At 71.1% G+C, this 56,595-nt stretch carries 54 protein-coding genes (1 of these 54 only partly in view); 27 read left to right on the top strand and 27 right to left on the bottom strand.

The window, feature by feature from the left end; all coding sequences use genetic code 11:
- Positions 1–1,088, top strand: partial view of an adenosine deaminase gene (locus BM204_RS00265; RefSeq protein ID WP_091109445.1) — the 3' portion only. It extends 7 nt beyond the left edge of the window; the window shows 1,088 of its 1,095 coding nt (coding positions 8–1,095); the start codon falls outside the window, past its left edge; its stop codon occupies positions 1,086–1,088.
- A gap of 13 nt (positions 1,089–1,101) precedes the next feature.
- On the opposite strand, the gene BM204_RS00260 is transcribed toward BM204_RS00265, so the two are convergent.
- Together BM204_RS00260 and BM204_RS00255 are read right to left on the bottom strand one after the other, a co-directional pair.
- Entirely contained in the window at positions 1,102–1,677 is a 576-nt protein-coding gene (locus BM204_RS00260) for a hypothetical protein (RefSeq protein ID WP_091109444.1), read from the bottom strand.
- On the bottom strand, positions 1,674–2,282 hold the full coding sequence (locus BM204_RS00255; RefSeq protein ID WP_091109442.1) for an ATP-binding protein: 609 nt from the start codon (positions 2,280–2,282) through the stop codon (positions 1,674–1,676). The genes BM204_RS00260 and BM204_RS00255 overlap by 4 nt, the downstream gene beginning before the upstream one ends.
- A 63-nt stretch (positions 2,283–2,345) precedes the next feature.
- On the opposite strand from BM204_RS00255, the gene BM204_RS00250 reads away from it, so the two are divergent.
- Positions 2,346–2,909, top strand: coding sequence for a hypothetical protein (locus BM204_RS00250; RefSeq protein WP_143099609.1), 564 nt, complete (start codon positions 2,346–2,348; stop codon positions 2,907–2,909).
- Positions 2,910–3,310: 401 nt separating this feature from the next.
- Here BM204_RS00250 and BM204_RS00245 read toward each other — a convergent pair whose 3' ends face one another.
- Genes BM204_RS00245 through BM204_RS00230 form a run of 4 tightly spaced genes read right to left on the bottom strand, consistent with a single transcriptional unit; the run spans position 3,311 to position 8,429 of the window.
- Entirely contained in the window at positions 3,311–4,960 is a 1,650-nt protein-coding gene (locus BM204_RS00245; protein WP_091109439.1) for a PH domain-containing protein, read from the bottom strand.
- Positions 4,957–5,448 carry a PH domain-containing protein gene (locus BM204_RS00240; protein ID WP_246165794.1) on the bottom strand — a complete coding sequence of 164 codons (492 nt, stop codon included), beginning with the start codon at positions 5,446–5,448 and terminating at the stop codon, positions 4,957–4,959. Before BM204_RS00240 ends, BM204_RS00245 begins: the two co-directional genes overlap by 4 nt.
- Positions 5,449–5,458: 10 nt before the next feature.
- On the bottom strand, positions 5,459–6,661 hold the full coding sequence (locus BM204_RS00235; RefSeq protein ID WP_246165796.1) for a benzoate/H(+) symporter BenE family transporter: 1,203 nt from the start codon (positions 6,659–6,661) through the stop codon (positions 5,459–5,461).
- Positions 6,645–8,429 carry an acetyl/propionyl/methylcrotonyl-CoA carboxylase subunit alpha gene (locus BM204_RS00230; RefSeq protein ID WP_246165798.1) on the bottom strand — a complete coding sequence of 595 codons (1,785 nt, stop codon included), beginning with the start codon at positions 8,427–8,429 and terminating at the stop codon, positions 6,645–6,647. Before BM204_RS00230 ends, BM204_RS00235 begins: the two co-directional genes overlap by 17 nt.
- Positions 8,430–8,550: 121 nt before the next feature.
- Between BM204_RS00230 and BM204_RS00225 the strand changes: the two genes are divergently transcribed.
- From BM204_RS00225 to BM204_RS00205, 5 genes are all read left to right on the top strand, one after another.
- Positions 8,551–9,312, top strand: coding sequence for a class I SAM-dependent methyltransferase (locus tag BM204_RS00225; RefSeq protein ID WP_091109435.1), 762 nt, complete (start codon positions 8,551–8,553; stop codon positions 9,310–9,312).
- Positions 9,313–9,341: 29 nt separating this feature from the next.
- Positions 9,342–9,989, top strand: coding sequence for a hypothetical protein (locus BM204_RS00220; protein ID WP_091109434.1), 648 nt, complete (start codon positions 9,342–9,344; stop codon positions 9,987–9,989).
- Positions 9,990–10,052: 63 nt separating this feature from the next.
- Entirely contained in the window at positions 10,053–11,225 is a 1,173-nt protein-coding gene (locus tag BM204_RS00215; protein WP_091109432.1) for an acyl-CoA dehydrogenase family protein, read from the top strand.
- A gap of 34 nt (positions 11,226–11,259) precedes the next feature.
- Positions 11,260–12,261: a glycoside hydrolase family 6 protein gene (locus BM204_RS00210; protein WP_170259050.1), complete on the top strand. Its 1,002-nt coding sequence runs from the start codon at positions 11,260–11,262 to the stop codon at positions 12,259–12,261.
- 58 nt (positions 12,262–12,319) lie between these two features.
- Positions 12,320–13,396, top strand: coding sequence for a response regulator transcription factor (locus BM204_RS00205; RefSeq protein ID WP_091109429.1), 1,077 nt, complete (start codon positions 12,320–12,322; stop codon positions 13,394–13,396).
- Between the two features lie 42 nt (positions 13,397–13,438).
- On the opposite strand, the gene BM204_RS00200 is transcribed toward BM204_RS00205, so the two are convergent.
- The 8 genes from BM204_RS00200 to BM204_RS00165 all read right to left on the bottom strand — a co-directional run bounded on the left by BM204_RS00200 (position 13,439) and on the right by BM204_RS00165 (position 22,050).
- Positions 13,439–14,155 carry a hypothetical protein gene (locus BM204_RS00200; protein WP_091109427.1) on the bottom strand — a complete coding sequence of 239 codons (717 nt, stop codon included), beginning with the start codon at positions 14,153–14,155 and terminating at the stop codon, positions 13,439–13,441.
- Positions 14,152–15,648, bottom strand: coding sequence for a glycosyltransferase family 2 protein (locus BM204_RS00195; RefSeq protein ID WP_091109426.1), 1,497 nt, complete (start codon positions 15,646–15,648; stop codon positions 14,152–14,154). Before BM204_RS00195 ends, BM204_RS00200 begins: the two co-directional genes overlap by 4 nt.
- Before the next feature lie 98 nt (positions 15,649–15,746).
- Complete coding sequence (locus BM204_RS00190; protein ID WP_091109424.1) at positions 15,747–16,355, bottom strand: Maf family protein; 609 nt, start codon at positions 16,353–16,355, stop codon at positions 15,747–15,749.
- Positions 16,356–16,386: 31 nt separating this feature from the next.
- Complete coding sequence (locus BM204_RS00185; protein ID WP_218031114.1) at positions 16,387–18,063, bottom strand: DUF885 domain-containing protein; 1,677 nt, start codon at positions 18,061–18,063, stop codon at positions 16,387–16,389.
- A gap of 60 nt (positions 18,064–18,123) precedes the next feature.
- Positions 18,124–18,318 (bottom strand): hypothetical protein, encoded by a 195-nt coding sequence (locus tag BM204_RS00180; protein WP_091109422.1) that lies wholly within the window; start codon positions 18,316–18,318, stop codon positions 18,124–18,126.
- A 90-nt stretch (positions 18,319–18,408) separates the two neighbouring features.
- Positions 18,409–20,118: an alkaline phosphatase D family protein gene (locus BM204_RS00175; RefSeq protein ID WP_091109421.1), complete on the bottom strand. Its 1,710-nt coding sequence runs from the start codon at positions 20,116–20,118 to the stop codon at positions 18,409–18,411.
- A 52-nt stretch (positions 20,119–20,170) separates the two neighbouring features.
- A complete protein-coding gene (locus BM204_RS00170; protein WP_091109419.1) occupies positions 20,171–20,407 on the bottom strand; it encodes an acyl-CoA carboxylase subunit epsilon in 237 nt (78 codons plus the stop codon).
- A complete protein-coding gene (locus BM204_RS00165; protein ID WP_091109418.1) occupies positions 20,407–22,050 on the bottom strand; it encodes an acyl-CoA carboxylase subunit beta in 1,644 nt (547 codons plus the stop codon). Before BM204_RS00165 ends, BM204_RS00170 begins: the two co-directional genes overlap by 1 nt.
- A gap of 68 nt (positions 22,051–22,118) precedes the next feature.
- Between BM204_RS00165 and BM204_RS00160 the strand changes: the two genes are divergently transcribed.
- The 7 genes from BM204_RS00160 to BM204_RS00130 all read left to right on the top strand — a co-directional run bounded on the left by BM204_RS00160 (position 22,119) and on the right by BM204_RS00130 (position 27,780).
- On the top strand, positions 22,119–22,940 hold the full coding sequence (locus BM204_RS00160) for a biotin--[acetyl-CoA-carboxylase] ligase (RefSeq protein ID WP_246165799.1): 822 nt from the start codon (positions 22,119–22,121) through the stop codon (positions 22,938–22,940).
- Between the two features lie 12 nt (positions 22,941–22,952).
- Complete coding sequence (locus tag BM204_RS00155) at positions 22,953–23,459, top strand: PH domain-containing protein (RefSeq protein ID WP_091109416.1); 507 nt, start codon at positions 22,953–22,955, stop codon at positions 23,457–23,459.
- 30 nt (positions 23,460–23,489) lie between these two features.
- Entirely contained in the window at positions 23,490–24,461 is a 972-nt protein-coding gene (locus BM204_RS00150) for an adenylate/guanylate cyclase domain-containing protein (RefSeq protein ID WP_091109415.1), read from the top strand.
- Positions 24,462–24,588: 127 nt separating this feature from the next.
- Positions 24,589–24,915, top strand: coding sequence for a winged helix-turn-helix domain-containing protein (locus BM204_RS00145; protein ID WP_091110006.1), 327 nt, complete (start codon positions 24,589–24,591; stop codon positions 24,913–24,915).
- Between the two features lie 85 nt (positions 24,916–25,000).
- Positions 25,001–26,107 carry a 5-(carboxyamino)imidazole ribonucleotide synthase gene (locus tag BM204_RS00140; protein ID WP_246165805.1) on the top strand — a complete coding sequence of 369 codons (1,107 nt, stop codon included), beginning with the start codon at positions 25,001–25,003 and terminating at the stop codon, positions 26,105–26,107.
- Between the two features lie 3 nt (positions 26,108–26,110).
- Positions 26,111–26,626 (top strand): 5-(carboxyamino)imidazole ribonucleotide mutase, encoded by a 516-nt coding sequence (gene purE / locus BM204_RS00135; protein ID WP_091109412.1) that lies wholly within the window; start codon positions 26,111–26,113, stop codon positions 26,624–26,626.
- A complete protein-coding gene (locus BM204_RS00130) occupies positions 26,623–27,780 on the top strand; it encodes a heparan-alpha-glucosaminide N-acetyltransferase domain-containing protein (RefSeq protein ID WP_369675089.1) in 1,158 nt (385 codons plus the stop codon). The genes purE and BM204_RS00130 overlap by 4 nt, the downstream gene beginning before the upstream one ends.
- 51 nt (positions 27,781–27,831) lie before the next feature.
- Here the strand turns inward: BM204_RS00130 and BM204_RS00125 are convergent, their stop codons facing one another.
- The 7 genes from BM204_RS00125 to BM204_RS00095 are packed head-to-tail and all read right to left on the bottom strand — an operon-like array spanning position 27,832 to position 33,938.
- Positions 27,832–28,515 (bottom strand): response regulator, encoded by a 684-nt coding sequence (locus BM204_RS00125; RefSeq protein WP_091109408.1) that lies wholly within the window; start codon positions 28,513–28,515, stop codon positions 27,832–27,834.
- Positions 28,485–29,732, bottom strand: a complete 1,248-nt coding sequence (locus BM204_RS00120; RefSeq protein ID WP_091109406.1) for a sensor histidine kinase — start codon at positions 29,730–29,732, stop codon at positions 28,485–28,487. Before BM204_RS00120 ends, BM204_RS00125 begins: the two co-directional genes overlap by 31 nt.
- Complete coding sequence (locus BM204_RS00115; protein ID WP_091109405.1) at positions 29,729–30,739, bottom strand: acyltransferase family protein; 1,011 nt, start codon at positions 30,737–30,739, stop codon at positions 29,729–29,731. Before BM204_RS00115 ends, BM204_RS00120 begins: the two co-directional genes overlap by 4 nt.
- Entirely contained in the window at positions 30,730–31,692 is a 963-nt protein-coding gene (locus BM204_RS00110) for a D-alanine--D-alanine ligase family protein (protein WP_091109403.1), read from the bottom strand. Before BM204_RS00110 ends, BM204_RS00115 begins: the two co-directional genes overlap by 10 nt.
- The gene (alr, locus tag BM204_RS00105; RefSeq protein ID WP_091109401.1) at positions 31,689–32,816 is read right to left on the bottom strand and encodes an alanine racemase; all 1,128 of its coding nucleotides are present in this window, start codon (positions 32,814–32,816) and stop codon (positions 31,689–31,691) included. The genes BM204_RS00110 and alr overlap by 4 nt, the downstream gene beginning before the upstream one ends.
- Positions 32,817–32,868: 52 nt before the next feature.
- Positions 32,869–33,534, bottom strand: coding sequence for a DUF998 domain-containing protein (locus tag BM204_RS00100; RefSeq protein WP_091109400.1), 666 nt, complete (start codon positions 33,532–33,534; stop codon positions 32,869–32,871).
- Positions 33,519–33,938 carry a CoA-binding protein gene (locus BM204_RS00095; protein WP_091109398.1) on the bottom strand — a complete coding sequence of 140 codons (420 nt, stop codon included), beginning with the start codon at positions 33,936–33,938 and terminating at the stop codon, positions 33,519–33,521. The genes BM204_RS00100 and BM204_RS00095 overlap by 16 nt, the downstream gene beginning before the upstream one ends.
- Before the next feature lie 264 nt (positions 33,939–34,202).
- On the opposite strand from BM204_RS00095, the gene BM204_RS00090 reads away from it, so the two are divergent.
- Complete coding sequence (locus tag BM204_RS00090) at positions 34,203–35,006, top strand: sigma-70 family RNA polymerase sigma factor (protein WP_091109396.1); 804 nt, start codon at positions 34,203–34,205, stop codon at positions 35,004–35,006.
- An 11-nt stretch (positions 35,007–35,017) separates the two neighbouring features.
- On the opposite strand, the gene BM204_RS00085 is transcribed toward BM204_RS00090, so the two are convergent.
- Complete coding sequence (locus BM204_RS00085) at positions 35,018–35,893, bottom strand: crotonase/enoyl-CoA hydratase family protein (protein ID WP_091109395.1); 876 nt, start codon at positions 35,891–35,893, stop codon at positions 35,018–35,020.
- The gene (locus BM204_RS00080; RefSeq protein ID WP_091109393.1) at positions 35,890–37,116 is read right to left on the bottom strand and encodes an LCP family protein; all 1,227 of its coding nucleotides are present in this window, start codon (positions 37,114–37,116) and stop codon (positions 35,890–35,892) included. The genes BM204_RS00085 and BM204_RS00080 overlap by 4 nt, the downstream gene beginning before the upstream one ends.
- Positions 37,117–37,155: 39 nt before the next feature.
- On the opposite strand from BM204_RS00080, the gene BM204_RS00075 reads away from it, so the two are divergent.
- Both BM204_RS00075 and BM204_RS00070 read left to right on the top strand, forming a co-directional pair.
- Positions 37,156–37,665 (top strand): acyl-CoA thioesterase, encoded by a 510-nt coding sequence (locus BM204_RS00075; protein WP_091109392.1) that lies wholly within the window; start codon positions 37,156–37,158, stop codon positions 37,663–37,665.
- Between the two features lie 105 nt (positions 37,666–37,770).
- Positions 37,771–39,180: an LCP family protein gene (locus BM204_RS00070; RefSeq protein WP_091109390.1), complete on the top strand. Its 1,410-nt coding sequence runs from the start codon at positions 37,771–37,773 to the stop codon at positions 39,178–39,180.
- A 420-nt stretch (positions 39,181–39,600) separates the two neighbouring features.
- On the opposite strand, the gene BM204_RS22450 is transcribed toward BM204_RS00070, so the two are convergent.
- Positions 39,601–39,744 carry a hypothetical protein gene (locus BM204_RS22450; RefSeq protein ID WP_170259051.1) on the bottom strand — a complete coding sequence of 48 codons (144 nt, stop codon included), beginning with the start codon at positions 39,742–39,744 and terminating at the stop codon, positions 39,601–39,603.
- A 543-nt stretch (positions 39,745–40,287) separates the two neighbouring features.
- Here BM204_RS22450 and BM204_RS00065 point away from each other — a divergent pair.
- From BM204_RS00065 to BM204_RS00055, 3 genes are read left to right on the top strand one after another with little or no spacing between them, the layout of a single operon-like run.
- Positions 40,288–41,349, top strand: coding sequence for a 5'-3' exonuclease (locus BM204_RS00065; RefSeq protein WP_091109389.1), 1,062 nt, complete (start codon positions 40,288–40,290; stop codon positions 41,347–41,349).
- A 32-nt stretch (positions 41,350–41,381) separates the two neighbouring features.
- Positions 41,382–42,314 carry a glycosyltransferase family 2 protein gene (locus BM204_RS00060; protein WP_091109387.1) on the top strand — a complete coding sequence of 311 codons (933 nt, stop codon included), beginning with the start codon at positions 41,382–41,384 and terminating at the stop codon, positions 42,312–42,314.
- Positions 42,311–43,267, top strand: coding sequence for a glycosyltransferase family 2 protein (locus tag BM204_RS00055; RefSeq protein WP_091109386.1), 957 nt, complete (start codon positions 42,311–42,313; stop codon positions 43,265–43,267). The genes BM204_RS00060 and BM204_RS00055 overlap by 4 nt, the downstream gene beginning before the upstream one ends.
- Here BM204_RS00055 and BM204_RS00050 read toward each other — a convergent pair.
- Positions 43,236–44,354, bottom strand: a complete 1,119-nt coding sequence (locus BM204_RS00050) for a phosphatase PAP2 family protein (protein WP_143099608.1) — start codon at positions 44,352–44,354, stop codon at positions 43,236–43,238. The two genes, BM204_RS00055 and BM204_RS00050, sit on opposite strands and share 32 nt — an antisense overlap.
- A gap of 119 nt (positions 44,355–44,473) precedes the next feature.
- On the opposite strand from BM204_RS00050, the gene glf reads away from it, so the two are divergent.
- The 6 genes from glf (at position 44,474) to BM204_RS00020 (ending at position 54,183) form a co-directional block, all read left to right on the top strand.
- Positions 44,474–45,682, top strand: a complete 1,209-nt coding sequence (gene glf, locus BM204_RS00045) for a UDP-galactopyranose mutase (protein ID WP_091109383.1) — start codon at positions 44,474–44,476, stop codon at positions 45,680–45,682.
- Positions 45,679–47,682, top strand: a complete 2,004-nt coding sequence (locus BM204_RS00040) for a glycosyltransferase (RefSeq protein ID WP_091109381.1) — start codon at positions 45,679–45,681, stop codon at positions 47,680–47,682. Before glf ends, BM204_RS00040 begins: the two co-directional genes overlap by 4 nt.
- Positions 47,675–48,562, top strand: a complete 888-nt coding sequence (locus BM204_RS00035; protein WP_170259052.1) for an ABC transporter permease — start codon at positions 47,675–47,677, stop codon at positions 48,560–48,562. The genes BM204_RS00040 and BM204_RS00035 overlap by 8 nt, the downstream gene beginning before the upstream one ends.
- Positions 48,562–49,365 carry an ABC transporter ATP-binding protein gene (locus tag BM204_RS00030; protein WP_091109378.1) on the top strand — a complete coding sequence of 268 codons (804 nt, stop codon included), beginning with the start codon at positions 48,562–48,564 and terminating at the stop codon, positions 49,363–49,365. Before BM204_RS00035 ends, BM204_RS00030 begins: the two co-directional genes overlap by 1 nt.
- 57 nt (positions 49,366–49,422) lie before the next feature.
- Positions 49,423–51,177, top strand: coding sequence for an N-acetylmuramoyl-L-alanine amidase (locus tag BM204_RS00025; RefSeq protein WP_170259053.1), 1,755 nt, complete (start codon positions 49,423–49,425; stop codon positions 51,175–51,177).
- 216 nt (positions 51,178–51,393) lie between these two features.
- Complete coding sequence (locus BM204_RS00020) at positions 51,394–54,183, top strand: FG-GAP-like repeat-containing protein (RefSeq protein WP_091109375.1); 2,790 nt, start codon at positions 51,394–51,396, stop codon at positions 54,181–54,183.
- A 40-nt stretch (positions 54,184–54,223) separates the two neighbouring features.
- Here the strand turns inward: BM204_RS00020 and BM204_RS00015 are convergent, their stop codons facing one another.
- Complete coding sequence (locus BM204_RS00015) at positions 54,224–54,949, bottom strand: TIGR03089 family protein (protein ID WP_091109373.1); 726 nt, start codon at positions 54,947–54,949, stop codon at positions 54,224–54,226.
- A gap of 51 nt (positions 54,950–55,000) precedes the next feature.
- On the opposite strand from BM204_RS00015, the gene BM204_RS00010 reads away from it, so the two are divergent.
- A complete protein-coding gene (locus BM204_RS00010; protein WP_091109371.1) occupies positions 55,001–56,080 on the top strand; it encodes a mannose-1-phosphate guanylyltransferase in 1,080 nt (359 codons plus the stop codon).
- A gap of 14 nt (positions 56,081–56,094) precedes the next feature.
- Here BM204_RS00010 and BM204_RS22445 read toward each other — a convergent pair.
- Positions 56,095–56,595, bottom strand: a 501-nt coding sequence (locus BM204_RS22445) for an HNH endonuclease signature motif containing protein (RefSeq protein WP_177223711.1), incomplete at its 5' end; no start/stop codon positions are given.

Here is a 56,595-nt window from a genome sequence, read left to right as displayed (position 1 = left end):
TCACCCCTGCGGAACCTACCTCCCCCTCCCGCGACCAGGTCCGTCAGGCTCCCAAGGTCTTGCTGCACGACCACCTCGACGGAGGTCTGCGTCCGGCCACGATCGTCGAGCTCGCGGCCGAGGTCGGCCACGAGCTCCCCGCGTCCGACGCCGAGTCGCTGGGTCGGTGGTTCGTCGAGTCGGCCGACTCGGGCTCGTTGGTGCGCTACCTCGAGACCTTCGACCACACCGTGGCGGTCATGCAGAACGGTCCGGCGCTGACCCGCGTCGCCCGCGAGTGCGTCGAGGACCTCGTCGCGGACGGCGTGGTCTACGCCGAGGTCCGCTATGCCCCCGAGCAGCACGTCGAGGGCGGGCTGACGCTCCACGAGGTGGTCGCCGCCGTGCAGGAGGGTTTCGACGCGGCGACCGAGGCGGTGGGCGGGCGGATCGTCGTACGACAGCTGCTGACCGCGATGCGACACCAGGCACGCTCGATGGAGATCGCCGAGCTCGCGATCGCCTGGCGGGACAAGGGGGTCGCGGGCTTCGACATCGCCGGCGCCGAGGCGGGCTACCCCCCGACCCGCCACCTCGACGCGTTCGAGTACCTCCAGCGAGAGAACGCGCACTTCACGATCCACGCCGGCGAGGCCTTCGGGCTGCCCTCGATCTGGCAGGCCATCCAGTGGTGCGGCGCCGACCGGCTCGGTCACGGTGTGCGGATCGTCGACGACATCACCGTTGCCGACGACGGCACGGTCACGCTCGGCCGGCTCGCCGCCTACGTCCGTGACATGCGGATCCCGCTCGAGATGTGCCCCGCCTCCAACATCCAGACGGGGGCGGCCGCCTCGATCGCCGAGCACCCGATCGGGCTGCTGACCGAGCTGCGCTTCCGGGTCACTGTCAACACCGACAACCGGCTGATGAGCGACACCTCGATGACCTCGGAGATGCACGCGCTCGTCGAGGCGTTCGACTACACCCTCGCCGACCTGCGCTGGTTCACGATCAATGCGATGAAATCGGCCTTCCTGCCGTTCGACGAGCGCCTGGCGATCATCGACACCGTGATCAAGCCCGGCTACGCCGCGCTGGAGGTCTGAGGCCCGGACCCGCTCACCTCGGTCGTACGACGAACCACGGCACGTCCCAGCCGGCCAGCGCCAGGCCGTGGGTGCGGGCTGCCTCCTCGGCGACGTCGAGCACCCGTCCGGACGCGGGCTCGTAGATCTGCCACGCCGCGGCGGAGGCGCCGACGACCAGCACCACGTGCCGCGGCAGCCACCGGTCCCCGACGTAGAGCGCGACCGGGTGGCCGCCCCCGACCGCGGCCCGGACCTCGTCGAGCTCCTCGTGCAGCCCGATCCTGGTCAGGCGGATCGTGTGGGGCACGCCGGAGAGCGTCGTGAGGTGTCGGGCGACTGCCCACGGAGGAGTGCCGATCGCCCGCGGCCACGGCAGCTGGAGCCGGCCCGCGACGTCGTGCGGCCCGGTGACCCGGCGGTGCAGGCCCAGGGCCTCACGGGCGAACGTGGCGGACCGGGCGGACCGGGCGGTGGTGAACGCCGCGGCGTAGGCGGGCTCGGCCAGCATCCGGGCCGCCACGAGGACGCTCGCGCCGCACGAGCGTCGGTCGGGTTGCCGCAGGCCACCCCCGAGCACCTGGGCAGGGTCCCGTGCGGCCTCGCTCATCGGCGCGACCGGTCCAGCAGGTGCTGCAGGGCGTCCCAGGCGTCATGGGGAGACACGGGGCGACAACCCAGCTCGACGGCGTGGGCGACAACCCGCTGCTGGTCGTGCAGGAGGGCGAGCCCTCGTCGTACGAGCACGAGGGGAGGCTTGCGGCGCTCGCGCAGGTCGCGGTCGAGACGACGCCAGAAGGTCACCAGCGGGTGCTGGCGCACGCAGTAGGCCTCGGCCAGCCAGCCCTCGACCCGGCTGCGCGGCACCACCTCCTGGGCGAAGATGCCCTCGGCGACGAAGAGTCGGTTGCTGCCGAGGTCGAGGACCTGGGAGCCGCAACGGCCGTCGTGCGCGATGTCGTAGATCGGCACCTCTGCGCGGCCGGTGGTGCACAGCGACTCGAGGGCCGCGAGCGCGTCGTCCTGCAGCCACGAGTCGGGGTGGTCCCAGTCGACGATCCCGGCGTTGGCTCCCGACGTGATCCGCGGGAGGGTCGCGTCACTGCCGAACTTGTAGAAGTCGTCGAGGCGCAGCACGGGAAGCCCGAGGCGTTCGGCGAGGCGCGACTTGCCGGCTCCCGACGGACCGGCCAGGACGATGACCTGCGCGCGCACGCTGGTCATTGTGCCCCACGCGTTCGGCCGCGCCGACCCCCGCCGGTGTGGGACGCTGAGGGGGTGAACCTGTTCGCCGTGGCGGCGGTGGGCGTCGTGCTGGGGGCAGCGGCGTCCGGGGTGGCCATGGCCCTGGTCGAGGAGCGCGCCGACACCACCACCAGCACCGCTGTCCTCTCCGAGGACATGTCCGCCCGACAGTGCGCGATCGCGGTCCCGCCCGAGGCGATGCAGACGCTCGGCATCCTCGCCCAGCCCGGGCTCACCGGTCGCAACGAGTGCGAGGTGGCGCTCGGCTCGCGCGACATCCTGGTCTCGCGGCGGCCGCTGCTGTCGGGTGGGAGCGCTGCTGACCTGCCGGTCGCGGCGCGGCAGGCCTTCGAGATCGCCTGCGGCCTGCTGGCCGACGACACCTCCGAGGTGGAGCGCTCGCCCGGCTGGCTCGGACGTGGCTCGCGCGCCTGTGCCCGCACGCCGGCCGACGGCACGGGCATCTCCGAGGTGGTCCTGCTGACGAACGCCCACAGCCTGGTGGAGATCCGGGTGCTGCAGCTCGACCTGCCCGACGTCGAGCCGCTCCACGAGGGCCTGGCGGGGCTTGTTGCGGCGGCCGAGGTGGTGTGGTGATGCGCGGGTTCCTGCTGGGCCTGCTCGGCGCCGCCCTGGGCGCTGCTGCTGTCATCGGCGCGACCCTGACCTTCGACTCGCCCGCTCCGCCGGCTGCCGTGCCCGTGTCACCCACCTTCTGCGCCGACGCCCTGGGCGAGGTGGCGGCCACCTGGTCCCTGGTGATCGCTCCGCAGCAGACCGTCCGGGGCGACCGAGACCGGCTCACCTCCTGCGAGGCGACCAGCGAGGCCGGCGACGTGCGGCTGACGCTCACCGTCCTCGCCGTCGCGGGCGAGGAGGGACGGACCGTCGGCGAGCGATCGACCACCGCGTTGGTGGCGGCCTGCACGGCCATTGGGCCGGCGCCGTCGGACGAGGGCTGCAGTGGACCGGTGGAGACCGCCGACGACGTCGTCGGCTCAGCGGGCTCCTTCGTCACCACCGACGACGCGGCCGTCGTCACTATCCTCTTCACCGCGCCGCCCGACCAGGCCGGAGCCACCTCGAGCGACGTCGACCGGCTCACCCGTGCGCTGGTCGACCGGAGCGTGGTGCGGGGCTAGGAACTGGCCCACCACGTGGGGCAGCGCGTCGTCGGCCAGCGTGACGGCGAGCGCCTCCGGGACGTCCTGCACGGTGACCGACTGCCGCCCGCCCGCTGTAGTGGCCACGAGCGAGGTGAGGCCCACCCGCCGCTGGAACCACGTGGCGTGGAAGTTCCACCCGATGACGTCGTCGACGGCGAGGTGGTCACGACGCCGGGCGAGGCTGCCGGAGCGCGAGACGACGTAGCCGTCGACGAGCGTGTGCCCCAGGGCTGCGGCCCGGTCGGCGGACACCACGGCGGCCAGTGGCAGCAGGGCGACCGCCGGGACCAGCACCCACCAGCGCGCGTCGGTCAGCGCCACCGTGAGTGCCACCAGGCCGACCAGCGCAGCGACCGGCCCGACCCCGCGGGACCAGCGGCGGCGCCGGGCGGCCGGTCCGTGGGAGACCAGCGGCGCCGGCACGGTCGTGGTGGTGCCGAGGACGACGCCGGCGACCCGGGCCACGACGTCGCGTGGCGCGGGTGGGACGAGCATCGCGCTGCCGGCCGCATCGGCGCTGAGGCCGGTGACGATCGCCGACAGCCGGGCCCCTCCCGCGAGCCGGAGCCCGATCGGCTCGACGATGCTCACCCCAGCGACGCGCACCTCGTCGATGCTCGTCTCGCGGGTCGTCAGCAGGCCGCGTCGCAGGTGCCACGCGCCCCGGCTGCGCGTGAGTCGGAAGTTCCAGTTGGTCACCAGGTAGCCCGCCACCGAGATCACGCTCACGACCAGGCCGAACCCGACGGCCGCGGCCACGACGACGACCCACCCGGGCACCCCGAGCGACCACGAGCCGGGGTCCACGTCGTCGTAGAGGTCGAGGCTCCCGGCCACCTGGCTGCCGGCGCCGAGCAGGCCGACGGCGACGACCAGCCCGCTGCTGGTCAGCGGTGCCAGGCGGACCCATCCGAGGTCCAGGCTGACCACGGGGGCGTCGGTGTCAGCCGCGCCCGGCGCCTCGTCGTACGACATGGGGCCGGCCGCCCGGAGCAGGTCGCCGCGCAGAGCCCGCGCGCGCTCGACGGGCAGGCCATCGAGGTCGAGCTCGTCGTCCTCGGAGGCGCTGCTGGTGCCGGTGCCGATCCGCAGCGTCGTGAGGCCGAGGACGCGGTGGATGAGCGAGGCGGTGAGGTCGACCGTGCGGACCCGGTCGAGGGGCGTCGACAGCAGGTGGGTGTTGAGCAGGCCCCGACGCAGCTCGACGCGTCCGGCCGCGATGCGGAAGCTGGTCGTGAGGTAGCGCAGGAGCCCGAGCACCACCGGCACGAGGACGCCGAGGAACTGCCACGCCCTGCCACCACCGGAGGCCTGCCCGGCGATGAACAGCCCGAGCAGCGGCGGCAGGAATCGGATGACCTCGCGGACCGGATGGACCAGCAGCATCCGGGGATCGAGCCGCTGCCACTCCACCTCGACGCCCGGCTCCGCCACGACGTACGACGGGGGGTGCGGGTCGCCGGGGAAGGTGGGGTCGCTCACGTGGCGTCGCCCTCGACGGCGTCGGCCTTGAGGGTGAGCTCGTCCACGAGCCGGCGGGCCCGCTCCTGGTCGAGACCCGCGATCTGCAGGGCACCCGCGGCCGAGGCCGTGGTGACGGTGACGGTGGCGAGCCCGAAGAGTCGGGCGATGGCGGTCTCGGCATAGTCGACGGTCTGGATGCGCGACATGGGGGCGATCCGACGCTCCCGGGCCCACCAGCCGGTCTGGGTGTAGACGGCCGTCTCGGAGACCTCCCAGCGGTGCACGACGTAACGCCACTGGGGGACCACGCCCGCGTAGACCGCGACCCCCGCGATGCCGAGCCCGACCATCCACCACCGCAGGTCGATCGCGTCCCAGACCGCGAGCCCGGCGGCGAGCACCGCGACGGTGATCGTGCCCTCGACGAGGTTGGACAGCTGCCACATCAGCCGGGCACGAGTGCTCACGCGCTGGCTGGGCTCGCGCAGTGCTCGGGTCTGCTCCACACCCTTAAGGCTACGGGGACGGTCGCCACTGGTGCATGACCAGCAGGTAGGCGCCACCGGCGAGGAGGGACCAGAACGCCGCGCCGACCCCGGCGACCGCGACCCCGGACGCGGCGACCACGAACGTGAGGGCGGCCGCCTCGCGGTGGCTCTCGTCGCCCAGCGCCGAGGCGGCGGCGGAGCCGAAGGTGCCGAGCAGCGCGACCCCGGCCACGGCCGCCACGAGGCCGGCAGGAGCGGCCACGGCCACCGCGGCGACGGCGGCGGCGAGGGGTCCGAGGGCGAGGTACGTCGCCCCGGTGCTGACCCCGGCCACCCACCGGTGCGAGGGGTCGGGGTGGGCGGTCGGGCCGGCCGCGAGCGCAGCCGAGATCGCCGCGAGGTTGATCGAGTAGCCGCCCAGCCCGGCGGTGGCGACCGTGGCCGCGCCGCTGTAGAAGAGCGCGGGCCGCAGCGGGGCGTCGTAGCCGAAGGAGGCGAGGACGGCCGCCCCCGGGATGTTCTGGCTGGTCATGGTGACCAGGTAGAGCGGCACCCCGATCGCGAGGAGGGTGGCCGGGTCGAAGCCCGGCGTGGTCCAGGTCAGGTGAGGTACGACGTCGGCGGACTCGACGGCCGACAGCGAGCCCGTCGCGACGATGACGACGACCGCGGCGGCGAAGGCGCCCGGGACCGCCCACCGTCGCGCGACCCGCATCAGGACCAGCCAGGTGAGCAGGACCGGACCGACGGCGCCCGGCTCGTCGACCAGGGCCCGGAAGGGGGCGACGCACAGGACCAGCAGGACTCCGGCCAGCATCGCGTTGGCCAGCGCCAGGGGGATGGCCCGGACCAACCGGGCGAGGGGCGAGAAGAGGCCGGTGAGGACGTAGAGCAGCCCGGCCAGGACGAAGGCGCCGACAGCCGTCGCGTAGCCGCCGTCGGGCGCGACCGCCCCCGCGAGGAGGGCGGCGCCCGGGGTCGACCAGGCCAGCGTGACCGGGGTGCGGGTGCGCAGCGAGAACAGCACACACCCGAGACCCATGGTCAGGCTCAGGACGAAGAGGCCGGACGCCGCCTCGACGGGCGTGGCCCCGACCGCGGTCAGGCCGGTGAGGACGACTGCGAACGACGACGTGAAGCCGACGACCGCCGTCACCACCCCGGCGAGGACCGCCTGTCCGGAGCCGTGGGACGGCTCCGACAGCGAGGTGGCGTCAGTCCTTGAGCTCACAGATGACGGCACCGTTGGTCACGGTGGCGCCGACCTCGGCCTGGAGCCCGGTGACGGTGCCGGCCTTGTGGGCCTTGAGGGGCTGCTCCATCTTCATGGCCTCGAGCACGACGATGACGTCGCCCTCGGCGACCTCCTGGCCCTCCTCGACGGCGATCTTGACGATGGTGCCCTGCATCGGGCTGGTCACCGCGTCACCGCTGGCGGCCGCGCCGGCCTTCTTGCGTGCCGCGCTCTTGGGCTTCTTGGCCCCGCCACCCCCGGCGGAGAGGCCCCCGAGCCCGGCCGGGATGACGACCTCGAGACGCTTGCCACCCACCTCGACGACGATCTTCTGGGTCTCGACCGGCTCGTCCGCCTCGGCCGACGTGCCGCCGTAGGGCGTGATCTGGTTGTCGAAGTCGGTCTCGATCCACGTCGTGTAGACGGTGAACTCGCCCTCGCCCGACGGCGTCGAGGCGCCGACGTAGGCCGGGTCGATGACCACGGCCCGGTGGAAGGGGATCACCGTGGGCATGCCGTCGACGACGAACTCGTCGAGCGCGCGACGCGAGCGTTCCAGTGCCTGGGTGCGGTCACGGCCGGTGACGATCAGCTTGGCGATCAGCGAGTCGAACGAGCCGGGGACGGTCTCGCCGTTCTCGTAGCCGCCGTCGAGGCGGATGCCGGGGCCTTGGGGCGGGCTCCAGGCCGACAGCGTGCCCGGGGCCGGCATGAAGTTGCGGCCGCCGTCCTCGGCGTTGATGCGGAACTCGATGGAGTGCCCGCGGACCTCGGGGTCGTCGTAGCCGAGCTCCTCGCCGGCGGCGATGCGGAACATCTCGCGCACCAGGTCGATGCCCGTGACCTCCTCGGAGACGCAGTGCTCGACCTGGAGGCGGGTGTTGACCTCGAGGAAGGAGATGGTGCCGTCCTTGGCGACGAGGAACTCGCAGGTGCCGGCACCGACGTAGTCGGCCTCACGCAGGATCGCCTTGGAAGACTCGTAGAGCTCGGTCACCTGGTCCTCGGTGAGGAACGGCGCGGGCGCCTCCTCGACGAGCTTCTGGTGGCGGCGCTGCAGCGAGCAGTCGCGGGTCGAGACGACCACGACGTTGCCGTGCTGATCGGCGAGGCACTGGGTCTCGACGTGGCGCGGCTGGTCGAGGAACTTCTCCACCAGGCACTCGCCGCGACCGAAGGCCGTGACCGCCTCGCGGACGGCGGACTCGTAGGCGTCGGGAATCTCCTCGAGGGTCCGCGCGACCTTGAGGCCACGGCCACCGCCGCCGAACACCGCCTTGATGGCGACCGGGAGCCCGTTCTCCTTCGCGAAGGCGACGATCTCGTCGGCGTCCTTGACGGGGTCCTTCGTGCCGGGTGCCAGCGGGGCGTTGGCGCGCTGCGCGATGTGCTTGGCCTTGGCCTTGTCTCCGAGTGCCTCGATCGCGGCCGGCGGGGGGCCGATCCAGATGAGCCCGGCGTCGATGACGGCCTGGGCGAAGTCGGCGTTCTCGGCGAGGAAGCCGTAGCCGGGGTGCACCGAGTCGGCGCCCGTCTTCTGTGCGACGGCGATGATCTTCGCCATGTCGAGGTAGGACTCGGCAGGGGTGGCGCCGCCCAGCGCGTGGGCCTCGTCGGCGATGCGCACGAACAAGGCGTCCCGGTCGGGGTCCGCGTAGACCGCGACGCTGCCGATACCGGCGTCCTTGCAGGCCCGGATGACGCGGACCGCGATCTCGCCTCGGTTCGCGATGAGGACCTTCTGCAACGGCTTGATCTGCGGCACCCTGACACTCCTGTTCGAGCTGACGGCGCAGCAAGTCGCCACGCCTTGACCTCGCGGCAGGTTATCGCCCCGTCGTGAAGGAGGCCTGCGGGGTCCTGTGGGTGGAATAGACTCGTGCCACATGGCCCTCCCAACGCAGCCCGTGACACCCGTGCCGCCCCAGCGTCTGCGTTTCATGAACGAGGACGACGCGAAGTTCCTCCACACCGGCCAGGTGCTGGCCAGCACCCTCTACGCCCACGGCCTAGGCCCGGGCAGCAGGCTGCTCGACGTCGGCTCCGGCTACGGTCGCCTCGCGGTCGGCCTGATGAGCTCCGGCTACTCCGGGCGCTACCTCGGCTTCGACATCCTGCGCCGGCACGTGCGCTGGTGCCGTCAGAACCTGACGGCCGACCCGCGCTACGGCTTCGCTCACCTCGACGTCGTCAACGCGCGCTACAACCCCGACGGGACCATCCCTGCCGCGGAGGCGCGCTTCCCGGCGCCGGACGGCAGTCGTGACTACTGCGCCCTGTTCAGCGTCTTCACCCACTTCTACGCCGACGACATCCGGCGCTACCTCGCGGAGATCCGCCGCGTGCTCGTGCCCGGTGGGCTGGCGGCCACGACGTGGTTCCTCTTCGACGATGCCCGCCTGCCGGCGGTCACGGGCGAGCGCTCGGCATTCCGGCTCGTGCACCAGCTCGACGACGTCACCCGCTACGAGACCCCGGCCGACCCGCTCAAGGCGATCGGCTACGAGGAGTCTTTCATGCGCAGGCTGGCCGAGGAGGCCGGCCTGGAGGTCGTCTCCGTGACCCGGGGCAGCTGGGCGGGTGACCAGCCGCCCGAGCAATACCAGGACCTCGTGGTCCTGCGGCGAAGGGTCCTCGGTCGCGACTGAGGCGCGAGGGGTGCGCCTATGCTCGACCGGTGGCACCACGACAGGGCTTCTGGCGCGAACCGTCCGGCATCCCGACCTCCGAGGCGATCGCCCTCGAGGCCTGGGTGAACCAGACCTACGACGTGCTCGGCACGGTCGCCTTCGACTACCACGGCGTCATCACGACGACCGACCTTGCCGAGCGGGTGCAGGAGGCCAGCGGCATCCGCACCAGCCGCCCGGAGACCGCCTGGCTCGGCAAGGTGCTCCTCCCGGTGGCGCACCTGTGTCGCCGCAACGGGGAGCCACCGCTGACCGCGCTGGTGGTCGACCCCCGCACCCGGTGGGTGGGGGAGGCCTACGACGACGTGCTGCGAGTCGACGACCGGCTCCCGATCCTCGAGCCGGTCAAGCGCGAGAGGCACGCGTCCTCGGCCCGTCTCGAGTGCTACCGCTGGGCCGGCTCGGCGCCGGCCGGCGGGGGGGAGCCCGCCCCGGTCCCGGAGCCGCCGGGCAGGCGCGCTCCTCGTGCCCCGCGACCGGCCGGCACGAGTGCTGCGCCTCGCACCCCGCGCGCGGCAGCCGCTGCGAAGCCAGCTGTGAGGCCCCGGATCGCCGCTTCGGACCGGCCGATCACCGTGTGCCCACGCTGCTTCATGGCAATCCCTGCCACTGGGCTCTGCGACAACTGCGACTGACGCCCGGCGGGCTGGTTCGGCGGGCTGGTTAACAAACGCTAACCCCGCGGCTAGCATGGCTCCATGAGCTTCGACCTGACCCGAGAGCACGAGGAGTTCCGCCGCAGCGTCCGCGAGTTCGCGGAGGCCGAGATCGCGCCGTACGCCGCGCAGTGGGATCGCGACCACTACTTCCCGATCGACGTCGTGCACCAGATGGGCAAGCTCGGGCTCTTCGGCCTGACCGCCCCGGAGGAGTTCGGCGGCGCGGGCGAGGACGGCGACTTCACCAGCCTGTGCGTGGCGATCGAGGAGATCGGTCGCGTCGACCAGTCGATGGGGATCACCCTGCAGGCCGGTGTCGGTCTGGGCATCAACCCGATCCTCACCTACGGCACCGAGGAGCAGAAGCAGCGCTGGCTGCCCGAGCTGGTCGCAGGGGAGAAGCTCGCCGGCTTCGGCCTCACCGAGCCCGGCGCCGGGTCCGACGCCGGTGCGACCCGCACCAAGGCCGAGCTCCACGACGGCGAGTGGGTCGTCAACGGCTCCAAGCAGTTCATCACCAACTCCGGCTCCGACATCACCAGCCTGGTCAACGTCACCGCCCGCACCGGGACCCGCGAGGATGGCAAGCCGGCGATCTCGGTGATCATGCTGCCCGCCGGCACACCCGGATTCACGGCCGAGAGGGCCTACGACAAGCTCGGCTGGCACGCCTCCGACACCCACCCGTTGTCCTTCGAGGACGCCCGGGTGCCTGCCGATCACCTGCTCGGCGCCGAGGGGCGCGGCTACGCGCAGTTCCTCGCCACGCTCGACGACGGCAGGGTCGCGATCTCGGCGCTCTCGGTCGGCTGCATCCAGGCCTGCCTCGACATGGCGCTGGCCTACGCGGGGGAGCGACAGACCTTCGGCGGCCCGATCGGGCGCAAGCAGGGCGTCGCGTTCCAGATCGCCGACCTCGAGACGATGCTCCACGCGAGCCGGCTGCTGACCTACCGGGCAGCGTGGCTGAAGGACTCCGGCGCGCCGATGAAGGACTTCAAGCAGGCCGCCTCGGTGGCCAAGCTCTACAGCACCGAGTCGGCCGTCACGGCGACGCGGATCGCCACGCAGGTCTTCGGGGGCTACGGCTTCATGGAGGAATACCCCGTCGCCCGCTTCTACCGTGACGCCAAGGTGCTCGAGATCGGCGAGGGCACCTCCGAGGTCCAGCGGATGCTCATCGCCCGGGGACTCGGCCTGCCGGTCGAGTGACGTGGCGGCACCACCAGAACGGCATGATGGGCGCGTGCTCCTGATCCCACGCCTGCTGCTGCTCGTCACCCTCGCGCTGACGACGCTGCTCGCCGGGTGTGGCGGCGGCAGCGGCGCGCCGATCGACGCGACGCCGACGCCGACGCCGACGCTGGCACCGGCCGACGGCAACCCGTTCACCACCGGTGCGCCGTTCGCCGACCCCGACTCGCGGGTGGCCCGGGCCCTCGCGCAGGCGGAGCGGGCCGGTGACACCGAGTCCGCCCGGGTGTTCACCCGGCTCGCCGAGACACCGGCCGGCATCTGGCTGACGCCCGAGGAGTACCCGCCCGGTCAGGTCGCCGCCAAGGTGAGCGCGGTCGTGGCCGAGGCCGCGGCTGCCGGGCAGGTGCCCACATTCGTCGTCTACGGCATCCCGGACCGCGACTGCACGGGCGGCTTCTCCGCCGGGGGCCTCCCTGCGGCGCAGTACGGCCCATGGGTGCAGGAGATCGCGACCGCGGCAGTCGGCGCAGTCGCGGTCGTGGAGCCCGATGCGCTCGCCTCCGCCCTCGAGTGCGACCGGCGTGAGCAGCGGGTGCGACTGATCCGCGACGCCGTCGACCGGCTGCGGGCCGCCGGCGTCACGACGTACGTCGACGGAGGCCACTCCAACTGGATCGACACCGGAGCCCTCGCTGACCTGCTGCGCGAGGTGGGGGTGGAGTCGGTGCGCGGCTTCGCTGCCAACGTCTCCAACTACCAGACCGACGACGACGAGCGGGCCTACGCCGAGGAGCTCAGCGGGCTGCTCGGCGGGGTCCACTACGTGATCGACAGCGGACGCAACGGTCGCGGCTCGATCGACGAGTGGTGCAACCCCGAGGGACGGGCCTTCGGGCGGGACCCCGAGATCGTCGACGACGGGTCGGGACTCGACGCCTACCTGTGGGTGAAGCCACCGGGGGAGAGCGACGGCGAGTGTCAAGGCGGTCCGGCGGCCGGCGAGTTCTGGCCCGAGCGCACGCGGGAGCTGGCGGCCGCGTCTGGTTGGTGACGACGGTGCGAGCCGTGCCGAGGCCGCGCCGGGACCCCCGGTTGGTTAAGGTGAGGCCATGGTGGGCAATGAGTGGACCGCGGTCATCATCGAGGACGATCCTGACGTTCGCGACCTCATCGAGATCGTGCTGACCCAGTCAGGCTTCCACGCGGTGGTGGCCGCGGACGGCGTCGCAGGTGTCGAGGCGGTGCGGGCGCACAACCCGCTGATCACCACGCTGGACGTCAACATGCCAGGCATGGACGGCTTCGCCGTGGCCAAGCGGTTGCGCGAGTTCAGCAGCACCTACTTGATCTTCATCACCTCCCTAGGTGACGAGATCGACGTCGTCCAGGGCTTCGAGGCCGGCGCCGACGACTACCTCGTCAAGCCGTTCCGTCCGCGCGAGCTGCGCGCACGTGCCGACTCGATGTTGCGCCGGCCGCGCGTCCGGCAGGACTCCCCGGTCGGGCCCGGCCGAGCCGGAACGGCCCCCCAGCCCGTCGCCCTGGTCCCGCCGCCCGAGGAGTCGTGGGCGGCCAAGGCCGCTCGTGAGCTGACGGCAGGGGTCCCGCCGGCCTCCGTCGCGCCGTCGGCCCCCCATCTCGTGCAGCATCCTGTGCAGCAGCCCCCCGTCGTGCCCCGGGCGCCCCAGCCTCCCGCCGCGCCGGAGCCGGTCTACCAGCCGCGGGAGCCGGTCTACCAGCCGCCGGAACCGGTCTACCAGCCGCCGCAGCCGGCCTACCAGCCGCCGGAGCCGGCCTACCCCGTGACGCAGCCCGTGACACCTGCCGTGGCGCAGGGCGGCGCGGTCGCAGGCGGTGAGGGTGGCTCGTTGCGCTTCAACGGACTGGCCCTCGACCAGGAGGCCCGTGTGGTCAGCGTCGGCGGTGGGTCCGTGGACCTGACCCGCGCCGAGTTCGACCTGCTCGCCTCGTTGCTGGGCACCGGTCGTCGCGTGCGCAGCAAGGCCGACCTGGTGCTGACGATGCGTGGCCAGCAGTACGTCACGTCGTACTTCGTCAACGAGGCGGACAAACGCGCCGTCGAGGCCAATATCACCAGCCTGCGCCGCAAGCTCGGGGACGACGGCGCCACGCCGCGCTTCATCGAGACCGTCCGCGGCGTCGGCTACCGGCTCGCCGAGAGCTGATCCGCCGCCGACGTCTCCGGGCAGGCCCGGTGTCAGTCGGCGTCAGTTGGCGTTGACGGGGATCCTGGCGACCTTGGTCGGCTGGTCCGACTCGAAGATCGAGATCGGGACGGTCTGCTTGATCTCGCGCTTCGTGAAGCGGTCGCTCCCGGGCGACTCCTGGACCCACACGGTGGCGGTGAACATCAGGTCGACCCCACGGGTGTCGAGCGGCATCGGCCGGATCCGCTGGTTGCGGAGCTCGAAGGCACCCTTGGGCGAGGTGATGGCCATGCCGTACTTCGTCGTCAGGGGCTCAGGGTCGAAGGTGATCCGACGTGCCTCGGCGTCGAGCGCGTAGGGCCTGCTCGTCCCGCGACCCTTGGCGGTCTTGGTGATCGAGGTGACCTTGATCTGTTCGAGGTAGACCTTGCGCTTGGTCCGGTAGGGGTCGCGCAGGGCGCGGTCGAGGTCGTAGGCCTGGAAGGTGAAGGAGAAGAACTTGTTGCCCCGCGGGAACCACTCGTTGGTGCGGGGGGTCGACTTGGTCGGGTAGAGCGTGTAGACGAAGTCGACGCCGTTGATGTCGATGTGGGACTGGAAGGTGCCATCCCGGGTGAACTGCGAGTCGTAGGGCGTCTCCGTCGGCGTCGGGCTCGCGCTCGGCTCGGCCGCAGGGTCTTCCTCGTTCCCGCTGAGCATCGAGCAGCCCGAGAGGGCGACGGAGAGGAGCAGCGTGATGAGCGCGGCCCGCGGGCCGCGTCGCAGTCTGGTGGTCATGCCGTGAACCCTCGGTATCGCTTGCTTCCCTTGATGAGCATCCACGCAGTCTGCAACACGGTGATGATGCCCAGGATGGGCCACCCCACCGCGAGGATGTCTGACTGCAGCTGGATCGGGACCTGGACCCACGCGACCCCGGCCGCGATGAAGAACACGAACAGGACCAGGAAGGGGTAGAGCCAGGCGGTGCCCTTGCCTCGCTCGGCCTTCGCCTGCGCGGCCCAGTTGTCGGTCTGTTGCTTGCTGAAGAACTTCAGCCAGGCGCGGACGAAGTGGCCCATGCGGATCCACATGTAGACCTCGGCCGGCGCCAGCAGCATCGCGAAGAGGTAGTCGCGCTTGTTGGCGAACTCCATCGAGCGGGCGACCCGCCAGTTGAGCAAGACCGCAGAGGCCGGGGGGATCAGCCACAGCGGGCTGAAGACGAAGGCGCTGATCGAGAGCGAGCCGGCCAGCAGGAGGGCGAACATCAGGCGCGTGACGATGTTGACGACCATCGACATGTGCTCGAACCAGCGCAGGCGCAGGTTGGGGTGCAACGGCTGGCCCTTGGTGTCGCCGCGCTGACCGGGCCACATCAGGTCGATGGCGCCGAAGTTCCACTTCACCTGCTGGGCGTCCAGCGAGCGCAGCGTGGTCATGCCACCCACGTGGGCCCGGGCGAAGGCGCTGATCTTGGTGAGGTAGCCGGCGCTCTTGATCTGCAGCGAGAGCAGCGAGTCCTCGACCTCGGAGTCCTTGACCCACGGCGTGCGCTGGTGGCTGTCGCGCATGACGTCGCGCAGCGCCTGGGTGGAGAAGATGGAGAACTGGCCGCCGAGGACCGCCATGTTGCGGCCCTTGAGGAGGTTCTGCATGTTGAAGGCGGAGAACTGCGCGCGCTGGCCGGCGATGAGGAACTTGGCCATCGGGCCGTCCAAGGCGCTGTCGTCGATCGAGTAGATGGCCGAGATGCCACCGATGCGGTCGTCGCTGGCGATCTCGTCGACGAGGTGTTGGATCGCGTCGGGCTCGGGCGTGGTGTCCCCGTCGACGCCGAGCAGGAAGTCCATGTGCTCGACCAGCGAGTAGCCGTAGTTGAGGGCGCCGACCTTCTTGTCCGGGTTCTTGCCGATGTCGTGGACGTAGACGATCGTATTCTGCTCGCCCGAGGCCGTCATGCGGGTGTGCGGGCCGGCGTAGTGGCTGGCGACCTCGACGGACTCGTCGCTGGTGTTGTTGACGATGACGTGGATCGTGTCGGGCAGGCGCGTCTGCTGGAGCAACGAGTCGAGGACGCCGGCGATGGTCTCGCCCTCGTTGTAGGCCGGGATGATGCAGCCCACGCTGGGACGGTACGTCGGGAGATCGTCGACCGCGCCGAGGAAGCTGCTCTCGTAGGCGGCGAGGTGGGGGTCGGGGGTGCGCACGTAGTCATCACCGAGGACGGAGAGCGACTCGGTCGCCGGCGGCGGAGGTGCAGCGTCGCGGCCGCTCGTGTTGCCGTTCACGTGGAAACCCCTTTGGTGCTCAGACCCTGATGTCCCAAGTCTGCTGGGCGACCCTCAAGGGCGACCGGGCGGTTCCTCCATCATTCCTCAAGATCTGCTCAAGCAGGACCGCTTCGCCAGAGCTCGGTCCACGACTGGCCCAGCTCGGCGAGGAGCGAGCGCACGAGCGGCAGGCTCACGCCGACCACATTGTGGAAGTCACCCTCGATGCCCGTCACGAAGGCCCCGCCGAGTCCGTCGACGGTGAAGGCACCCGCCACGTGGAGCGGCTCACCCGTGGCGACGTAGGCCAGGATCTCGTCGTCGGTGACGTCGGCGAAGTGGACGGTGGTCGACGCCGTGGCCGCGGCGACGCGCCCCGAAGCGACCACGCGCAGGCTGTGCCCGGTGTGCAGGGCGGCGGAGCGTCCCCGCATCGTCTGCCATCGGCGTACGGCGTCGGCTGCGTCGACCGGCTTGCCCAGCGCGGCCCCGTCGAGCTCGAGCACGGAGTCGCAGCCCAGCACCAGGGCGTCGGCCGGGACGTCGTCCCGCGCTGCGACGGCCGCGCACTTCAGCTCAGCCAGCTGGAGGGCGAGCTCGGCCGGGGGCAGCCCGTCGAGCTGGGACTCGTCGACACCGGAGACGATCACCAGCGGATCCACCCCGGCGCTGCGCAGGGTCGCGAGCCGGGCGGGGGAGGCGGAGGCGAGGACGAGCGTGGTCATGGACGCCAGCCTAGACAGGCCTGTCCCTGCGTCAGATCCGGGCGAGGGCGGCCCTGAGCGGATCGAGTCCCAGGGAGCCGAGGTCGAGCGCTGCCCGGTGGAAGGCCTTGAGGTCGAAGGCCTCGCCCTGCCGAGCTCGCGCCTCGTCACGGGCCTCGAGCCAGATTCGCTCGCCGACCTTGTAGGACGGTGCCTGTCCCGGCCAGCCGAGGTAGCGCTTGACCTCGAAGTCGATGACGGCCGGCTCCATCGAGCAGTGCTGGCCCATGAACTCCCGCCCGAGCGCGGGCGTCCAGGTCTCACCCGGGTGGAAGCCGAAGGGGTTGTCGGTGGGGATGGCGAGCTCGAGGTGCATGCCGATGTCGATGATCACCCGGGCTGCGCGTAACGACTGGCCGTCGAGCATCCCGAGGCGGTCGGCCGGGTCGGCGAGGTAGCCGAGGTCGTCCATCAGCCGCTCGGCGTAGAGCGCCCAGCCCTCGCCGTGACCGCTCACCCAGCACATGAGGCGCTGCCAACGGTTGAGCAGGTCCCGGCGCACAGCGGTCTGCCCGACCTGGAGGTGGTGGCCCGGGACGCCCTCGTGGAAGACCGTCGTGACCTCGCGCCAGGGGGAGAACGAGGTGATGCCGTCGGGGACCGACCACCACATCCGGCCCGGGCGCACGAAGTCCTCCGACGGGCCGGTGTAGTAGATGCCGCCGTCGTTGGTGGGGGCCAGGCAGCACTCGATGGTGCGGATCTGCTCGGGGATGTCGAAGTGGGTGCCGTCCAGGTCGGCGACGGTGCGGTCGGCCAGCTCCTGCATCCAGTCGCGGAACGCCTCGCGGCCCACGATCCGGCGGGCCGGGTCGGCGTCGAGGTGGGCGATGGCCTCGGGGAGTGCGGCGCCCGGCAGGATCCGGTCGGCGGTGGCGGCCATGTCGTCGGCGAGCCGTTCCAGCTCCTCCCAGCCCCAGGCGTAGGTCTCCTCGAGGTCGACGGTGGCGCCCAGGAAGCGCCGCGACTCCAGGGCGTAGCGCTCGCGGCCGACCGCTTCCCTCTCGCGTCCTCGTGGAGCCAGGTCTTGCTCGAGGAAGCGGCCGAGCTCGGCGTACGAAGCGGTAGCGGCAGAGGCGTGGGTGGTGAGGGATCCCAGCAGGGACTGGGGTCCGCGGGAGGCGAGCCCGGCGAAGAAGTCACCCCCGGCGCCCTCCTGCCCGGTCCACCCGCGCACCTGCTGGGCCACCTCGACGTACTGGCGGGTCGCGACGACGTGCCCACGGGCGGCCTCCTCCTCGAGCGTGGCGCGGAAGCCGCGCAGCCGCTCGGGGATCGCGGCCAGTCGGCGGTCGACCTGGGTCCACCCCTCCTCGTCATCGGTCGACATGAGGTCGAAGACCTGCCGCAGCTCGTGCAACGGGCTGTCGATCACGCTGACCTGGCACCGCAACGTGCCGGCGTCCATCGTCTCGATCTCGAGGCCGAGCCGCTCGAGGAACGCCTCGCGCGCGACCGTCTCGCGTTCGTCGACGGGCGTGGCGGCGGCCACGCCGGTGTAGGCGGCCCGAGTGACCTGCTCGCGCTCCTCGAAGCCGTCAGGGGAGTAGTCGGGCAGCTCTCCCTCGTGACCGGCCACCCCGAGGTAGGTCGCGAGGACCGGGTCGAGGGTGCAGGAGCGGACGAGGTAGGCCTCGCTGGCGGCGTCGATGCTGCGCTCGGTCGTCACCCCTCGACCCTAGCCACGCGCCGCTCCCGGGGGCGAGGGGTTTGTCAGGGCGGGTGGCGCTCAGTCGCCGGCGAGTGCGGGCAGCATCTCGCCGAAGGCGCAGGTGGTGAGGCCGAAGATGTCGTCGCCCTCGACGGCGTGCTCGGGGGCGTGCATCGACATCATCACGTTGAGCAGCATGCCCTGGGCGATGAAGTCCTTGGCGCGGTCGGGGTCGCAGCCGGTGGTCATCAGGGTCTGGAAGATCGCGCCCATGCCGGCGCGGGCCTGGTGGCCGTGGTCGCGGCGCTCTTCGCCCCCGGGCGGGTGCGTCCCTCGCGCTGATCCTGACGTCGGGGCCTGACGTCAGTCGACGGTCAGGTCGGCGACGGTCATGAGCCTCGGGTGCTCGTGGTCGTCGCCGTCGACCTGTCCCCTGGCCCACCACATGCGCAGGCCGCGGCCGGTGACCTCGAGGGTCGCGAGGTTGTTGTCGAACCACGGACCCTTGAGCAGCTTCCACGTCATCGCAGCGTTGGGGACCTTGGCGGAGCGGGCCACCACGTGCCCGATCGGCCCGGCGACGCCGTAGGACAGGAACGCCGTGGCGAAGCGCCACTTGCGGGAGAGCGGGTTGCGGATGGGGGAGCAGACCGCTTGGATGATCCGGCTGCGGGTGGGGGCCTGGCCGCGGTTGCCGCGGCGGGTGGGACGGGCCTCGGACACATAGCTGTGGTGGACGTCGCCAGAGAGGAAGGTGACGGTCCCCGGGGCATCGCCGCGCTCGCCGCGGGCCACCTCGAGCACCATCGCGGTGACCGTCTTGAAGGCCTCCTGGAACGCCGCCCAGTGCTCGAGGTCGGCGACCTGACGGATCGTCTCGCCTCGTGAGGCCAGGCGCTTGCCCCAGGCGCCGCCGGCGAGGGCCTCGCTGAACGCCTCCACGTAGTGCAGTCCCGGAGCGAGCAGGAACGGCAGCGAGGTCCCGATCAGCAGGTGGTCGAAGCCGCCGCAGAGCTGGCCGTCAAGCCAGGCGAGCTCCTCGTCGTCGAAGAGGCTTCGGTGCTCCGGGTCGAGCACCCGCGCAGCGCGCGAGTCGACGACCACCAGCCGCGCCTGGTCGCCGAAGTCGCGTGCGAAGCTCCATCGGTAGGACGACGGCTCCTGGTCGGCGCGCTCGGCGAACGCGTCCAGCAGCGCGCTGGCGTCGTACTCCTCGGAGCCGTCGGAGCCGACGATGCGCTGCCAGATCTCGTCCTCGGCGCGCTCGTCGGGCGAGAGGTTCCCGAGGTGCTGGTGGACCCAGTAGGAGCCGAGCCCGGCCACGATGCGCCCGTGCCACCAGTCGGTGGCCTCCATCTCGTCCTTCCACGCGCGCGAGGTGTTCCAGTCGTCGCGGATGTCGTGGTCGTCGAAGATCATCGCCGTCGGCACGGTCGAGAGCAGCCAGCGGTTGGCCGGGTCGGACCAGGCCAGGCAGTAGAGGTGGGCGTACTCCTCGTAGTCCTTCAGCTCGGTCCACGGCGCCTGCTCGATGTCGCGACGCGACTCGATGAAGGCCGTCATCTCGTCGGTGGTCTCGTCGGCGTAGACCTGGTCGCCGAGGAAGAGCACCAGGTCGGGCCAGCGCACCTCCTCGCCCGGGTCGGGGTCGTCGGGGTGTGCGGTGTCGGTGACGCCCGCCATGCGCAGGGCGTAGGCACGCAGCGCGTCGACGCCGTGGGTGTCGTTGCCCGCCTTGCCGTGGCCCACCGAGGTGCGGCAGGACCCGAACGCCATCCGCAGCGGCTTGGCGTGGTCGAGGGTCGGGATCACCGAGGGCGGGTAGGGCGAGTCGGCGATCGGCCAGACCAGCTCGCCGCCGAACGTGACGGTGTAGGGCGTCTTGCTGCCCGGCTGGAGACCATCGACGCACACCAGCGCGTAGTGGTGGTCGTGCACGCGAAACGTCGGGGCGCTTCCGGTGTGATTGCCCGCGGTGATGGTCACGGTGCCCGCCGACGCGGTCTCCACCCACACGCTGGCGCTCGTCTCGTCGACGTGGCGCAGCAGCGGCCCGAGCCTGAGTTCCGTCATGCTGCGCAGCGTTTCACATGGGTGGGCGGGGGTGGTGCTCGCCGGGCGCCGCTCAGCGGGGCAGACCGCTGGCCCGCCAGCCGCCGGGCCCGTGGGGCAGCGTCTGGCGGACCTTGCGGTGCGGCGACTGCCACTGCGGCGCATGACGGGGGGCGGGCACGTCGCCGGAGCCCAGGGCGGCGAACACCGCGACCAGCGCGGCGATCTCCTCCGGGGTGGCGTCGCTGCCGACGACCCGCAGCAGCGGGCGGGTGTCGGGAGCTGCGGCAGCCTCGTTGTGCTCGGCCATCAGAGCGGGATGTTCCCGTGCTTCTTGGCCGGGAGGGTGACCCGCTTGGAGCGGAGCAGGCGCAGGGCCCGGACGATCTCGATGCGGGTCTCGTGGGGTGTGATGACCGCGTCGATGTAGCCGCGCTCGGCGGCGATGTAGGGGTTGGCCAACGTGGTCTCGTACTCGTCGATCAGCTCGGCACGGCGCGCCTCCACCTCCTCGGCGGAGCCACCGTCGTCCTTGAGCTGGGCGAGCTCCTTGCGGTGCACGATGTTGGCCGCGCCCTGGGCGCCCATGACGGCGATCTGGGCGGTGGGCCACGCGACGTTGATGTCGGCGCCGAGGTGCTTGGAGCCCATGACGTCGTAGGCGCCGCCGTAGGCCTTGCGGGTGATGACGGTGACCAGCGGGACGGTCGCCTCGGAGTAGGCGTAGATCAGCTTGGCGCCGCGGCGGATGATGCCGTTCCACTCCTGGTCGGTGCCGGGCAGGAAGCCGGGCACGTCGACGAAGGTGAGGACCGGGATGTTGAAGGCGTCGCAGGTGCGCACGAAGCGGGCGGCCTTCTCGGAGGCGTTGATGTCCAGCGTGCCGGCGAACTGCATCGGCTGGTTGGCGACGATGCCGACCGAGCGGCCCTCGACCCGGCCGTAGCCGATGATCAGGTTGGGCGCGAAGAGCGGCATGACCTCGAGGAACTCGCCCCTCTCACCGCCCTCGGTGTCGAGGATGGCGGTGAGCACGTCGTGCATGTCGTAGGGCTGGTTGGGCGAGTCGGGGATGAGCACGTCCAGCGAGCGGTCGAGGTCGGTGACCTCCATGTCGGCGGCGTCGTCGTAGAACGGCGGCTCGTTGAGGTTGTTCTGAGGCAGGTAGGACAGCAGCGCCTTGGTGTACTCCAGGGCGTCTTCCTCGTCAGCACCCATGTAGTGGGCGTTGCCCGACTTGGTGTTGTGGGTGCGGGCGCCGCCGAGGTCCTCCATCGAGACGTCCTCGCCGGTGACGGTCTTGATGACGTCGGGCCCGGTGATGAACATCGCGGAGGTCTTGTCGACCATGATCGTGAAGTCGGTGACCGCAGGGGAGTAGACGTGGCCACCCGCGCAGTTGCCCATGATCAGGCTGATCTGGGGGATGACGCCCGAGGCGTGCACGTTGCGGCGGAAGATCTCGCCGTAGAGGCCCAGGGAGACGACGCCCTCCTGGATGCGGGCGCCCGCGCCCTCGTTGATGCCGATGATCGGGCAGCCGGTCTTGATGGCCAGATCCATGACCTTGGTGATCTTCTCGCCGTAGACCTCGCCGAGCGAGCCGCCGAAGACGGTGAAGTCCTGCGAGAAGACGCAGACCTGGCGATCGTCGATCGTGCCGTAGCCGGTGATGACGCCGTCGCCGTAGGGACGGTTCTTCTCCAGACCGAAGGCGACCGAGCGGTGCCGTGCGAGCTCGTCGAGCTCGACGAAGGAGCCCTCGTCGAAAAGGTGCTCGATCCGCTCGCGGGCCGTCCAACGGCCCTTGGCGTGCTGCTTCTCGACCGCCTTCGCCGAGCCGGCGTGGACCGCCTCGTCGAGCCGCTGCTCGAGGTCGGCCAGCTTGCCGGCCGTCGTGTGGATGTCGACGTCCTGCGGGACGTCGGTGCCTTCTCCGGGCTGTGCGCTCACGCGAATCTCTCCTGGTTTCGGCCGTCTGGTGCTGGCCTCTTAGCGTCTGCTGCGACAGGGTAGTGCGCGTGACCTCGGACCCCGCTGTGCGCCCACCCCTCGACAAGTCCCGCCTCACCGGCATCGGGTCGGACGAGATCCCCGACGTCACCATCGAGGTGGTCGAGACGGCCGCCTCGACCAATGCGCTGGCCGTCCGGCGCGCCCAGGAGGGTGCTGCCGACGGGCACGTCGTCGTGGCCGAGCACCAGACCGCGGGTCGGGGGCGGCTCGACCGGACCTGGGAGACCCCGCCCGGCACCGCCCTGACGTTCTCGATGGTCCTGCGTCCTGTCGTGCCCACGCGGTCGTGGCCGTGGCTGCCCCTCCTGACGGGCTACGCCGTGGGCAAGGCGCTCAAGGCGCAGGGCTACGACGCGGGGGTGAAGTGGCCCAACGACGTCCTCATCGGCGACAAGAAGGTTGCCGGCATCCTGATCGAGCGGATCGAGACCCGCGACGGCCCCGCCGCGGTCGTCGGGGTCGGTCTCAACGTCGGCATGCGCACCGACGAGCTGCCGGTGCCGACGGCGACCTCGCTGGCCATCGAGGCGGGCGACGCCGGGCCCGACCGCACGGAGGTGCTGCTCTCGGTGCTCAGCACCCTGCGTGAGGCCTACGACGCATGGCAGGCAGGCGGCGACCACACCGGGTTGCGCCTGGCCGAGTCCTACGCGGACGCCTGCGTCACCGTCGGGCAGGACGTGCGGGTCGACCTGCCCGACGGCTCCGTGCTGACCGGCCGGGCCACCAGGGTCGACCCGGGAGGGCGACTGGTCGTGGACGGCCCGGACGGCCCGACGCCCGTGGCCGCTGGTGACGTGGTCCACGTCAGACCGCTCGATCAGTGACATGATCCGTGCGTGGCCCTCTCGCAGAAGCTGTTGAACGCCGGCGAGCACATCGTCGTCAGCACCCGTACGCACCCCAAGGCGCTCCTCGTGCCCCTCCTGGCGCTGATCGTCTTCCTCGCCGGAGGCGTCGCCTTCCAGGTCTACGTCGACAGCTCGACCGCGCAGCTGGTCGTGTGGGGCCTGATGCTGGTCGGGATCCTCTGGTTCGCCGTGTGGCCCACGCTCGACTGGTACTTCGCGTCCTACACCTTCACCAACCGACGCCTCATCACCCGCCACGGCATCCTGACCCGGCGCGGCCACGACATCCCCCTCTCGCGCATCAGCGACGTCGCCTACGAGCTGGGCATCATCGACCGGATGCTGGGCTGCGGCACGCTCGTCATCAGCGACGCCAGCACCCACGGCCAGGTGCTGCTGCCGGACATCCCTCGGGTCGAGGAGAGCCAGCGCCGGCTCAACGAGCTGCTCCACGAGCTGCACGGCGGAGCCGCCGACCGCGAAGAAGGAGACTGAGCGCCGGGTCGCACACCGGTCGGAGCTGGCATGACAGACAATGAAAACTCCCTCGAGCGCGCGATCCTGGGTGAGGTCCCGCTCTTCAGCGCTGCGGACGTGGCCGAGGAGTCGGGCATCAGCCTGGACGAGACGCGGCGGCTGTGGCGCGCGCTCGGCTTCCCCGAGCACGGCAACGAGCGCGCCTTCACCAGCGCCGACGTCGGTGCTGTCGCCACGGTCGTCGATGCGATCGACGCCGGGCTTTTCGACCTCGACCTCGCCGTCAACCTCACGCGCGGCGTCGGCCAGACCATGGCCCGGCTCGCCGACTGGGAGGTGGGCGCGCTGGTCCACCGTGTCGAGGAGCTCGAGGCTGGCGACCAGGCCACCGGCACCCGGGTCGGCTCGGCGTTGCGGATGATCGAGGACCTCAGTGAGCCCTTCGAGTCACTCCTGATCTATGCCTGGCGCCGTCACCTGGCCGCCGCCGTCGTGCGCATGCAGGCGATGAGCGCCAGCGAGGAGGACCTGCACACCACCCGGGTGAGCGTTGGCTTCGCCGACATCGTCAGCTTCACCGCGCTCTCCAACGAGATCTCCCGCGAGAAGGTCGGTGACCTCGTCGAGCTCTTCGAGTCGCGCTGCGCCGACGTCATCGCCACCCAGCGGGGCCGCGTCATCAAGAGCCTCGGCGACTCGGTGCTCTTCGTGAACGACGACCCGATCGCCGCCTACGACACCGCCGAGGGGATCATCAACGTCATCGGCCGCGACTCGCGCATGCCTGACGTGCGGGTCGGACTGGCGAGCGGGTCGGTGATCATGCGCCTGGGCGACGTGTTCGGACCGCCGGTCAACATGGCCGCCCGGCTGACCGCCGTCGCCCGGCGCAACCGGATCATCATCGACGCCGCCACCGCTGCGCTGCTGCCGGTCGACCAGTTCGAGACCCGACGGTTGCCCGCGCGCCCCGTGCGCGGCTTCGGCCTCGTCGAGCCCGTCGCCGTACGACGGCACTGAGCGTCGGTGGGTCCGTCACGGCCCGTTTTCGGCGGGGTCCACCTGGACCGAATGCGGGCTAGTCCGGTCGGTGCCAGTTGCACGGATCGACCCCGGCCACGTGTCCTCCACGCCCTAGATTGTGGCTGTGCTCGAGGTCCAGGATGTGCGGCTCGACCCGCAGACCCGGCGCGCGTGGAGAGCGGGCGTCGAGGTCGCTCTGTCCCGCAAGGAGTTCGACCTCGTGCACGCGCTGATCTCGCGGGCCGGGGAGATCGTCACGCGGGACGAGCTCATGCGCGAGGTCTGGAACACGAGCTTCTGGAGCTCCTCGAAGACCATCGACGTGCACCTCGGCTGGGTCCGGCGCAAGCTCGGCGACGACACCCGTCGACCGACACTGATCACGACGATCCGCGGGCGTGGCCTGCGCTTCGAGGTCACCGAGCCCGTCCACGGTGGGGCGTCGGTCTAGGGGCCACCCGCCCGGGGGCTAGGGTTTCGGCGTGCCAGAGCTCGCGCCGACCCTCGCCGTGATCGGCGGTGGACAGCTCGCCCGGATGATGGCCCAGCCCGCGATCGCGCTCGGCCTGCCGCTGCGACTGCTGGCCGAGGCCGAGGGGGTCTCGGCCGCCCAGGTCATCCCGGACCAGCTGGTCGGTGACTACACCGACCTCGACACCCTGCTGCAGGTGACCGACGGGTGTGCCGTGGTCACCTTCGACCACGAGCACGTGCCCACCGAGCACCTGCACGCGCTCGTGGCCGCGGGGCACGCCGTGCGACCGGGGCCGGAGGCGTTGGTGCACGCACAGGACAAGGGCGTCATGCGCGCGCGTCTGGCAGAGCTCGAGGTGCCGTGCCCCCGCAACGCGCTGGTCTCCTCCCTCGCCGACGTCGAGGCCTTCGGGCTGCCGTGCGTCCTCAAGACGACCCGCGGTGGCTATGACGGCAAGGGGGTGTGGTTCGTCGACACGGTCGAGGACTGCGCCGAGCCCCTGCGGGTCGCCGCCGGGAGCGGGGTCGGTCTGCTCGCCGAGCAGAAGGTGGCCTTCCGCCGCGAGCTGTCGGCCCTGGTGGCGCGCTCGCCGAGCGGTCAGGCGGCGGCCTACCCGATCGTCGCCTCCACCCAGAAGGACGGCATCTGCCACGAGGTCGTCGCCCCGGCGCCCGACCTCGACCCCGAGCTCGCGGCGCACGCCCAGCAGATCGCGCTGCGGATCGCCGGCGCTCTCGACGTCACCGGCATCCTGGCCGTCGAGCTGTTCGAGACGACCGACGGTCACGTGCTCGTCAACGAGCTCGCGATGCGTCCGCACAACACCGGTCACTGGACCCAGGACGGCGCGGTCACCTCGCAGTTCGAGAACCACCTGCGTGCGGTGATGGACCTGCCCCTCGGCTCGCCGGCACCTCGGGCCCGGTGGACGGTGATGGTCAACATCCTCGGGGGTCCCGACGCGGAGGTCGGGCGTCTCTACGACGGCTATCCCCACGCGATGGCCCGGGACCCCCACCTGCGCGTGCACCTCTATGGCAAGGAGCTGCGCCCCGGCCGCAAGGTCGGCCACGTCAATGCCTACGGCGACGATCTCGAGGACTGCCTGGAGCGCGCGCGGCACGCCGCGGCGTGGTTCCGCGGCGACCTCGGCAACGAGAGCGAGTGATCCATGAGTGAGCAACCCCGCGTCGGCATCGTGATGGGGTCCGACTCCGACTGGCCGGTGATGAAGCTGGCCGGTGAGGCGTTGGCGGAGTTCGGCGTCGCGTTCGAGGCCGACGTGGTCTCGGCGCACCGGATGCCCGAGGAGATGATCGCCTACGGCAAGGAAGCCGCCGGGCGTGGTCTCGCGGTGATCATCGCCGGTGCCGGGGGAGCGGCCCACCTGCCCGGCATGCTGGCCGCGGTCACACCGCTCCCGGTCGTGGGTGTCCCGGTCCCGCTGAAGTACCTCGACGGCATGGACTCGTTGCTCTCGATCGTGCAGATGCCGGCCGGTGTGCCGGTGGCCACCGTCGCGATCGGCAACGCCCGCAACGCCGGACTGCTCGCCGTACGCATCCTCGGCGCTGCCGACCCGGCCCTCCGGCAGAAGATGGTCGATTTCCAGGCCGAACTCCGGACCCAGGCCAAGACCAAGGGCGAGGCCGTCCGCGGTGGCGGTGCTCGGAGGCTCGGCTTCTGAGTCCTCGTCGCCTCGTCGGGCTGGACGTCGCCCGCTGCCTGGCGCTGCTGGGCATGGTGGCGACCCACGTCGTGGCGACCACAGGTCCTGACGGTGGGCTGAGCTTCGCCCACTGGCTGGCCGGTGGACGCGCTTCCGCCCTGTTCACGGTGCTCGCCGGGGTGAGCCTGGCCCTGATGACCGGACGCCGGGTGCCGGTGCGGGGTCGGGAGCGCGGCGCCCGCTCGGCCGGCCTCGCCGTGCGGGCGCTGATCGTCGCCTCCTTCGGGCTCCTCCTCGGGGAGCTCGACTCGGGGTTGGCGGTGATCCTGACCTACTACGGGCTGCTGTTCCTGCTGGGGCTGGTGTTCGTCGGTCTGCGCGCTCCCACGCTGCTGGCGCTGGCGGTGGTGTGGGCGGTCCTCGCGCCGGTCGCTTCGCAGGTGGTGCGGCCCCTGCTGCCGGAGCGCGGCTTCGCCAGCCCCGCTGTCGGACAGCTGGCCGACCCGGTGCAGCTGCTCAGCGAGCTGACGTTCACCGGCTACTACCCGGTCGTCCCCTGGCTTGCCTACCTCCTGCTCGGGCTGGGGATCGGCCGCCTCGACCTGGGCCGCCGCTCTGTCCAGCTGGGGCTGGTCGGGTTCGGGCTCGGGGTGGCCGTCGCGGCGACGGTCGGATCTCGGCTGCTGCTGGAGCGTCCCGGGGTGGCCCAGCGTCTCTCGGAGGAGCTCGGCCCCCGCGGCGCCGGCGCCGCGGGGCTCCGGCGACAGATCGAGGGCGGGATGTTCGGCAACACCCCCTCCGGTGGCAGCTGGGACTGGTTGCTCGTGGTTGCTCCGCACAGCACCACGCCCTTCGACCTCGCGCAGACCATGGGCTCGGCCCTGGTCGTGGTGGGGTCCTGCCTGCTCGTCGTAGCTGCACTCCCGCCCTTCGCCGAGCGGGTGGTCGCGATCGTGTTCGGCGCCGGCACGATGACGCTGACGCTCTACAGCCTGCACGTGTTGCTGCGCACCGACCTGCTGTGGCCTCCCGACGAGGGTGCCTACGCCCAGCATGCGCTGGTGCTGCTGGCCATCGGCGCGGTCCTGGTCGCCCTCGAGCGCCGCGGGCCGCTGGAGCGGCTGGTCGGTGCTGCCTCCGCACGGGCTTCGGCGCTCGTGCGAAGGCCTTAGGCCCGGGGCACACGACCCGCGGGTCGGGCACCGACCCGGCTCACGCCCCGGTCAGCTGAGCGCGTGCTCGTGCGCGAAGACGACGATCTGCACCCGGTCGCGCAGACCGAGCTTGCGCAGGATCGAGCCGACGTGGGTCTTGACCGTCGACTCACCGGCGAAGACCAGGGCAGCGATCTCGGTGTTGGACAACCCCCGGGCCACGGCAGCGAAGACCTCACGCTCCTTGTCGGTGAGCCCGAGGAAGGCTGCGGGCGTGGGGGTCTGCTCGCGGAACTGCCCCTCGAGCAGCGTCGAGAGGTCGGCGGGGGCGAGCACGGCGTTGCCGGCGTGGACGGTGCGGATCGCGTCGCGCAGCAGGACCGGGGTGGTGTCCTTGAGCAGGAAGCCACTGGCGCCGTGGCGGATCGCCGTGGCAGCGCGGTCGTCCAGGTTGAAGGTCGTCAGGACGATCACCCGCACGGGGACCGGACGACGCGCGACCCGCTCGGGCAGGAAGATCTGCCGCGTGGCCTCGACGCCGTCCATCTCCGGCATCCGGATGTCCATCAGCACCACGTCGGGGGCCAGCTCCTCGACGAGCCGCACGGCCTCGAGCCCGTCGCCGGCCGAGCCGACGACCTCCATGCCCTCCTGGGCGTCCACGATCACCGACACCCCCTCGCGGAAGAGGTCCTGGTCGTCGACCAGCAGGACCCGGATCGTCACCGGCCCACCGGCCGCACCGGCACCCATGCGGTGCCGGTGAAGGTGTCGCCGTCCGCCAGCGCACGCCGTCGTACGTCGAGCCGCCCGCCGATCGCCTCGAGTCGCCGCCGCATGCCGTCGAGCCCCTGCCCGCCGGGCGCGCTGCCGTCAGGGGGAGCCACGACGTTGCGGACCTCGATGCGCAGCTCGCCCACCCAGCTGCCGTCGGGCCAGTGCCGCTCGACGAAGATCGGCTCACCACGCAGGCCGTGCTTCATGGCGTTGGTGAGCATCTCCTGGAGGACCCGGAAGGCCACTTGCTCGAGCTCGGGTGGCAGCGGCTGCCGGGCACCGACCTCGCTCGAGACCACCTCGTGACCGCTGGCTCGCACCCCCGCGACGAGGTCGTCGAGGCCACCGGTGCGGCCGTGGGCGGAGCTGGACTCAGCCGGTGTGAGCACCTGGCGCACGTCCTGGAGCGACGAGCGGGCCGACGTGGCGATGGTGGCCATCGTGGCCTTGAGCTTCTCGGTGTCGACGTCCTCGACGAACTGCGCCGACTCGGCCTGCGCGAGGATCACCGCGAGGGAGTGGCCGACGACGTCGTGCACGTCGCGCGCGAGACGGGACTGCTCCTCGCGCAGCCGGGCAATCTCCCGGGCCTGCTCGGTCTCGCGGACGGCCTGGGCGGCCTCCTCCTCGGCGGCCACCTGCGAGACCTCGGAGCGCCGGGCCCGCTCGCTGAACCGCAGCGCCAGCCCGGCAAGGAACGGCACGGCCAGCACCGCCATTCCGATCACGGCCGCACCGACCTGCCAGGTGTCGCCGAAGCGGTAGGCGGTGTCGAGCAACGTGCGATAGCTGTCGCTGTTGATGAAGGGGGCATAGCTGGAGGACACGACGAGCAGCGCGGCGATGAGGCCCGCTGTGGGGATGGACAGCCCGGCCGCGATGACGGTCGAGGACCGGCCCCACCGGGCCGTGCCGAAGGCGACGATCGCGAAGGCCAGCTGCACGAGCATGATCGGCGACCCGGTCAGGACCTGGATGGCGCTCATCGCCCAGACCAGGCTGAGGGCCAGCCCCGGCTCCCGACGGCTGCACGCGACCGCGGCCCCGGTCAGCAGCGCCACCCCGACCAGGGAGACCCGGGACCGTCCCGCGACGTCGAAGAGGTCGGTGTTGGCCGCCTCGAGCAGCCCGAGGGCGAGGACCACCAGCCCCAGTGCGACATCAGGGATCCACGCGCGCCACTCGCGGGTCACGCGACCACCGCCTCGCGCGCTCGGCGGCGCTGCTGGAGCCGCTGCACGGGACCCTCGACCAGGCGCCAGCTCAGCGCCGCGGCCACCACGGTCAGCGCGGCCGCGGCCGGACCCGCGAGTTCCAGGTGGGGACGCAGCCACAACGTGAGCGGGTAGTTCCACAGGTAGGCCGCGTAGGACACGGTCCCGAGCCACACCACGGCGTTCAGGGCCGGACCGGGCACGGTCGTCAGGGTGCGCCACGACAGCAGCAGCACGGCGGTCAGGAGAGCGATGGCCGGGCCTCCCGCCAGGTAGGTGAGCGCATGACCCCGCAATGGAACCACGCTCAGGATCCCCAGACCGAGCAGGGCGAACGGCACGCCGAGCGCCAGCGCCCGAGCAGGTACGACGACCCGGTCGGCCAGCACGCGGGTCGCGGCCCCGATCACGAAGCACCCGGCCCACGACGTCGGCAGCGCGTAGGCCAGGTCGGGGGACTCGCGCAGCCACAGCACGGTCGCCACGCAGGCGGCCAGGGACGCAGCCCCTGCGAGGGCGAGCGCCAGCCCCACGCGCCGTCGTACGAACGCGACCGCGAGGAGCGTCGGCCACACCAGGTAGAACTGCTCCTCGGTCGCCAGCGTCCACAGGTGGAACGTCGCCTCGCTGCCCCGGTCGAAGGGCAGGTTGCCGGTCCAGGTCAGCGCGACGGCGACCGTGCGGAGCAGCTCGTCGCGGTCGTCCAGCGGGTCGAGCAGCAGGGTCACGACGACCACGCCGACGACCAGGAGCAGCAGCGCCGGCACGAGCCGCTGGGCACGGCGGAGGTAGAAGCGCCGCAGGTCCACCCGACAGTCGCGATCGAGCTCGCCGAGGAGCAGCCCGGTGATGAGGTAGCCCGAGAGCGCGAAGAACATCACGACCCCCACGACCCCCGCCCCCGGGAACACCGACGGGAAGGCGTGGCGCAGCACCACCAGCGCCACGGCGATCCCGCGCAGGAGGTCGAGACCGGCTATCCGCACGACGCTCCCGCCGCGAGGGCGTCGCGCACCAGCAGGTCGAGCAGGTCGGGGTAGGCGAGCCCGGCGGCGGCGTACATCTGCGGCACCTGGGACGTGGCGGTGAAGCCGGGCATCGTGTTGACCTCGTTGAGCACCGGTCCGTCCTCGGTGAGGAAGAAGTCGACCCGGGCGACGCCGCGGCAGTCGAGCGCGTCGAAGACCGCGAGGGCCGCGTCCTCCAGCGCCTTCTGCTCGGCCTCAGTGAGGACGGCGGGGATGCGGAAGTCGGCGTCACCGTCATACTTCGCGGCGAAGTCGAAGAGCCCGTCGACGACGATCTCCAGCGTGGGGGAGACCCAGCGCGACCCGTCGGGCCGGGCGATGACCGCGATGTCGATCTCGCGACCGCCGACCACGTCCTCGACGAGCACCCGGGCGTCGACCTCGAGCGCTGCCCGGACAGCAGGCGCCAGGCCGGCAGGGGAGTCCACGAGCGAGACGCCGTGGCTGGAGCCGGCCGCGACCGGCTTCACGACGACCGGGTGGGTCCACACGTAGGTCGCGGCGGTGGTCGCGGTGAGCAGCACGCCGGGCGTGGTCGCGACGCCGACCGCTCCGGCCACGAGCTTGGTCACCCACTTGTCCATCGCGACCGCGCCGGCGCCGACACCGGACCCGACGTAGGGCAGCCCCGCCAGCTCGCACAGCGCGGCCAACGTGCCGTCCTCGCCGTGCGGTCCGTGGACCACGGGGAGCACGACGTCGCAGCTGCGCAGCACGTGCGCGGCACCCGCGAGACCGATCGGGCGGCCGCAACCGTCGAGCCAGGTGCCGTGCGGGTCGATGCTCACGCGCACCACGTCGTACGACGAGTGGTCGAGCGCCGCGGCCACGCTCGCCGCCGACGCGGTGGAGACGTCGTGCTCGCAGGACCGTCCGCCGCCGATGACGGCGACCCGGGTGCGGGCCTTCATGTGCGCACCACCCGGGCGCCGATGCCGGTGACGATCTCGTGCTCGATCGTGTCGGCCCAGGCCGCCCACTCGGCGACGGTCGGCTCACCGGAGCGACCCGGGCCGAAGACGGTCGCGGTCTCCCCGATCGTGGCGTCGTCGTCCCCGACGTCGACGACCACCTGGTCCATCGAGACCCGACCCACGAGCCGGCGCCGGCGTCCGCGCAGCAGCACCTCGGCCCGGGGGCCGGCGGCGCGCGGCAACCCGTCGGCATAGCCGAGGGGGAGCAGCGCGAGCGTGGTCGCACGCGGGGCGGTCCAGGTGTGGCCGTAGCCGACCGGGGTGCCGGCGCGGACGCGGCGCACACCCACGACCGGGGCGGTCAGGGTCATCGCCGGGGACAGCACGGTCGAGCGGGACGGGTCGATGCCGACCAGGCCGGCGCCGACGCGGCTCATCGTGTGGTGGCTGAGTGGGTCGGTCAGGGTGGCGGACGTTGCGGCGAGGTGCCGCAGCGGGGGCCGCAGCCCGGCCTCGCGGGCGACCGCGACACCCCACGCGAAGCGTGCCCTCCCGACCCGGTTGTCGGGGTCCGAGGGGTCGTCGGCGCACCCGAGGTGCCCCATCACACCGACCACCTGCAGCTGGCCTGCGCGCTCCGCGCGGCGGGCCGCCCGACACAGATCGGCCCAGGCCGACGGGGCGGCTCCGTCACGCGCCATGCCGGTGTCGAGCTGGAGGTGCACGCGGGCGCCGATCCCGCCGCTCAGCACGGCCGCGAGGTGCTCGCGACTCGGCACGGCCACGTCGACCGCGGCCGTGATCGCGCCGGTGAAGTCGGCGTCGACGGGGTTGAGCCAGCTCAGCACGGGCGCCCGCAGGCCGGCGCCACGGAGCGCGAACGCCTCCTCCAGGCTGGTGACGCCCAGCCAGGAGGCACCGTGCCCCAGCGCGGTCCGCGCGACGTCGACGGCCCCGTGGCCGAAGCCGTCGGCCTTCACGACCGCCATCAGCGCCCCGTCGGTGCGAGCGGCGAAGAGCCGGGTGTTGGCCGCGACCGCCGCCAGGTCGACGCAGAGCCGGGGACCGTGACGGCGGGTCGGCTCGGCCGAGACCGGCGGGTCCGAGAGGAGGTTCGTCATGCTGACGACGCTAGGAACGCCGGCGTCCGGGCACCTCCACCTCAGGTGCCGATCAGCCGTCCTCGAGGACGAGCCCTCTCGTCCCTCGCGCGTGGAGCAGCGTGGCGCCCAGCAACGCGACCCCGAGGTGGCAGCTCCACAGCGAGACCCGCTCGTAGAGCCCACCGGGCTCACCCACGACCAGCGTGACGCCGAACGCGATCCCACCCGCCGCCGCCACGAGGCCGGCGACCAGGAGGCCCCGTGACACCCGGGGCAGCGCGTGCCGCCAGCCGAGACCCAGGAGCACGAGGGCGACCGGTTGGGCGACGAAGACCGGGAGCGCGACCAGGGTGTGGAGCGCGGGCGCGCTGTCGAGCGGTGCCAGGCCCACGGCGGCCGAGCTCACGCCCGAGACGACGAGCAGCAGCCCGGCGACCCAGGTCGTCCGGCGGCCGGCCAGGTCGCGAGACGCCAGCACGGCACCGAGCGCCAGGCAGGCGCCGATGAGCACGAAGGCGGCGTTCATGAGGGCGTGCCACGGCGAGCAGACCGCGACCGGGCCGTAGGCCGCGCCGATGGTGGTGCAGGAAACGGCGCCCAGGTCGCTGATGGTGTTGACGGTCAGGTCGTAGTCGCCGGCGCTCCACCGGGTCGCGACGAGAAGCTGCACGGCGATGACGAACGGCTGTGTCAGCAGCAGCGCCCCACCGACGGCGCGCCTCAGCGCTTGCGCCATTCGATCGCGGGGCAGGTGTCCATCACCATCGGCACCCCAGCGGCGGTCGTCCGCTCGAAGGCGGCCTCGTCGATGACCCCGAGCTGGAACCACACGGCCCTGGCGCCCACGGCGACGGCCTGGTCGGCGAACTCCCCGGCCGACTCCGAGCGGCGGAACACGTCGACCACGTCGATCGGGAACGGCACCTGGTCGAGGGCGGCGTACGCCTTCTCGCCGAGCACCTCCAGGTCTCCGGCAGCGGCGTTCGGATGGATCGGCACGATCCGCTTGCCGCGCTCCTGGAGCAGGGCGGCGATGGAGTACGCCGTGCGGCCGGGGTCGCCGGAGAGGCCGACCACCGCCCAAGTCTCGCAGTCGTCGAGCATGAAGCGGACGGCGTCGGTGTCCTGCCAGCTGGTCATGGCCCGAATCTAGTGGGTCCCTCCAGGCGTCGAGGAGAGTAAAGAATTGAACCGCTCCGCATAGCGGCGTCCGTGACGGGTACGACTCCCTAGGTCGAGGCCGCCGACTTTCCCCCCACTTCGGCGGCCTCGACCCAACACGACCCCCCGGTGCCGGTCCAGACCGCATGCGGGTGTTTCGGCGTGACGCTCGGCGTCTCGTGGGACGATCAAGGTCACGTCAGCGTGCCCGGACCGGCGCCGCGACGACACGGGGGTGTGCACATGAGGTCGAGCGTGGGTCCTCCGGGCGATCGTCCGGTCCCCCCTGCCCTCACGGACGCCCGTCGTCGGGTCGAGACCGCCCGGTTGCTGTCCCGCGCGCGGGCCAGCGAGGGCGAGGCGCGCGAGCGCTACGAGAACGAGGTCGTGCGCCTCAACATGGTCGTGGCCGGTGACGTGGCCCGGCGCTACCACGGTCGGGGGATCGCTGAGGAGGATCTCGACCAGGTGGCCTACCTCGGCCTGATCAAGGCAGTGCGCTGCTTCGACCCGACGCTCGGCGACGACTTCCTCAGCTATGCCGTCCCGACGTTGCGCGGGGAGATCCGCCGCTACTTCCGTGACGCCGGCTGGACGGTCCGGCCGCCGCGCTCGGTGCAGGAGCTCCAGGCCCGGGTCACCGCAGCCGAGGCCGAGCTCTGCCAGGACCTGGGACGTGCGCCTCGTCCGTCCGAGGTCGCGGTGCACCTCGACGTGCCGCTCGCGCTGGTCCTGGACTCGCTCAACGCGACGGGGTGCTTCTCCCCGGTCTCGTTGGATGCCCCGCGCGCCGCCGACGAGGACACTGCGGCACCCCACGAGCATCTCGGTGAGGTCGACCCGGCGTTCGCGAGCACCGAGGCCCGGCTGGCGATCCAGCCCCTCATGGGGACGCTGAGCCCGCGGGACCGCCGGATCATCGAGCTGCGCTACTTCGAGAACCGGACGCAGGCCCAGATCGGCGCCGACGTCGGCGTGACCCAGGAGCAGGTGTCCCGCTTGCTCACCGGGATCCTGCTCAAGCTGCGTCGCAGCCTCGCTGCCTGATCCCGGGCCGATCAGTCGGCGAAGATCCGGGGCAGCTCTTCGGCCGACCCGGTGAAGCGCGGGGTCCGCTTCTCCTTGAACGCCGCGACCCCCTCCTTGCCGTCGCCGATCGAGGTGTAGAACATGGCGAGGCTGTCGGACAGGTGGGCCTCGAGCGGGTCGGCGGCGGCGCCGTTGCGGTAGAGCAGCTGCTTGGCCAGGCCGAGCGCCACGGGAGAGCGGTCGACGACGAAGGAGCGGGCGAGCTCCTGGGCGGCCGGGAGCAGGTCGTCGGGCTCGTGGAGACTGCGCAGGAGCCGGCCCGCGAGGGCCTGCTCCGCGGTGAGGATGTCGGCGGAGTAGGCCCACTCCAGGGCCTGCTGGATGCCGACGATGCGCGGCAGGAACCATGTCGAGCACGCCTCCGGGACGATGCCGAGGCGGCCGAAGACGAAGCCGATGCGGGCCTTGGTGGAGGCCAGGCGCAGGTCCATCGCCAACGTCATCGTGGCGCCGATGCCGACTGCCGGTCCGTTGATCGCGGCGATGACCGGCTTGGGCAGTGCGTGGATCGCCAGCGTCACGCGGCCACCGGTGTCGCGGATGCCGTCGTGGTAGGGCGCCTGGGTGAGGTGGGCGCGCAGTTCCTCGGGCGTCGGGGTCACCGACTCGTCGAGGCCGAACACGTTGCCCTCGGCCGAGAGGTCCATGCCGGCGCAGAACGCCCGGCCGGCCCCGGTCACCACGACCGCGCGCACGTCCGCGGCGCGGGCGTCGGTGAGGAAGACCTGCTCCAGCTCACGCGCCATGGTCAGGTTGAACGCGTTGAGCGCTTCGGGGCGGTTGATGGTCAGCGTGGCGACGCCGTCGTCGTCCACTGCCCAGTCGAGGGTCTCGTAGGTGCTCATCCGACTCCTGCCAGTCCTGTGGGGGTGCACTGCTTCTTGGTGATCAGGTCGGTCTTGTCCTCGATGAAGGCCGTGAAGATGACCTCCGCGCGGTCGCGGTCCCAGGTCTCAGCGGACCCGTCGGTGACCGGCATGGTGCAGGTCAGGCCGTCGCTGCCACCGACCTTCGTCATGGCCAGCGCCCACTTCCCGGCGTCGATGGTGCTCGTGGACTCGCCGAAGCCGAAGAAGCCGGGGACCGAGTTGTTCAGGCGCCACCAGCGGATCGGATTGAGGACGGTCCAGGGCGAGACGACCTTGTTGCCGATGGCCGCCACGACCTCGCGCTGGCGCTGCACGCGGTCGAGGTCGCCGTAGGCCGACTGCTTGCGCGATCGTGAGTAGGCCAGGGCGACGGTGCCGTCGACCTCCTGGCAGCCCTTCGTGATGTCGAGGCCGGCCAGCTTGTCCTTGATGGCCTCCTTCGGGCAGACCTCGATGCCGCCGACGGCGTCGACGACGCCGGCGACACCGCCGAGGCCGATCTCGACGTACTCGTCGATGCGGATCCCGGTCTCGTTCTCGATCGTCTGCACGAGCAGCTCCGGCCCACCGCGGGAGTAGGCGGAGTTGATCTTACTCTGACCGAAGCCCGGCATCTCGACGAACGAGTCGCGCGGGATCGACAACAGCACGTCGGGACCGTCGCCGGTGTGGAGCAGCATGATCGTGTCGGTCAGCTCGCTGGTGGCGTTGCCGGTGCTGAGCTCCTTGCGCTCCTCGGCGGAGAGGCCCTTGCGCGAGTCGCTGCCGACCAGGAGGTACGTCGTGCCCGGCTGGTCGCCGGGACGGTCACCGTCGGGCTCGAAGGCGACCTTGTCGACCTTGGTCCACGCGAAGAACGGCACAGCGGCGGTGTAGACGAACCACAGGACGAAGAGCACGAGGACCGAGCGCACCCAGAAGCGGGGCCGACGCATCCGGCTGCCGAGGCCGCCGCGGGTGCGACCGGGGCCGGCGGGCGGGCGGCCGCCCGGGGTCGGCGCTAGCGGCGGTGGCGCCGGCTGGCGCGAGGCGCTGGTCGGCCGTGGCTGCGTCGGCATCACGCGGGTCTCGTCCGGCCGGGGCTGACGGGGGATGGCGCGGGTCGCGTCGGGGGGCGGCTCCTTGCCGGCCTTGCCGCCGTAGAGCCAGCCGTAGTTGGTCCCGTTGTCGGGACCGCCCTTCCCAGGACGATCTGCCATGGCGCAGAACCTACCGCGCGGTGCACTAGCGTCCACCAGATGACCCCGGACGTCGCCCCCTTGTCCCCGTCGTTCGCCCGCGTCTCACTGGCGGTGATGATGTCGACCAAGGAGGCCAACCTGCTCGGCAACATCCACGGCGGCGAGATCGTCAAGCTCGCCGACTCCACCGCGGGTGCCGTCGCCCAGCGGCACAGCGGCGGTCCATCCGTCACGGCGGCGCTCGACGAGATGGCGTTCCTGCAACCGGTGCACGTGGGCGACATCGTGCGCACCTTCGGCCAGGTCAACTGGGCCGGACGGTCCTCGATGGAGATCGGGGTGCGCGTCGAGACGCAGCCCTGGAACGACCCGACGGCCGAGGGCCTGCACGTGGCGTCGGCGTACTTCGTCTTCGTCGCGATCGACGACGACGGCGGCCCACGGGCCGTGCCGGCACTGGTGCCGGAGACGCCCGACGAGGTACGACGCCTGCGCGAGGCCGAGATCCGGCGGGCCCACCGGCTGGCGAAGAAGACCGAGATCGACGAGGGCCGGTCGTCGTTCTGAGCCGCCCGGACCGCTGTCGGCGCGTCGCGGAGCGTGTGACGCGTGGGACTGGTGATACTTGCACGCGTCACTGTTCTTCCCCCCGGTGACGGAAAGAGGCGTCCCATGACCTCCACGGTCGAGCGCGCTGCCCGCGTCAGGTTCCGTCGGGCCATGTCCCTGATGGTGATGACCCTGGTCGTCCCCGGATCTGCTCAGCTGATGGCCGGCAACCGCAAGGTCGGTCAGATCGCGCTGCGCACCTGGCTGGGGCTGCTCGGGCTGCTAGCCGTGGTGCTGCTGGCGGTGCTGATCGACCGTGAGCTGGTGTTCTGGATGGTCTCCAACACCACGCTGCTCCTGCTGTTGCGTCTGGGCCTGATGGTGGGTGCCATCGGCTGGGCCGCCCTGCTGATGGACGCCTGGCGGCTCGGTCAGCCACTGACCCTCGGGCTCGCCCACCGCCGCGCCGTGGTCGGCTTCAACGGGGTCCTGTGCTTCGGCGTCGCCAGCGTGCTGCTCTTCGGTGCCCACCTGGTGGGGGTGCAGCGCGACTTCATCATCACGATGTTCGGCGACGGCGAGGCCACCTCGGCCCACGACGGCCGCTACAACGTGCTCCTGCTCGGCGGTGACTCCGGCGCCGGCCGCTGGGGCCTGCGTCCCGACTCGATGACCATCGCCTCGATCGACGCCGACACCGGCCGCACCGTGCTGATCGGACTGCCGCGCAACATGGCCGACTTCCCCTTCCGCGAGGGCTCGGTCATGGACGAGCAGTTCCCCGGCGGCTTCGACTGCGAGGGCTGCTACCTCAACGGGGTCAGCACCTGGGCCGGCGACAACACCGGGCTCTTCAAGGGCTCCGACAACCCCGGTGTCGACGCCACGATCATGGCGATCGAGGGCATCACCGACCTGACGATCAACTACTGGGCCATGGTCAACCTGAGGGGCTTCACCGACCTCGTCGACGCCGTCGGCGGCGTCACCCTCAACGTCCGCCAGCCGATCCCGGTCGGCGGCCTCGGCTCCGACGTGACCGGCTACATCGAGCCCGGCGTCCGCAGGCTCGACGGTCACGACACCCTCTGGTACGCCCGGGCCCGTGAGGGCTCCGACGACTACTCCCGCATGGCCCGTCAGAAGTGCGTCATGAACGCCATGCTCGAGCAGATCAGCCCTCAGTCCGCGGTCAAGAACTTCGAGAGCATCGCCAAGGCCTCCAGCGAGATGATCTCCACCAACCTGCCCGCCTCCGAGCTCGACACGTTCATGTCGCTGGCACTCAAGGCTCGCAGCGAGAAGATCGCGAGCCTCTCGCTGGTCCCGCCGATGATCAACACCGGCGACCCCGACATCGAGCTGGTCCAGCGCAAGGTTGCCGAGGCCATCGAGCGTGCCGAGGGCAACGCCCCCGCACCCGCCAAGGGCGGCAAGAAGAAGAGCCCCGACTCCGTCACCGGCGGCTCGGTCGGCTCGCTCAGCGAGGGCTACGCCGCCAACGACGCCGAGGACCTCGGCGCTGCCTGCTGACCCGACGAGGGACCTCCTCGGCGGCTCCTCGGCGGCTCCTTGCCGGTTCCTGCTGGACGAGCTGCGGCGAGCGGCGCGCCCACCGAGGACCCAGAGGACGAGCTGGTTCTGACTGAGTGCGGACCGCGGCTCGACCATCGGCGGTCGTGGGCTGCCAACACATCTGCGGCTCCACCACACAAGACCGTCCGGGGTGCGGCGCAACGTCGTGGACACGGTTGGTCCTTCCATGCCGCCACAGGCGAGTGGGTCCCCCCAACCGAGGGGTCGTGGGCGAGAAGGAGCTCGAGCGGCGGTGGCGGATCGGCGTCCAGCACTCGTTGCGTGGATTCAGCTGTCAGGGGGGACACCTCCACGGAGGCCGTGAGCGGGCCGGACGCGCCTGTGGCCCCGCCGGCGGCGGGGTGTGGGGCGTTGGACTCAGGTCTCGCCCGGTGGCGTGGTCCGCGTGGTGATGGGGGTGATGCCGTGGTGGCCGCGGCGGAAGTGCAGCCGGTGGGGTGATCGCCACACGTAGGCACCGGCGTCGATCGCGTCGTAGGTCCACCCGGAGTGGGTCCTCACTCGGTGGTGACCCCGACCCAACGGGCGGTGTTGCACGTGCACGTGGCACCGCCCTGGTCATGCGGACCGACTGTCGATGTCGCAGGACCTGGCGGCTCGGGTGCACCACGGGAAGACGCAGTGGTGCTGGTGCTGTCGTCGCTTTCGGGCTGCTCGGCCATAGGACCACTCAAGCCGCGCCCAGCATCACTGGACCCCGCTCCGGAGGCCCGGATCTCGTCTGGTGAAACGACAAACGAAACTTTTTCGAGACCCTTCCGAGGCTGTGTGCTGTCTCAGTGCTATGTCGCAGCTGTGATGTCGCAGCCCCCCGGGATGCCCCCCAGGATGCACCCCGGGCTGCGCTTGCCTGTCAGCTCGCCGAGGGGCGTCGAGGTCGGCCCCGCGCGAGCACCGCGCGGTCAGGTCGTGCACAGTGGGAGCAGGCCACCGCGCGACGGCCGCTGCGTGACCTCTCGCCAGGTCCTGCAAGGTCGTAGCGCGGTGGCCGCCTGCGTCCCTCGGAGGCCCGTGGGAGGCGTGCTCGTGGGAGGCTGAGCGACGATGACCACGCGCACCGTCCTCGCCGTCGACGGCAACTCCCTGCTGCACCGGGCGTTCCACGCCTCGGCGCGCTCGGGGTTCCGCACGCCGGACGGTCGGCCCGCGTGGGCGGTGCGGGGGGTCCTGGCGCAACTGCTCGCCGCGGTCGATCGCACCTGCGCCGACGCCGTCGTGGTCGGTTTCGACGACCGGCTCTCCAGCATCCGGCGCGATCGATGGCCGGTCTACAAGGCCCACCGACTTCCCAAGCCCGACACCCTCCACGAGCAGCTCGACCGGGCCGTCGACGTGCTGCGCGAGCTCGGGGTGGCCGTCGTGGTGCCCACCGGCCTCGAGGCCGACGACGTCCTCGCGAGCGTCGCGGCCCAGGCGCCGGCGATGGAGGCGCGCACGGTCATCGTGACCTCCGACCGGGACAGCTTCTCCCTCGTCGACGAGCACACCCGTCTGCTGCGCATCCTCAACGGCGGCGTCGACGCCTCGCCGCTGCTCGACCCGCAGCGGCTCGCGATGGTCGCCGGCGTGCGCCCCGATCAGTACCTCGACCTCGCCGCCCTCCGCGGAGACGCCTCCGACAACCTCCCCGGCGTGCGCGGTTTCGGCGCCAAGACGGCCGCCAAGCTCCTCACCCAGCTCGGCACCGCCGCCGACGCCTTCGCCGACGCGGCCGCTGGTGGCGAGCGCTGCACGGCCGCGATCGGCGCCGCCCGCACCCGCACCCTGGCCACCGACGAGGCTCGCGACCAGTGGCAGCTCAACCGCGAGGTCATGGCCATGGTCCGCACGCTCGAGCTCGGTCTCGACCTGGCCGTCGACGGGGCACCGACCGGCGTCCTGCCCCTCGACGAGCAGGCGATCGGCCCCGTCTTCGCCCGCCACGGTCTCGACGCGACCGCCGCTGTCCGTGCGCTGACGCTGAGCGAGCCCACCGGACCTCGCGAGCCGTCGTACGTCGATCCGCGCTGGCGCCCTGCTCCGGCCACGCGTCTCGCACCCCTGCGCGCGCCCGTGCTGGTGCTCGCCGAGCCGGAGCCCGCGTCGGTCCAGGACACGCTCTTCTGAGCCCTGGTGGGCCGACCCCTAGGGTTGTCGCCGTGACCGAGCAACCCGCCCCGACCCCTCGCGTGGTCGCCGTGGTCGTCACGTTCAACCGCCTCGAGCTGCTCCAGCGCCTGGTCGCCCGCCTGGTCGAGGTGCCCGACGTGGCCGAGGTGCTGGTCGTCGACAACGCCTCGACCGACGGCACGGGGGAGTGGCTCGCGGAGCACACGAGTGGCCGGGCCGACGTGCACGCCCGCACGCTCACCGAGAACGGCGGGGGCGCCGGTGGCTTCCACGACGGTCTTGCGTGGGCGCTGGAGCGCGGCTTCGACCTGGCCTGGATGATGGACGACGACGGGCTGCCCGAGCCGGAGTGCCTGGCCACGCTGCTGGCCCAGCGTGAGGATCTCGACTTCTGGGGACCAGTGGTCGTCGACGAGGCCGCCCCGGACCGCCTGGTCTTCCCGATCCGGCTGCCCGGCGGCACCCGGGTCGTGCACGCGATGGCCGACGTCACTGCGGCTGCGGTCCACGGCGTGATCCCCGACGTGGTGATCCCCTTCAACGGTGTGCTCGTGACGCGCGACCTGGTCGAACGCATCGGGTTGCCCCGTGCGGAGTTCTTCATCTGGGGCGACGACGTGGAATACCTGTGGCGCGCCCGCGACGCCGGAGCCCGCGTGGCCACCGTGGTGGATGCCAAGGTGCATCACCCCAGCGTCGGCGAGCTCGGGACGCCGATGATGGGCGGCCGCACGACCTACAACCACAGCCCCAGCGACCTCAAGCACTACTGCATGGCCCGCAACAACACTCTCAACCTGCGCACCTACCGCGGCTGGCCCCACGTGGTGATGTTCTGGGTCAAGACCGTGTGGTTCTACCTGTTCACCCGGCCCCGGCCTGCGCGGGTCGTGCTCAGCGCGCGAGCGGCGTACGCCGGACTCCGCGGCGACTTCACCGGGCACCGGAGGTTCCTCACGTGAGCGCGACCGAGACCGAGACCGTCGCGATCGTCGTCGTGACCTTCAACCGTGCCGACCTGCTGGTCGGCATGCTCGCGGGGCTGGAGGCCCTCGAGCGGTGCCCGGAGGCCGTGATCGTCCTCGACAACGCCAGCACCGACCACACCGCCGAGGTCCTGGGGGAGGCCCGGGACCGGGGCACGCTGGCGCTGCAGGTGATCACCAGCCCCGAGAACGTCGGGGGAGCAGGCGGCTTCCACATCGGCGTCCGCACCGCCTACGAGCAGGGTTTCGACCGGATCTGGTTGATGGACGACGACGTCGTCCCGGCCCCGGACTGCCTCGGCATCCTGATGGCCACCGACGAGGACTGCCTCACCTCGGTGCGCGAGGACACCTCGGGCCGGCTCGTCGAGAAGGCCGCCACCCGCTTCGACCTGCGCAACCCGTTCGCGATCAAGCCCAAGACCGGCATGGTCGAGACCGACTTCGCCACCCGCGCGGCCATGCCGGAACGTGTCGAGGTGGAGAACGTCGCGTTCGAGGGCTTCCTGGTTCGCCGCGCCGTGATCGAGGAGATCGGCCTGCCCGACCCGGCCTACTTCATCTTCTACGACGACGTCGACCTCGCCCTCCGCGCGCGCCGGACGGGGCGCCGGATCTGGGCGGTGCGGGACGCCGTGCTCGTGCGCCAGCTCGACTTCGACCAGCAGCACGACCTGGCGGGGTGGAAGGGCTACTACATGTACCGCAACCTCTTCGTGGTGCACCTGCGCTACGGCGAGAACGTCGCGGTGCGGCTCAAGCCGTGGCTGGTCGCGCTGGTGGTCGTGCTGCTGAGCCCCCTGCGCGGTGGTCGGGCAGAAGCCCGCAACGTGCTGCGCGCGGTGCGCGACGCCCGAACGATGCGCGACCTGTCGGCCAGCGCTTCGCCCGAGCAGCTCAGCCGGTCGGCGGACCCTGGACCTGCTTGACCGCGGCGGTGATGACGGCGGGGGTGACCGCGGGGGCAGCCCCCGGCTCCGCTTCGTCGATGGTGCGCAGCTGCGGACGGAGGCCGACGTGGTTGCCGGTCGCCATCGCCGCCGCCCAGAACGTGAGGGCTCCCAGCGCGGCGCCCGCGATCACGTCGATCGAGAAGTGCCAGCCGAGGTAGATCGTCGACACGACCGTGAGCCCCAGGAAGACCCACGAGCTGATGCGGATCCAGCGTGGCAGCCCGATGGCCTGCACGACCAGGCAGATCGTGACCATGATCCCCACGTGCAGCGAGGCGAAGGCGGCGATGGTCTGCAGCCCGTCGGCGGCCCAGGGGTCCGCGAGGACCGTCAGCCGGTCGCCCCACATGCTGTCGGCGAGGTCGGTGACGTAGGTGTGCTTGAGGTCGTCGAAGAGCTTCGGTGTCGAGTAGATCGGCCCGATCGAGGGGAACATCAGGTAGATCGCGGCACCGAGCGCCCAGTCGAACGCGATGGCCGTAACGTACCAGGAGCCGGCGTTGGTGTTGCGGGTGAACACCAGCGCGATGGCGATCGTGGCCGGGACCAGCACGATCCAGACGATGTAGACGAGCGAGAGGAACGATGCTGCCCACTGCGTGCCGAGCAGGTCGTGGAGGACCGTGGAGGGGTTGTTGCCCAGCCACAGGATCCGGTCGAGCTTGGCCATGCCCTCGTCGTAGACGTGGGTGTTGACGAACGGCACGAAGCTCTTGATGTTCCGGAAGGTCGCATAGGTGAGGTACCACGCCAGCACGCCACCGACCGCGAAGCGCCAGTGCGAGGCCGGCCACCGCTCCCGGGTGACCTCGAGCCACCTGGCCCCGACGGTGCGCGGCGCGCGCCGGGCCCTCCACAGCACGCGCGGGACGATGTCGGTGAGGATCGCCACGAGGATGATCAGCGGCATCCGGATGTAGCTGGGGATGATGCCGTCGGGGTCGCGCACGGGCAGGTCGTAGACCACCGCGATGAACGCCGTGGCCGCGGCCATGGCGAGGCCCGCGACCCAGGCATAACCGAAGTCGTCCCTCAGGGCTGATGTCCACCGTCTGACCTGCACGGGGACAGCCTAGGACGCCTCCTTGCCGAGCGCATGATCCTGCGCGGCGTGTGATCCCCGACATGCGCCGCGCGCGGGGAGTGGGTGGCACCCCCGCCGCATCCGTAGACTGACCGATCGTGTCCACCCCTGACCCTTCCTCCGCACTGCCCGACCTGGTCGTCGTCGGGTCCGGCTTCTTCGGTCTGACCATCGCCGAGCGCTGCGCCAACGAGCTGGGGCTCAAGGTCCTGGTCCTCGAGCGCCGACACCACCTGGGCGGCAACGCCTACTCCGAGATCGACCCCGAGACCGGCATCGAGGTGCACGTCTACGGCACGCACCTCTTCCACACCTCCAACAAGCGGGTCTGGGAGTACGTCAACCGGTTCACCACCTTCACCGGCTACCAGCACCGGGTCTTCGGCAAGTACCGCGGCCAGGTCTACTCCCTGCCGATGAACCTCGCACTGATCAACCAGTTCTTCGGCAAGAGCCACACCCCCGACGAGGCCCGTGCCCTCATCGCCGAGCAGTCGCGCGAGATCGCCACCGAGGACGCCACCAACCTGGAGGAGAAGGCGATCAGCCTGATCGGCCGCCCGCTCTACGAGGCGTTCATCAAGGGCTACACCGCCAAGCAGTGGCAGACCGACCCCACCGAGCTTAGTGCCGACATCATCACGCGGCTCCCGGTGCGCTACAACTTCGACAACCGCTACTTCAACGACGACTTCGAGGGCCTGCCGACCGACGGCTACACGGCGTGGCTGACGCGGATGGCGGAGCACCCCGACATCGAGGTGCGCCTCGACACCGACTTCCTGGATCCCGCCAACGGCGTCGCCGAGCAGTTCAAGGGCAAGGTCCCGATCGTCTACACCGGACCCATCGACGAATACTTCGACAACTGCGAGGGCCGCCTCTCGTGGCGCACGGTCGACCTCGAGGTCGAGACGCTGGACGTCGACGACTTCCAGGGCACCGGCGTGGTCAACGCCAACGACCAGGACGTCCCGTGGACCCGGATCCTGGAGTTCAAGCACCTGCACCCCGAGCGCACCTACCTCCCGGGCAAGACGATCGTCGTGCACGAGTACTCCCGCAACGCCTCGGTCGACGACGAGCCCTACTACCCGGTCAACACCGCCGAGGACCGCGAGAAGCTCCTGAAATACCGTGACCTGGCCAAGAAGGAGCCGATGGTCCTCTTCGGGGGGCGCCTCGGCACCTACAAGTACCTCGACATGCACATGGCGATCGGTTCGGCGCTGTCCATGGTCGACAACAAGTTGAAGCCGCACTTCGCTGACGGCGCGGCACTGACCAGCGGAGGCGTTGACGCATGACCCAGAGACTCCTACAACGACAGATCTTCCCCTTCGACCGGGACTTCGACGTCCTGGCGCTCTACGTCGACCCCGAGGAGGCCCGCCTCGACGCCGACAAATACGAGATCGGCGGCAACCGGGCGGCCAAGGACCTCAACAACGCCGCGATCCGACAGTCGACCTCGACGGGCCGCAGCATCCATCCCGACCAGATCGAGTCCCGCACCGCGTTCCGCGTGAAGTCGGGGGAGCGGCTGTCCTTCGGCACCTACTTCAACGCCTTCCCGGCGAGCTACTGGCGTCGGTGGACCATCGTCACCGAGGTCTCCCTGACGGTGCAGGTGACCGGCGCCGGGGCGAGCATCATCGTCTACAAGTCGATGGCCAACGGTCGCTCCCAGCGCGTCGAGTCCGCGACCGTGGGCTCCGAGGGCGCCGGCACGTTCGTCTTCGAGCTCTCGCTCAAGCCGTTCGTGGACGGCGGGTGGTACTGGTACAACGTCGTCGCCGGTGACGAGGACGTCGTCGTCGAGTCGGCCGAGTGGACCGCCGACGTGCCCGCGGACCGAGCCCAGCACGGCACGGTCGACATCGCGATCACGACCATGAACCGCCCCGACTTCTGCGCCAAGCTGCTCCAGCAGATCGGCGAGGACGAGCAGCTGCGCCCCTTCCTCGACACCGTCTTCGTGATGGAGCAGGGCACCGACAAGGTGGTGGACTCCCCGGAGTTCGCGAACGCGGAGGCCGCACTGGGTGCCACCTTGCGGATGATCGAGCAGGGCAACCTCGGCGGCTCCGGCGGCTACGCCCGCGGACAGCTCGAGTCCCTGCGCAAGGGCACGGCGACGTACGCGATGATGATGGACGACGACGTCGTCTGCGAGCCCGAAGGCATCATCCGGGCCGTCACGTTCGGTGACCTGGCCCGCCGACCCACGCTCGTGGGCGGCCACATGTTCAGCCTCTACAGCCGCTCGCGGCTGCACTCGTTCGGCGAGATCATCCAGCCGTGGCGCTTCTGGTGGCAGTCGCCGCTCGACACCTTCTCCGACTGGGACCTCTCCGCCCGCAACCTGCGCTCCAGCCGTTGGATGCACAAGCGCGTCGACGTCGACTTCAACGGTTGGTTCATGTGCCTGATCCCGCGCGCGGTGATCGAGGAGATCGGTCTCTCGCTGCCGCTCTTCATCAAGTGGGACGACTCCGAGTACGGCTTGCGCGCGAAGGCCGCCGGCTTCCCGACCGTCACCTTCCCCGGCGCGGCCGTGTGGCACGTGCCGTGGACCGACAAGAACGACGCGTTGGACTGGCAGGCCTACTTCCACCACCGCAACCGCTTGATCGCGGCGCTCCTGCACTCGCCCTACCCCAAGGGTGGCCGGATGATCCGCGAGAGCCTCAACCACCAGGTCGCGCACCTCGTCTCCATGCAGTACTCCACGGCCGAGCTGCGTCTCCAGGCCATGGAGGACGTGCTCGCAGGCCCGCACGGGCTGCACGCGATGCTGCCGGGCAGGTTGGGGGAGGTCAACGCCTTCCGCAAGCAGTTCAGCGACGCGCAGCTGCAGGTCGACCACGACTCGTTCCCCGCCGTACGACGCAAGAAGCCGCCGCGCAAGGGTCGCGCCGGGGTGGAGGTCCCGGGTCGTGCCGCGCAGCTGATCACGGCCGGACTGGCCCCGCTGCGCCAGCTCAAGCCCCCTCGCGACCTGTCGCGCGCGCACCCCGAGGCGGAGGTGCCGGCCATGGACGCCAAGTGGTACCGCCTGGCGGGCCTGGACTCCGCGATCGTCTCGATGAACGACGGCACGTCGGCCGCGCTCTACCAGCGCGACCATGTGAAGTTCCGCGAACTGATGAAGCGCACTCTGGAGATCCACGAGCGCTACCGCCGCGAGTGGCCCGCGCTGGCCCAGCTCTACCGCGACGAGCTCGGCTCGGTCACGGCGCCCGAGGCGTGGGAGGAGACCTTCAAGCCGTGGACGCAGGCTGATGACCAGGGTGGCAATGACTGACACCGGGCACGTCCCCGTCTCCGAGCAGCCCCTCGTCGCACCCTCCGCCTCCAACGGTCTGCTCGGCGTCTTCAGCCGCCGCTACCTCCTGCGGCTGCTGGTGCGTCGCGAGATCAGCGCTCGCTACCAGGGCTCGTTCCTGGGGCTGCTGTGGTCCTACATCAATCCCCTGACCCAGTTCTTCATCTACTGGTTCATCATGGGCAAGCTCATCGGCATGGCCGGCCGCGCCGAGAACTACGCGATCCACGTCTTCGCCGGCCTGATCGTCGTGCACTTCTTCGTGGAGACCTTCAACGCCGGCACGCGCTCGATCGTGCGCAACAAGGCGCTGGTCAAGAAGATGGCGCTGCCGCGCGAGATGTTCCCCGTGGCCTCGATGCTGGTCTCGCTCTTCCACGTCGGCCCCCAGCTGATCATCCTGCTCGTCGCCTGTCTCGTGACCGGGTGGTCGCCCGACCTGGTCGGCATGACGGCGGGGCTGCTCGCCCTGGGGATCGTGATGGTGCTCGGCACCGCCCTGGCGCTCCTGTTCAGCACGGCCAACGTGTTCTTCCGCGACTTCTCCAGCGCCGTGTCGATCCTGACCAACTTCGTGCGGTTCGGGGTGCCGATGATCTACCCCTACACGCTGGTCGCCGAGCGCTTCGCAGGGCACACCGAGCTCTACCTCGCCAACCCGATCGCCGACGGCGTGCTCCTGATGCAGCGCGCCTTCTGGACCGGCACGACCGACGACCCGACAGTCACGGCGCTGGTCCACATGCCCGACCACCTCCTCACGCGCGGGGTGATCGCCCTCGGTGGCTCGCTGATCGTGCTGGTCGTCGCGCAGCTGGTCTTCACCCGCCTCGAGAACAAGATCCCGGAGCGCCTCTGATGGCGGACTACCCGAAGGACACCTCGATCGTCGTCGACGACGTGACCAAGGCCTTCACCCTGCGCTACCACCGCACCTTCAAGCAGGTCTCGGTGGCGCTGGTGAAGGGCCGCGACCTCAGCGACACCTTCAACGCCCTCGACCACGTCAGCTTCACGGTCAAGCAGGGCGAGTCGATCGGGCTGATGGGCCTCAACGGCTCGGGCAAGAGCACCCTGCTCAAGCTCGTCAACGGGATCATGAAGCCTGACTCCGGAACGGTGCTCACCCGCGGACGCATCGCGGGGCTGATCGCGACCGGCGCCGGCTTCCACCCCCAGCTCACCGGCCGGGAGAACGTCTACCTCAACGCCGCCGTCCTCGGCATGAGCGAGCAGGAGACGGCCCGCAAGTTCGACCAGATCATCGACTTCGCCGAGATCGGTCGTCACCTCGACGCCCCGGTCGGCAACTACTCCTCCGGCCAGTTCGCGCGGCTCGGCTTCGCGGTGGCCGTCCACGTCGACTCCGACATCTTCCTGGCTGACGAGGTGCTCGCCGTCGGTGACCGCCCGTTCAAGAAGAAGTGCATGGAGAAGATGCAGGAGATCCGCGACAGCGGTCGCACGCTCTTCTACGTCAGCCACGCCGCTGCCTCGGTCCGCAAGATGTGCGACCGGGTCATCGTCCTGGAGAACGGCCGGGTCGGCTTCGACGGCGCGGTCGACGCCGGGATCAAGTACCTCAAGTACGAGGACGAGAACCCCCTCAACGACCCCGACGACATGGGCGACCTCGATGAGGAGCTCGGCGCCGACATCTGACACGCCTGAAACCCCGGGTTGTGACCTGAGTGACCCGTGTGACTCACAATGGGGGTCATGCCCCCCGAGTCGACTTCCCGCCGTCCCCTGCTCAAGGCCATGGCCGGTGGTGTCGTCGCCATCGGTGCGGTGGGTGCCGTCGTCCGGGTGACGAGCGGCTCCAACGATTCCCCGGGCGGGCCGGGGGGGCGACTGGAGCTGTCCTCCCAGGACGAGAGCGGGGTCGACGCGCTCGACCTGCGCCTCGGGGACGACCTGCTGCCGCAGGTCTCCGGCGGGCGCTTCCGCTCGGCGCAGCTGCCGACGACGACGCACTCGATGGTGGCCTTCACCTGGACCGGGACCGCCGAGCCCCGGATCCAGATCAAGTCCCGCCGCGACGGCACCTGGGGGACGTGGCAGACCGCGGGCATCCTCCACGACCTGCCGGACCCCGGCTCCGGGGAGGGCGGCGACGTGATCGGGACCGACCTGCTGTGGATCGGTGACTCCGACGGCATCCAGATCCACGTCGCCGGAGGGCGTCCCAGCGACCTCACGCTGGTCCTGCTGCACCCCGCCCGCGAGCGGGGCGACGGGCTGCTCGGTGCCGAGGCCAGCGGCCGTACGACGAGCCCCCAGGCCCGCGCGACGCCCACGGTCCCGCGTCCCACCATCGTGTCGCGCCGCAGCTGGGGTGCCGACGAGTCGCTGCGGGACGGGTCGCCCCGCTACAACGAGACGATCAAGCAGGTCCACGTCCACCACACGGTCAGCACCAACACCTACGCCAAGGAGGACGTGGCGGGACTGATCCGGGGCATGTACCGCTACCACACGCACAACCTGGGCTGGTCCGACCTCGGTTACAACTTCCTCGTCGACCGCTTCGGGCGGACCTGGGAGGGACGGGCCGGGGGAGCGGCAAGGGCCGTCCGCGGCGCGCACACCCTCGGCTTCAACGACACCTCCACCGGCGTTTCAGTCATCGGCAACTTCGAGCTCGTCAAGCCGGGCAGACCGATCATCGACGCCATCGCTGCGATCGCGGCCTGGAAGCTGGACCTCTACGGCCGCAAGGCCGATGGCTTCGTGCGGGTGACCTCCGAGGGGAGCGACAAGTACAGCGCCTCCCGCGTGGTCAAGCTGCCCGCGATCGACGGCCACCGCGACACCAACGACACGGCCTGTCCCGGTCAGAACCTCTACGACGTGCTGCCGATGATCCGCCGGCGCACCCAGGCCGTCATCGACCGCTACCGCAACGCGGCCGAGCCGATCGCCGTCACACGTCGCGCCTCCCTGTCGGGCACGCCCGCGATCGGCCAGACGATGCGCGTCGACCCGGGGTCCTACACGCCGAGCGACGCGACGAGGACCTACGCCTGGGCGCGCGACGAGGTCGTCATCCAGGGCGCCACTGGTTCGTCGTACGTCTGCTCGGCCGCCGACGTCGGGACCGTGCTCTCGGCGGGGCTGCAGCTGACCTCGCCCGGACGCGAGCCGGTGACCCAGGTCCTCCCGGCGAGCGGCCCGGTCACCGCTCCCGCGACCGTGACCGTCCGCACCCGCGGAGGGCGCAAGGGCTACGCGACGATCTACGTCCAGGTGAGCCCGCCCGAGGGATCCAGTGCGAGGGCCACGGGAAAGATCCGGGTCCAGGTCAACAACCGCACCAAGGTCGTCCCGCTCGCCGACGGCGCCGGCGTGGCCCGTTTCGGTCGTGGCCGGGGCTTCAAGCCCGGTCGCTACAACGTGACGGTCATCTACCCCGGCAACGGGATCATTCTCGGCTCGCGCGCCGAGACCACGATCACCATCCCGCCTCGCTGACCCCCCCCTCGGCGTACTGGCCGGTGACCCGAGCGATCCTCGGCCGCTCCAGCGCGCCCGCAGGTGACGCGAAAAACTTGACAAATCTCGAAGTCGTCGGCGTGTCGACTGGAAATTACACGTTTGTAGTTACTCACTTCCTCTTCCCCGGTGCCTGTGACGCGTGTGAAAGTTGCGCCTTGTGTGACTCTTCCCCTCGCACTGGAGTAGCCCAAGATGCCCTCGAACAAGGCTCGTTTCGTGACCGCCTGCCAGCAGCTGCTGGCTCTCGGTCTGGTGCTGGCAGCCCTGACGCCGGCCGCGAACCTGGTGTCGCTCGACGTCGTGCATCGCGAGCCGGGGCAGGACCAGCCCGTCAGCGTGCTGGCCTCCTACGCCCGCACGACCACGATGAAGTCCGTGGTGCCGGTCGGTGTCGTCGACCCCGTCGTGACGGAGTACGCGTTGACCGACCCGACCGGGCGGAGCGGCCGCGCCAACCCGGGATCGCTCCAGGCGCGCGTGGTGCCGGGTCGCTCAGGTGGCCGCGAGCTGGTGAGCACGCCCCAGGACGTCACGGGCTACGGCGCAGTCGGTGTCACGTGGGCGCACGGCCTCGAGCTCGAGGAGAGCGCCATCTCGGTCGAGGTCCGCACGCAGACCGCGGACGCGTGGACCGCCTGGATGCCGGTCCCGTACGACGCCGAGCACGGCCCTGACCCGCGCAGCGACGAGGCGCGTCACGCCCGCCCTGGCACGGACGCCCTGCTCGTCGGCAACGTCGAGGAGGTGCAGGTGCGGGTGACCACCCCCGATGGCCCTGCGCCGGCCGACCTGCGCCTCGCGGTCATCGACCCGGGCCAGGCCGAGGACAGCGCCGTCGAGGCCCCGGCCATCGACACCCGCGAGCTCGACGCGACCGAGCTCCGCGCCGGGGCGTTCACGCCCAAGCCGGTGATCTACTCCCGCGCCCAGTGGGGCGCCGACGAGCGGATGAGGGACGGGGGCTCGCCGAGCTACTTCGAGGTGCACGCCGGCTTCGTCCACCACACGGTCAATGCCAACGACTACACGCAGGCCGAGGTGCCGGGTCTGCTGCGCAGCATCTACGCCTACCACACCGAGTCCCGCGGCTGGAGCGACATCGGCTACAACTACCTCGTCGACCGCTTCGGTCGGATCTGGGAGGGCCGCGCGGGCGGCGTCGACCGTCCGGTGGTGGGTGCGCACACGCTCGGCTACAACGAGTATTCCTTCGCGATGTCAGCCATCGGCAACTTCGACACGGCCCAGGCCCCGGCGGTCATGGTCCAGGCCTACGGCGCGCTCTTCGCCTGGAAGCTCTCGTTGCACGGCGTCGACGCCTCCTCGCCCAGCCAGGTCGTGGGTCGCTCGACGTTCAAGGCGATCAACGGCCACCGGGACGCTGATTCGACCGCCTGCCCGGGGCGTTACCTCTACGCCAAGATCGGCCGCATCCGGGAGCTGGCCACCTCGGCGCAGCGTGGGTGGTCGGGTCGCGAGCTGGAGTCGGACGTCGCGTCCACTCCTCACCCCGACCTGATCGTGCGCAGCGCGAGCGACAAGATGGGCTACGTCCTGCCGACCGGCGGCCTCACGGCGTTCGACGCTGCGAAGACCGTCGTGACCGGCGTAGGGTCCATCGACACCGTCGTGGCGTCCACCGACCTGACCGGCGACGGCACGGGCGACCTGCTCGTGCGCGGCACCGACGGCGAGGCCGGCGTCCTGCCCGGCACCGGCTCCGGCAGCTTCGGTGAGGCGGTCCAGACGAGCGGACTCTTCGCCGGGCACGACCTGGTCACCGCCGTCGGCGACCTCGACCTGGACGGCAGGAACGACCTCGTGGCCCGCGACACCGCCACGGGCCGGCTCGACGCCTACCTCGGCGGCGGCACGGGCGCCTTCGTGCGGCAGCCGCTGCGCAATGGCTGGTCCGGCTACGACCTGCTCGTCGGTGCGTCCGACGTCGACGGCGACGGCGAGGTCGACCTGATCGGTCGTGAGGCCGGCACCGGGAAGACCTGGCTGCACCGGGGGAGCAACGGCATCGGGTTCACCGCCCGCACGGCCCTGACGCCGGCCTGGAAGCAGTTCGACACGATCACCGGCCTCGGCGACTTCACCTCCGACCGCGTGCCCGACCTCTTCGTACGACGGGCCGACAACCAGCTCGGCTACGTGCTTCCCGGCCGTGGTGGCGGCGCCTACGGCCATCCGCTCGGCCCGATCACGGGCACCAAGGGCGTCAGCGCCATCACCGGCACCCAGCTGAGCGGCACGCCCGCCGCGGACCTGGTGGCCCGCCGCGGCACGTCGCTGGTGCTGCTGGCGAACACCGGTGGCTTCGACCTCGGGCAGCCCATCCCCACCGGGGTCGACCTCGCCAACGCCGACCTGGTGCTCAACGCCGGTGACTGGGACCGCGACGGCATGGGCGACATGATCACCCGCAACAAGGCGAACGGCGCGCTCTTCCTGCGTCTGGGCAACGGTAGGGGCGGGTTCGGCAAGGTCCGCGGCCTCGCGCCCGGCTTCGGCAAGGTCGGGCTCCTCGCGGCAGTCGGCGACATGACCGGTGACGGCTGGCCGGACCTGATGGGCCAGCCCGTCGGCGGCGACCTGCGGATCTATCCCGGGAGCGGCACGGCCGGGCTGAAGGACAGCTACGTCGCCTACCGCCGCATCGACGCCAGCCAGCAGATCCCGGTGGGACGCCACGACACCGACGGCGCCCCCGACCTGCTGTTCCGAACGGGCACCGGCCTGCGCCTCTACCCGGGCAACGGCCCCGGCGGTCTCACGACCAGCCGGCAGCTGGGGCTCGACCTGGCGCCGTACGACTGGGTGGTCGGCATCAGCGACATCAGCCTCGTGGGCCACGGCGACCTGCTCGTGCGGGACAAGCGCCTCGGCTACCTCTACGTCGTGCCGATGACCCCCACCGGCTTCGGCGCCCGCCGATTCCTCGGTGAGGACCTGCTGGACTACGACCTGGCCGGCTGACCCAGACCCGGCAGGCCCGGGCACCCAGGACTCCTGGTCATCACGCAGGGAAGCGAGCGGTCGCGCGCTCGGCGGCGTACGTCGCCTCGAGCCGCTCCCGTTCGGCGTGGAGGACCAGGACCAACGAGCCGCTCCTCGCGAGCGGCTCGGCGAAAATGGCGATCCCCGGCGGGGAAGCCGGGTTCGCCACCGAGAGGAGGCGGCCGCCGACCGTGATGAGAGTCCCGGCGGCGGCCGCTTCCCACAGCTCCTGCTGGGTGAGGGTGACGCCCCCGAGGCGCGTGGCGTCGTCGGAGGGCTGCGAGGGGTCCCACGGGATGAACGAGTCGGGCTGCGACCAGACCTCGATGCCGACGTCGTGGACCCCGGCGGGCACGTCGTCGGCGAACCGCACGCCCATCGGCCGCAGCGAGCACGCGAGGACCACGAGGTCGTCGGCCCGCCCGGCCCAGTGACCCAGGGTGTCCGGGCCGCACACGACCGCGTCGGGGTCCTCCTCGTCGACCACCACCAGGCCCGCGGTCCAGGCCGCGCCGAGGAAGACCGGTCCGAGCCAGTGCGTCGGAAGATCGACCCTCAGGGTGTCGCCCCGCTCCAGGTCGAGCTCCTCCACCAGCAACGAGGCCGCCTTGGCGACCCAGTTGGCGTAGGTCGTCACCGACAGCTCGGTGCGCTCCCCGCTCGCGTCGTCGTAGAAGGTCACCAGCGGCCGCCCGGGCTCGGAGCGGAGCTGTGCGGCCAGGACTGCTGCGAAGGTCGTCGTCACTCGACCAGTGTTCCGCAACCCCGGACCCCGACTCTTACTAGGCTCCGCACCATGACTGCCATCGAGCACTTCTGGGCCGTGGTCCCGGCCGGCGGGGCGGGCACGCGCCTGTGGCCGCTGTCGCGGTCCTCCTCGCCGAAGTTCCTGCGCGACCTCACTGGCGGTGGGCGATCCATGCTCCAGGAGACCTACGACCGACTCGCGCCCCTGGCCGAGGAGCGGTTCCTCGTCGTGACGGGCCGTGGGCATCGCGACGCGGTCGCCGAGCAGCTGGACGCCCTCGGTGGCGACGCGATCCTGGCGGAGCCGTCGGCCCGCGACTCCATGGCCGCCATCGGTCTGGCCGCGGCCCTGCTGGAGCAGGCGGATCCCGACGCGGTGATGGGGTCCTTCGCCGCTGACCACGTCATCGGCGACGTGGACGCCTTCGGCGACTGCGTGCGTACGGCGGTCCGGGTCGCCCTCGACGGGTGGCTGGTAACGCTCGGCATCGAGCCCACCTTCCCCTCCTCAGCCTTCGGCTACATCCACCTGGGCGACCCGCTCCCGGACCACCCGGGTGCCTGCTCGGTCCGCGAGTTCGTGGAGAAGCCATCGGTGAGTGTGGCGGAGGACTACCTCGCCACAGGACAGTTCCGCTGGAACGCCGGGATGTTCGTGGTCCGCCCGACCGTCCTGCTGGACCTGCTCGCCGCCTCCGACCCGGCCTTCGCGGCCACCCTGCGTGAGATCGCCGCCGACCGCTCGCTGCTCGAGGAACGCTGGCCGGCCCTGCCCAAGATCGCCCTCGACCACGCCGTCGCGGAGCCTGCCGCGGCCGCCGGGAAGGTGGTCATGGTCCCGGCGTCGTTCGGCTGGGACGACATCGGCGACTTCGACTCGCTCGCGACGCTGCTGGAGGACGGCACGGCCACTGGTGCCACGGTCCTCGGGGATCCCTCCCTGGTGCGGATGCTGGACGCCAGCGGTCTCGTGATCCCCCAGCGCGGCAAGGTGATCGCCGTGATCGGGCTCGACGACGTGGTCGTCATCGACACACCCGACGCCCTCCTGGTCACCACCCGCGCCCGCGCCCAGGACGTGAAGCAGATCGTGGGTGAGCTCAAGGCCACCAGACCCGAGCTGACCTGACCTGCCCGAGCACCTCAGGGGTCGGTGAGGTCTCTTGTGCCGGTGGGGGTGACGAGCATCGTTTGGCCGTGGGGTTCTTGCCAGAGGAAGGTGCCGGGGGTGAGTTGTTGGTATCGCCAGCCGGCGTGGGTCTTGAGTTGGTGGTGATGTCGGCACAGGGGTGCGAGGTTGCATTCGCAGGTGATGCCGGTCCTGGTGTGGGCGGTGAGGTGGTCCAGGTTGCAGGACCTGGACTTCTTTGTGCAGTGGGGGAAGACGCAGGTGGGGTTGCGGAGGCGGACTTTCTCGGCGGTGAGGAAGGTGGGGACGTAGGGGTCTGGCCCCTGGTGACCGTGGTGGCCGGTGTCTTCGCTGCCGTTGCAGTGGTCGTTGAGGTTGATCACGGGGCGGATGGTGATGTGGCGGTCGTCGCGGGCGAGCCATTCTCGGATGCGGTCGGCGAGGAGGGTGTGGCCGGCCTCGTCGTGGGCGAGGAGCCCGCGGCCTTCGATGACGTCGTGGTCGAGGTGGACGTA

This window comes from Nocardioides psychrotolerans (assembly GCF_900113685.1).
Lineage (GTDB): Bacteria > Actinomycetota > Actinomycetes > Propionibacteriales > Nocardioidaceae > Nocardioides > Nocardioides psychrotolerans.
The sequence above is the reverse complement of the archived record's forward strand: the minus strand, read 5'-3'. Positions and strand labels throughout refer to the sequence as shown.

Bases quoted from the DNA above. Each gene is read 5' to 3' on its own strand.
- BM204_RS00260 (WP_091109444.1), bottom strand. From the start codon at position 1,677: ATGAGCGAGGCCGCACGGGACCCTGCCCAGGTGCTCGGGGGTGGCCTG.
- BM204_RS00225 (WP_091109435.1), top strand. From the start codon at position 8,551: ATGGCCCTCCCAACGCAGCCCGTGACACCCGTGCCGCCCCAGCGTCTG.
- BM204_RS00215 (WP_091109432.1), top strand. From the start codon at position 10,053: ATGAGCTTCGACCTGACCCGAGAGCACGAGGAGTTCCGCCGCAGCGTC.
- BM204_RS00205 (WP_091109429.1), top strand. From the start codon at position 12,320: ATGGTGGGCAATGAGTGGACCGCGGTCATCATCGAGGACGATCCTGAC.
- BM204_RS00200 (WP_091109427.1), bottom strand. From the start codon at position 14,155: ATGACCACCAGACTGCGACGCGGCCCGCGGGCCGCGCTCATCACGCTG.
- BM204_RS00190 (WP_091109424.1), bottom strand. From the start codon at position 16,355: ATGACCACGCTCGTCCTCGCCTCCGCCTCCCCCGCCCGGCTCGCGACC.
- BM204_RS00180 (WP_091109422.1), bottom strand. From the start codon at position 18,318: ATGGGCGCGATCTTCCAGACCCTGATGACCACCGGCTGCGACCCCGAC.
- BM204_RS00175 (WP_091109421.1), bottom strand. From the start codon at position 20,118: ATGACGGAACTCAGGCTCGGGCCGCTGCTGCGCCACGTCGACGAGACG.
- BM204_RS00170 (WP_091109419.1), bottom strand. From the start codon at position 20,407: ATGGCCGAGCACAACGAGGCTGCCGCAGCTCCCGACACCCGCCCGCTG.
- BM204_RS00150 (WP_091109415.1), top strand. From the start codon at position 23,490: ATGACAGACAATGAAAACTCCCTCGAGCGCGCGATCCTGGGTGAGGTC.
- BM204_RS00140 (WP_246165805.1), top strand. From the start codon at position 25,001: ATGATGGCCCAGCCCGCGATCGCGCTCGGCCTGCCGCTGCGACTGCTG.
- purE (WP_091109412.1), top strand. From the start codon at position 26,111: ATGAGTGAGCAACCCCGCGTCGGCATCGTGATGGGGTCCGACTCCGAC.
- BM204_RS00125 (WP_091109408.1), bottom strand. From the start codon at position 28,515: ATGGGTGCCGGTGCGGCCGGTGGGCCGGTGACGATCCGGGTCCTGCTG.
- BM204_RS00110 (WP_091109403.1), bottom strand. From the start codon at position 31,692: ATGAAGGCCCGCACCCGGGTCGCCGTCATCGGCGGCGGACGGTCCTGC.
- alr (WP_091109401.1), bottom strand. From the start codon at position 32,816: ATGACGAACCTCCTCTCGGACCCGCCGGTCTCGGCCGAGCCGACCCGC.
- BM204_RS00100 (WP_091109400.1), bottom strand. From the start codon at position 33,534: ATGGCGCAAGCGCTGAGGCGCGCCGTCGGTGGGGCGCTGCTGCTGACA.
- BM204_RS00095 (WP_091109398.1), bottom strand. From the start codon at position 33,938: ATGACCAGCTGGCAGGACACCGACGCCGTCCGCTTCATGCTCGACGAC.
- BM204_RS00090 (WP_091109396.1), top strand. From the start codon at position 34,203: ATGAGGTCGAGCGTGGGTCCTCCGGGCGATCGTCCGGTCCCCCCTGCC.
- BM204_RS00085 (WP_091109395.1), bottom strand. From the start codon at position 35,893: ATGAGCACCTACGAGACCCTCGACTGGGCAGTGGACGACGACGGCGTC.
- BM204_RS00080 (WP_091109393.1), bottom strand. From the start codon at position 37,116: ATGGCAGATCGTCCTGGGAAGGGCGGTCCCGACAACGGGACCAACTAC.
- BM204_RS00075 (WP_091109392.1), top strand. From the start codon at position 37,156: ATGACCCCGGACGTCGCCCCCTTGTCCCCGTCGTTCGCCCGCGTCTCA.
- BM204_RS00070 (WP_091109390.1), top strand. From the start codon at position 37,771: ATGACCTCCACGGTCGAGCGCGCTGCCCGCGTCAGGTTCCGTCGGGCC.
- BM204_RS00065 (WP_091109389.1), top strand. From the start codon at position 40,288: ATGACCACGCGCACCGTCCTCGCCGTCGACGGCAACTCCCTGCTGCAC.
- BM204_RS00040 (WP_091109381.1), top strand. From the start codon at position 45,679: ATGACCCAGAGACTCCTACAACGACAGATCTTCCCCTTCGACCGGGAC.
- BM204_RS00035 (WP_170259052.1), top strand. From the start codon at position 47,675: ATGACTGACACCGGGCACGTCCCCGTCTCCGAGCAGCCCCTCGTCGCA.
- BM204_RS00030 (WP_091109378.1), top strand. From the start codon at position 48,562: ATGGCGGACTACCCGAAGGACACCTCGATCGTCGTCGACGACGTGACC.
- BM204_RS00025 (WP_170259053.1), top strand. From the start codon at position 49,423: ATGCCCCCCGAGTCGACTTCCCGCCGTCCCCTGCTCAAGGCCATGGCC.
- BM204_RS00020 (WP_091109375.1), top strand. From the start codon at position 51,394: ATGCCCTCGAACAAGGCTCGTTTCGTGACCGCCTGCCAGCAGCTGCTG.
- BM204_RS00010 (WP_091109371.1), top strand. From the start codon at position 55,001: ATGACTGCCATCGAGCACTTCTGGGCCGTGGTCCCGGCCGGCGGGGCG.